Genomic DNA, 42,301 nt, shown 5'->3' on the forward strand with positions numbered 1-42,301 from the left:
CCGGCGGCGCTGGGGCGTCGTCGCGGCCGCCGCCGCGGCGGTCCTGGCGGTCGCCGTGCCGACGACCGTCGCCGTGCGGGCCACGCAGGAGCAGGCGCGCCTGCAGGAGCAGGCGGACGTCGTCGCGCAGATGCTCACCGACCCCACCGCGACCATCCTCCGCGGCGACGTCGCGGGCGGCGGCGAGGCGTCCGTGCTCGTCGCGGGCGACGACTACCTGTTCCGCGCGACCGGCCTCCCGGACGCCGGCGACGACCAGGACTACCAGCTGTGGGTCGTGGGCGACGACGGCGGGGTGACGTCCGCGGGCCTGCTCGAGGACCGCGACGGCACGGTCGAGCAGCTCGTGCAGGACGCCCCGGGCGTGGGGCTGGCCGTCTCGGTCGAGCCCGAGGGCGGGTCCGAGCAGCCGACGACGGACCCGATCGTCGTCCTGGCGTCGTAGCGCGGGGCGGACGAGCGGCGGCGGCCGCTCATACCAGCACTGACCGAACGCGGCAACATCTGGCATGATCCGGACATGACTGTCAGGACGGCTGCGGAGCTCGCCGCCGTCGACGACCCGGCGTGGCCCACGCTGTCCCGGATGCTCGGACGCGCGGGCGTCGAGGTCGTGCCCCCGCCCGCGTGGGCGCTGGACGTGCTCTACCGCCTCCAGGTGACCGCTCGCTCGACCTTGGGAGCGCTTGCACTGCACACGGGCGGCGTCGTCGTCGACGGCGGCTGGCTGCGCCTGCTCGGCGGCGGCGGCGCAGGCCTCCCGGACCTCGCGAGCGTCAACGGCCTCGGTGACCCGAGCGCGGCGAGCGTCGCGCCGCCGGTCCTCGTCGTCGGCTACGACGTGCTCGGCGGGACGTTCGCCGTCAACGGCGGCGGGCTCCCCGGGCCGCTCGGCGACGTCCACTGGTTCGCGCCCGACGCGCTGGACTGGGTGGACCTCGGCTTCGGCCAGGCGGCGTTCCTCGAGTGGGCGGTGAGCGGGGGGACCGCCGCGCTCTACGAGCGCCTGCGCTGGCCCGGCTGGTACGACGAGGCGGGCCGCCTCCGGCTCGACGAAGGGCTCAGCGTGTACCCGCCGCTGTGGTCCGAGGAGGGGCGGGACGTGGCCCGCGCCTCGCGGACCGTCGTCCCCCTCGCCGAGCTCGTGGACTGGCACTACGAGATGGCCGCGCGGATGGCCCCGGTCGACGACGTCTGAGCGTCCTGTATACAAGTGCGCACCCGCGTGCCACGATGAGCGGGTGACGTCGACACCGCCGCCGGCCCTCGCCGTCGGGCAGCAGGCACTCGCCGCGCTCGCGCCGCGCCAGTCCGGTGCGCGCGCGGTCTACGGCGTCCTGCGCGGGCGGATCATCGACGGCTCCCTCGCACCGGGGGAGCGGCTCACCGAACCCGTGCTCGCCGAGCGGCTCGGCGTGTCCCGGACGCCCGTGCGCGAGCGCTGCGGCTGCTCGAGGCGGAGGCGCTCGTCGTCGAGCTGCCCACCGGAGGCGTGCGCGTCGCGCCGCTCGACGTCGCGGACGCGCGCCGCGTCTACGAGGTGCGCGCGCGGCTCGAGGGCCTCCTCGCCCGCGACGCGTGCGAGCGCGCCCGCCCGGCCGACGTGCGACGTCTCGCCGGCCTCGTGTCCCTCATGGACGCCGTCCGCGACCACGAGGACGAGGTGCTGCGCGTCGGCGCCCAGTTCCACGGCGAGATCGAGGCGCTCGCGGACAACCGGTGGTGCTCGGCGCTCCTGCGCCAGATCCGCGGCCACGTCGACCGCTACCGCGCGCTCGCCGCGGGCCGGCGCGCGGGCACGACCGACCACGTGGACGAGCACCGCGCCGTCGCCGACGCGATCGCGTCCGGTGACCCCGTGGCCGCCGAGGCCGCGATGACCGCCCACCTCGACCGCAGCGCCGCGCTCGCCGAGCAGGCGCTGCGCGAGGCCGACCGCCCCTGAGGCCGTGACGACGAAAGAGGCTCCCGTGCCCCAGACCCACCACCTGCGCGTCCACCCGAGCGCGGACCGGCTCGCCCGGACGGACCAGCTCGCCTGGAAGCTCGCCGAGCTCGCGACGGACCCCGTCGAGGTCACGCCCGAGGTCGCCGACATGGTCGTCAACCGCGTCATCGACAACGCCGCCGTCGCCGCGGCGAGCCTCGTGCGCGGCCCCGCCGTCGCGGCGCGCGGCCAGGCGCTCGCCCACCCGTACGCCCCCGGCGCGGCGGTGCTCGGCTGCGGTCTGACGACGCGGACCAGCCCCGAGTGGGCGGCATGGGCGAACGGCGTCGCGGTGCGCGAGCTCGACTTCCACGACACGTTCCTCGCGGCCGAGTACTCGCACCCCGGTGACAACATCCCGCCGGTCCTCGCCGTCGCGCAGCACGCCGGTGCGACGGGATCACAGGTCGTGCGCGGCATCGTCACCGGCTACGAGGTGCAGGTCGACCTCGTGCGCGCGATCAGCCTGCACCGGCACAAGATCGACCACGTCGCCCACCTCGGGCCCTCCGCCGCCGCGGGCATCGGCACGCTCCTCGGCCTCGACACGGAGACCGTCTTCCAGGCGATCGGGCAGGCGCTGCACACGACCACGGCGACGCGGCAGTCGCGCAAGGGGCAGATCTCGACCTGGAAGGCGCACGCGCCCGCGTTCGCGGGCAAGGTCGCGGTCGAGGCGTCGACCGCGCGATGCGTGGGCAGACGTCGCCCGAGCCGATCTACGAGGGGGAGGACGGCGTCGTCGCATGGCTGCTCGACGGGCCGGACGCGGCGTACGACGTCGTGCTGCCGGCACCGGGGGAGCCGCGCACCGCGATCCTCGACACGTACACCAAGGAGCACTCCGCGGAGTACCAGTCGCAGGCGCTCATCGACCTCGCGCGGGCGCTGCACGACGAGCACCCGTGGCTGGCGGACCCCGCCAACGTCACGAGCGTCGTCATCCGCACGAGCCACCACACCCACCACGTCATCGGCTCGGGCGCGAACGACCCGCAGAAGTACGACCCGACGCCTCGCGCGAGACGCTCGACCACTCAATCCCGTACATCTTCGCGGTCGCGCTCCAGGACGGCGGGTGGCACCACGTGGAGTCCTACGCGCCCGAGCGGGCCGCGCGCCCCGACACCGTCGAGCTGTGGCAGCGCATCACCACGGCCGAGGACCCGGAGTGGACGCGCCGGTACCACGCGACCGACCCGGCCGAGAAGGCGTTCGGCGGACGCGTCGAGATCGAGCTCGCCGACGGCGGCCGGATCGTCCGCGAGATCGCCGTCGCCGACGCGCACCCGCTCGGTGCCCGGCCGTTCGGGCGCGCGCAGTACGTCCGCAAGTTCCGCACCCTCGCCGAGGGCGTGCTCGAGGACGCGGAGATCGAGCGGTTCCTCGACCTGGCCGAGCGTCTGCCGACGCTCACCGCCGCCGAGGTGCGCGACCTCACCGTGGTCGCGCGACCCGGGCTGCTGGACTCCGTGCCGACGCGACGGGGCTCTTCGAGCTGGGGCGCGAGGCGCCGGCGGACGTCGAGGGCGAGGGGTTCACGATGCACGAGGTGCCCGAGGGGGAGGAGCGCTGATGCTGTACAGCCAGGTCACGGCGTCGGACAAGCGGCGGACGTTCCGCGCGGCGCTCGACGCGGCCGCGACCACGGGGGACCCGCTGCGGCTGCCCGGGGCCTTCAACCCGCTGTCCGCACGGCTGATCGAGGACAAGGGCTTCGAGGGCGTGTACGTCTCCGGGGCCGTGCTGTCCGCGGACCTCGGCCTGCCGGACATCGGGCTGACGACGCTCACCGAGGTCGCGGGGCGCGCGCAGCCGATCGCCCGCGTCACCGACCTGCCGGCGCTCGTCGACGCGGACACCGGGTTCGGCGAGCCGATGAACGTCGCGCGGACCGTCCAGGCGCTCGAGGACGCGGGCGTCGCGGGGTGCCACGTCGAGGACCAGGTCAACCCCAAGCGCTGCGGCCACCTCGACGGCAAGGAGGTCGTCGGGCTGGAGGAGGCCGCGAAGCGCGTGCGCGCGGCCGCCGACGCGCGGCGCGACCCCGGGTTCCTCGTCATGGCGCGCACCGACGTGCGCGGCACCGTGCCCGGCCCGGAGGGGCTGCGCCTCGCGGTCGAGCGGGCGAAGGCCCTCGTCGACGCGGGCGCGACGCGATCTTCCCCGAGGCCATGGCGGACCTCGCCGAGTTCGAGGCCGTCGCGTCGGCCGTGGACGTGCCCGTGCTCGCCAACATGACGGAGTTCGGCAAGTCCGAGCTCTTCACGCGGCGCCAGCTCGGCGACGCCGGCGTGCGGCTGGTCATCTACCCCGTCACGCTGCTGCGGGTCGCGATGGGTGCCGCCGAGCGCGCTCTCGACGAGATCGCCGAGACCGGTACCCAGGCGGGTCAGGTCGCGGGCATGCAGACGCGCGCGCGCCTGTACGAGCTGCTCGACTACGCGGCCTACAACGCGTTCGACGAGGGGATCTTCACGTACCGCCCGTGACCGCACGTGACCGCCCGTGACCGACCACGAAGGAGTGAGCGCATGAGCAACCCGTCCACCGACGCCCCGGAGATCCACCGGGGCCTCGCGGGCGTCGTCGTCGACGTCACCGCGATCTCGAAGGTCGACCCCGACTCGAACTCGTTGCTGTACCGCGGGTACCCCGTCCAGGACCTCGCGGCCCGCCGGTCGTTCGAGGAGGTCGCGCACCTCCTGTGGCGCGGCGAGCTGCCGACGCCCGAGCAGCTCGCCGAGCAGACCGCCGTCGAGCGTGCCCACCGGGCGCTGCCCGGGAACGTCGCGAATGCCGTCCGGAGCTCCCGACGACGTGCCACCCATGGACGTGTGCCGCACGGCCGTCTCGCAGCTCGGCGCGCACGACCCCGACGCCGGGGACTCGTCGCCCGAGCCGAGCAGGCCAAGGCGCTGCGGCTGTGGGCGGCGCTGCCGCCGTCGTCGCGCTCGACCAGCGCAGGCGGCGGGGCGAGCAGGCCGTCGAGCCGCGCGACGACCTCTCGTACGCCGAGAACTTCCTGTGGATGACGTTCGGAGCGGTGCCCGACGAGGCCGTCGTCCGCGCGTTCGAGGTGTCGATGGTCCTGTACGCGGAGCACTCGTTCAACGCCTCGACGTTCACCGCGCGCGTCATCACCTCGACGCTCTCGGACCTGCACTCCGCGGTGACCGGCGCCGTCGGCGCGCTCAAGGGGCCGCTGCACGGCGGGGCGAACGAGGCCGTCATGGCGACGTTCGCCGAGATCGGCACCGCCGACCGCGCCGCGGCGTGGCTCGACGACGCGCTCGCGCGCAAGCGCAAGATCATGGGCTTCGGCCACCGCGTCTACAAGCACGGCGACTCCCGCGTGCCGACGATGCGCGCGACGCTCGACGACCTCGTCGCGCACCACGACCGGTCCGACCTCCTCGAGCTGTACACCGCGCTCGAGGCCGCCATGGCCGAGCGCAAGGGCATCCTGCCGAACCTCGACTACCCGGCGGGACCGGCGTACCACCTCATGGGGTTCGACACCCCGATGTTCACGCCGCTCTTCGTCGCCTCCCGCGTGGTCGGCTGGACCGCGCACGTCATGGAGCAGCGCGCCGCCAACGCGCTCATCCGCCCGCTGAGCGAGTACGCCGGGCCCGAGCGGCGCGAGGTGCTCTGACGCCGCTCAGCCGACGAAGCCCTCCAGCTCGGCCCGCGCGACGGGGCCGTCACGGTGGATCAGCGCCTTCACGTCCTCCATGCGGTCCCACACGTTCACGGCCATCCCGGCCTCGACGCGCCCGCCCCGCACCCAGAACGCGACCAGCGCGCGGTCGCCGACCGACCCGCTCACGACGACCTCGTCGTACGCGTCGGGTCCGGCGACGAAGCCCAGGTACTCCATGCCGAGGTCGTACTGGTCCGAGAAGAAGTACGGCAGCTCGGGGTAGGGGTCGGTCGCGCCGAGCATGGAGCGTGCGGCGTGCGGGCCCTGGCTCAGCGCGGTCGCCCAGTGCTCCACCCGGATCGCCCGTCCGTACCGGGGGTACGGCACGCTCGCGACGTCGCCCGCGACGAAGACGTCGGGGTCGGTGGTCTGGAGAGTGGCCGAGGCGACGACGCCGCCCGTCGCGGAGTCGAGCGCCAGCCCGGCCGACTGGGCGAGGGCGAGGTCCGGGACGGCGCCGACGGCGACGAGCACGAGGTCCGCCTCGACGTGCGTCCCGTCGGCGAGCGCGACGCCGGTGGCCCGTCCCTCGCCCGTGATCGCGACGGCCTGCGCGCGCCGGTGCAGGTGTACGTCGTGCTCGGCGTGGAGCTGGCCGAAGAGCTCTCCCATCTCGGGTCCGAGGACGCGCTCGAGCGGGTGGGCGCCCTGCCCGACGACGCTCACCCGGAGCCCGGCCGAGCGTGCGGCCGCCGCGACCTCGAGGCCGATCCAGCCGTCGCCGACGATCGCGAGGCGACCGTCCGCCTGTGCGAGGTCCGCGAACGACGCGGCGAGCCGGTCGCTGTCGTCGAGCGTGCGCAGGGACACGACCCCCTCCTGCTCCGCGCCCGGGACGGGGAGGTGACGGGGCCGCGACCCCGTGGCGAGGAGCAGCTTCTCGTACGGCAGCCCGTGCCCGTCGTCGAGCGTGACCGTGTGCGCCGCGGCGTCGAGCGCGGTCGCCGTCGTGCCCGTGCGGAGATCGACGTCGTGGTCCGCGTACCACGCCTGGTCCAGCGGGAGCACGGCGTCGCGACCCGCCTCGCCACGCAGGTAGTCCTTGGACAGCGGCGGTCGCTCGTACGGCTGGTGCGGCTCGCGCGTGACGACGGTCAGCGCCCCGTCGTACCCCTCCTCGCGCAGCGTCTCGGCCGCCTTCGCCGCGGCCAGTCCTCCTCCGACGACGACGACCCGACCGATCTCCACGACGACCTCCGCTGTCTGCGTACGGGACCGCGGCCAGTGTCCCGCGCTCGCGCCGCCCGGGCGCGCGCTGGGTGAAGTTCGTCGCTCGGGGCCCGTCAGGATGGGGAGTAACGGGGCCATTCGGGCGCGCGCGGCAGACCTGGACGGGTGTCCAAGATGTGAGCGCTCACCCGAATGTGCAGCATGCGGGCATGTCTTGGGTGGCGGTCGGCTGGGCGATGATCGTCCTCGGGTGCGGGACGACGGTCGTCTTCGCCCGGCGCGCGCGGGTGCGCACGTCGGGCGGCGCGGACGGCTTGGCCGTGGGGTGCGGGGCGAGCCTCGCGCTCTGGGGCGTGATCGTGGTGGTCGTCGCGACGGTGCTCCAGCCGCAGTGACGGCACGTCGGCCTTCCTCCCGCGCAGGGGGATGGGAGGAGGGCCGGCGTCACGCCCGCAGCGCGCGGCCCAGGCGCGAGACGGACGAGCGCAGCTCGTCGAGCACCCGCTCGTGGACGGCGTCGTCGCGACCGTAGGGGTCCTCGACGTCGCGCGCGCGGACCGTGCCGAGCACCGCGCGCACCCGTCCGGCGGACGCGACCAGGGAGCGCAGCCGCGCCTCGTCGTCGGTCCCGTGCCGGAGCGCCGGGTCGGCGTGCTCCGCGAGCTGCACGAGCTCCGTGAGGAGAAACGTGCGGCGCAGCGCGCCGGGAGCCCGGTCGAGGACGTCGGCGCGCTGGGCCGACGTCATCGTCACCACGAGGTCGGCCGCCTCCACCAGGCCGGGCGTGAGCGCTCGCGCCGTGAAGGCCGAGTGGTCGAGGCCGAGCCCGTCGAGCCGCCGGGCCACGGGCTCGGCGACCGGGGACCCCACGACGGCGTGCGTCCCGGCGCTCGTGACCTCGACCGAGCCGTCGAGCTCGTCCGCGAGCAGGAGCTGTGCGGCGGGGGAGCGGCAGATGTTCCCGGTGCACACGGCGAGCAGGTGGAGCACGGCGTCCTTCCGTGACGGGTCGTCGGGCGGACCGCCCGGGGCGTGGTTACCGTAGCGCGAGCGCCGCCGCCCTGCCGGGCGGCGGTGACGGGGGGCGAGTCGCGGGGGGCGGCATGGTGCACGACGGATGGGGAGCGCGCTGGGCGGGGGCGACCCCCGCGGCCACGACCGAGGAGCCTCCGGCGCCGCCGGGGCGGGCGCCCGGCGCCGTCGCCCACCGGCGCCGCGTCCGACGACGCGTGCTCGTCGCCGTGCTGGCACTCACCGTGCTGGTCGCCGCCTGGTGCGCCTGGCTGGCCGCTGACGTCCTGCGGGCGCGGTCGTCGCTCGAGCGGGCGGCGGCGGAGCTGCCCGCGCTGCAGCGGACGGTGACCTCGGGCGGTGACGCCGCCGCCGGGACACGGCAGGTCCAGGAGGCGGCGCGCACCGCCGCGGACGCGACGTCCGGACCGCACTGGCGGCTCGCCCGGCTCCTCCCGGTCGTCGGGGACGACGCCCGGGCCCTCGGCGACGTCGCCGCCGCCGTGGACGGCCTCGCGTCGCAGGCGCTCCCGCGCCTCGCGCGCGCCGCCGAGGTCGCGGCGCCGGCGCAGCTCGTCCCGCGCGACGGTGCGGTCGACCTCGGCCCGCTCGAGGACGCCCGCGCGGACGTGCTGGCGGCGGACGCCTCCGTCGCCGCCGCGGCGGCGACCGTCTCCGGCATCGACACGCAGACGCTCGTCACGCCCCTCGGGCAGGCCGTCGAGGAGCTGGAGGCCCACCTGGCCGAGATCCGGTCGCAGACCGCCACGGCCGCGCGGGCGGTCGACCTGGTGCCCTCGATGCTGGGCGCCGACGGCCCGCGCGACCACCTCGTCCTCGTGCAGAACAACGCCGAGCCGCGGGCGGCCGGCGGCATCGCCGGGTCCGTGCTCCACGTCCGGGCGCGGGACGGCCGCCTCGAGCTCGTCGAGGTCCGTCCCGGCAACGAGCTCGACGGACCGACGAGCGCGGTCGAGCTCTCGCGCGCGGAGGAGGCGCTCTTCGGGGACGACCTCGGCCGGTACATGCTCAACGTGACCTCCACCCCGGACTTCCCCCGCACGGCCGCCGTCGCCCGGCAGATCTGGGCCGACCGCACCGGTGTGCAGGTCGACGGCGTCCTCGCCGTCGACCCGGTGGCGCTCCAGGGCGTGCTCGCGGCGACCGGTCCCGTGGCGTTCACCGACCCTGCCGGCACCGAGGTCCGGCTCACGGGCGACGACGCCGCGGCCTTCCTCCTCAACGGCGTGTACCGCCGCTACGAGGACCCGGCGACCCAGGCGTCGTGCTCGCCGCGGCGGCGCACGCGGTGCTGGGTGCGTTGACGTCCTCGGGCGGCGCGGACCCGGCGCGCGTCGTCGGGGCGCTCGCGGACGCCTCGCGCGAAGGGCGTCTGCTCGTGTGGTCCGCCCACGGCGACGAGCAGGACCGTCTCGCCGGGACGGTGCTCTCCGGGGAGCTGGACGGGGTGCTGCCCGCGGGCGCGGGGGGTGCGACGTCGCCCGTGCTCGGCGTCTACCTCAACGCGTCGTCGGCGTCGAAGACGGGCTACTACCTGAGCACGAGCGTCCGGGTCGAGGACGTGACCTGCCGGCCCGACGGCTCCCAGCGCTTCACGGCGTCCGTGACGCTGACCTCGACACTGACCCCGGAGGAGGCCGCCGCGCTGCCGGCCTACGTGACCGGCGCCCGCGACGGTGACGGCACGATCCGGACCAACCTGCTCGTCTACGCGCCCCGCGACGGCGGGATCCTCGGCACGCCGGGAGCCGACGGCGGGCCGGGCCTGTTCTCCCAGGTGCACGACGGCCTCGTCGTCGGGGCGCGCACCGTCGCGCTGGCCCCGGGGGAGACCGCGACATACCGCTACGACGTGCTCACGGGCAAGAACCAGCGGGGAATCGTTTCGGTGAGGAAAACTCCTGGCGTCCCCGGCTCCTCCGACGCGCTCCCGGCTGTCGGCTGTGCCGGCCCCGTGCTCTTCTAGTCGTGCACGGCGGGCGCACCGCGGTCCACCCGGCCTCGAGGGTCGCGGACCGGAGGTGCCCGCTCCGTTCACCAAGGCAGGGGGCCTTCGACATGAACGTTCGACGCGCAACGACCATGCTCCTCCTCGGCGCCGCGCTGGTGGCCACGCCGGCCGCGGCAGCGTCCGCCTACGAGGCGGACGAGTACGAGGTCGGCATCTCGACCACCACCCCGGCTCCGGGCGAGTCCTTCACCGTCACGGTCGGCGGGCCGGCGGAGAACCCGACGATCACGCTGACCGTCACGTCGCCCGACGTGCCCGACGGCGCCATCGCGATCGCCGGGACCAAGGCGCTCACGAAGGGCACGACGGACGGGTTCGCCTCGTTCACGGTGACGCTCTCCGAGCCGTCGAGCTACGCGATCCAGGCGACCGACGCCGACGGGACCGTGCTCTCGTCGCAGCAGGTCGTCGTCCCGAGCGACGCCGCGGGCACGGACGGTGCCGCGGGCACGGACGACGACGGTGACGGCGACGCGGCGGGCGCGAGCGGCGCGTCGGGCTCCTCGAGCGGCCCCGGCCTCGCCGAGACGGGTGCGGACGAGGTGCTCCTCGTGGCGGGCGCCGGGCTCCTCGTCGCGGGTGGCGTGACGGCCCTGGCCGTCAGCCGCCGGCGACGCACCGCGAGCAGCGGCGCCTGACGACGGCGGCGCCCGCGGGCGCCGCCGTCCGAGCACCTCGCGGGCCGGCTCCCGGCCCGCACGGCCGCGGGGACGGACGTACGCGTCCCCGCCGGCACTCCTCACGGCACGCGCGGACGGGCCGGGACCGCGCGTCGGCGCGCACCCGGCCACGGTCCGCCGTGCCGTCGCACTCAGACGTCGCGGGGGGCACCATGACGTTGGAACGAGAGCAGGACCTCCGACCGGTCGGTCCCGACCGGTCGGCTCCGCCGGACGGCGCGCGGCCGGTCGCGCCGCCGTTCGACACCGGACAGCTCGTGCGCATCGCGCTCGGCGCCTACCGGCGGCCGGGCTGGAAGACCCGGCTGACCCGCAGGGTCGCGCTGGTCGACACGGTCGCGGTCTCGGCCGCCGTCGCCGCCGCCTACCTCGTGCGGTTCGACGGCTTCGACGGGACCGCGCTCGACGTCCAGTACCTCGCGATCTCCGTCGGCCTGCTCGTCGCGTGGTCGCTCGCGCTGCGCATGGCGTTCTCGCGCGAGAGCCGCGTCCTCGGCACGGGCGCGCCGGAGTACGCGCGGGTGGTCAACGCGACGCTCGCGGTCTTCGGGGCGGTCGCCGTGGTGGCGTACCTCCTGCGGTACGACCTGGCACGCGGCTACGTCGCGATCGCGCTGCCCGTCGGGGTCGTGCTCCTGCTGCTCGGCCGCTACGCCGTCAAGCGACGGCTCGCCGGCCTGCGGGCGCGCGGCCGCTGCCGCTCGCGGACCATCGTGGTCGGCGGACGGGACGGGGCCGCCCACCTGGTCGGCGAGCTGCGCAAGGACCCGCGCACGGGGTACGAGGTCGTCGGGACCTGCGTCCCGGGGGGTCCGGTGGAGCCGCACGAGCGGGTGGCAGGCGTGCCGGTCGTCGGCGACGTCACCGACGGCGCACGGCTCGTCGGGCCGTTGCGGGTCGACACGGTCATGGTGACCGGGTCCGACCTCGTCACGCCGCGCACGGTGAAGCGGCTCGCCTGGGACCTCGAGCCCTGGGGTGCGGACCTGGTCCTCGCCCCGGCGCTCACCGACGTCGCCGGGCCGCGGATCCGGACACGGCCGGTGGCCGGCCTCCCGCTGCTGCACGTCGAGGCGCCGGGGTACTCCGGGCCGCAGCACGTCCTCAAGCGGGCCTTCGACGTCGTCGGCGCGGCGGTGCTGGTCCTGCTGTTCTCCGTGCCGCTGGTGGTCACGGCGGTCGCGGTCAAGGTGTCGAGCCGAGGGCCGGTCTTCTTCCGGCAGGAGCGCGTGGGGCTGCAGGGGGAGCCCTTCACGGTGCTCAAGTTCCGGTCGATGACCGCCGACGCGGAGGCACGGCTCGAGGACGTCCTCGGCGTCGGGAACGTCGGCGTGTTCTACAAGCCGCGCCACGACCCGCGGGTGACGCCCGTCGGGCGGTTCATCCGGCGGTGCTCGATCGACGAGCTGCCGCAGCTGTTCAACGTTCTCGGCGGGTCGATGAGCCTCGTCGGTCCGCGACCGCAGGTCCCGCTCGAGGTCGACCAGTACGACGACGAGATCGGGCGCCGGCTCCTGGTCCGCCCCGGCCTGACGGGGCTGTGGCAGGTCTCGGGACGCAACAACCTCACGCTCGAGGAGAGCGTGCGCCTCGACCTGTACTACGTCGAGAACTGGACGATGGCGGGGGACCTGCTGATCCTGCTGCGGACGCTGCGAGCGGTGGTGGGGCGTGACGGCGCCTACTGAGCGGGTGTCCCGGCCCCTCATCGGCATCGCCACGTACCGCCGGCCCGAGCTGCTCGCCGCGCTCCTGCGGTCGCTCGGGCGCTCGGTGGGCACGGCCCGTCCCCGGATCGTCGTCGTCGACAACGACCCGGCCGGCTCGGCCGCCGGCGTCGCGCCGGCGGCCGGGTACCCGCACGAGTACCACCACGAGCCCGCACCGGGCATCGCGGCGGCGCGCAACCGGGTCCTGTCGTTGCTGCACGACGACGAGGACGCGGTGATCTTCGTCGACGACGACGAGGTGGTCGACCCGGGCTGGTACACGGCGCTGGTCGACGCCTCGCGCGGCGCCGACGTCGTGTCCGGGCCCGTCGTCGCCCGGTACGGGCCCGGCCTGCCGCGGTGGGTCGTGCGCGGACGCTTCTTCGACCGGGACCGTCAGGCGTCGGGGACGCCGACGCGGCACCCGGCGACGAACAACGTCCTCGTGCGGGTCGCTGCGCTGCGTCGACTGCGCGGCGAGTGGTTCCGGGAGGACTTCTCGAGCACCGGCGGGAGCGACACGGAGCTGTTCGACCGGCTGCGTCGCGACGGCGCACGGCTGGTGTGGTGCGACGACGCCGTCGTCCGCGAGGACGTCCCGGCGTCGCGGGCCACCGCGCGCTGGCTGTGGCGCCGCAACGTGCGCCTGGGCAACGTCACGTCCCGGGTGCGGCTCGCCGGCACCCCGCGACCGCTCCGGGTGCTCCTCGGTGCGGGACGCATGGGGGCGGGGACCGTGCTCAGCGCCCTCGACCTCGTGCGCCGGGGACACCTCACGCGCGTCCGCGCGACGCACGTGCCGAAGGGCTGGGGCATGGTGCAGGCCGCGCTCGGCGTCCACGTCGAGGAGTACCGCCGCTGATGCTCGACGTCCTCCTGCTGCTCGCCGCGCTCGTCGCGCCGGTCGTCGTGCTGACCTACCGGCACGCGCCGGTGCTCGTCCTCGCGGTCACGCTCGTGACGCTCGCGCTGCCGCTCGTCGTCCTGGACCTGGACCCGGCGGCGAACGAGGTCGTGCACCCGGGCATGGCGACGTGGGCGCCCCGGCTCCTCCTGCCCGCCCTCGTCCTGCTCCTCGCGCTGCTGCCCTTCGCCGCCTGGCCGCGCTACGAGGACCGGCACCCGTTCGTGGCGCTCCTCGCGGTCCCGGTGCTCGTCCTCGCGGTCACCACGGTCTGGTCGGGCACGACCACCCAGTGGGCCGGTGTCGTGCACCTGTCCACCGGCGCCCTCGCGTGGGTCGTCGGCGCCCGGCTCGCGCCGTCGCTCGGCAGGAGCGACCGCCACGACGCCGTCGTCGTCGGCACGGTGCTCGCGGTGCTCGGCGCGCAGCTCGTGCTCTGCCTCCTCCAGGTGACGGGGATCGCGTTCGCCGTCGAGGCGTCGGACCAGGGGCTGAGCAGGCGCGCGGCACGTTCGGGCACCCGGGCGACCTGGGCAAGGTCGCCGTCGCCCTCATGGCGCTCGTGCTGCCGTGGACGGTCTCGGAGGTCGCGCGCCTGCGCTGGGCCGCCACGGCCACGATCATCACCGGGTTCCTCGCCGTGGGCACCACGCTCTCCCGCGGGAACATCCTCGCGTGCGGCGTCCTCGTCGTCGTGTGGGCGTTCGCGATCTCCCGCCGGCGGTTCAGCGGCCGGGCGTTCGGGATCGTGCTGCTCGCCGGGGCGGCGAGCGTCCCGTTCCTCGGCACGCTCCTGGTCCGGTTCCGGCTCGACCCGGACGGCGGCTCGCGGCCCGAGCTCATGCGGGCGGCGGTCGAGCAGCTGCAGCGCTCGCCGTGGTGGGGCACGGGCCCCAACTCGTACGTCGAGGTCGTCGGCCGCTTCGACACCGCCACCGCCTACGGGCTGCCTGTGCACAACGCCGCGCTCCTGCTGCTCTGCGAGCTGGGCGTGGTCCTGACCCTCCCGCTCGCGGCCTTCCTCGTCGTCGCGGCCGGGCGCACGCTCGCCGCCCGGCGCTCGTCGGACCGGTTCGCCTCCGCCTCCGCGGCGGCGCTGCTCGCGTGCGCCTCGCGGGTCTGGTCGTCGTCGGGACCGGGTGGGGCATGCTCAAGGGGGCCGTGCTCCTGACGTGGGTCCTCGTGCCGTCGTTGCTGTACCACCGCTTCGGGCGTCTCGCGCCGCAGGACGCGCGCCCGGGCGACGGCCTCGGCCGCGCCGCGGTGCCCGCGGCCGAGCCGACGCCCGGAGCGCCCGACGCCCGTGCCGGACGTGGGCTCGTCGTGACGGGACGGCGACCGTGACCGCGCGCGCCGGCGCCCCGCTGGTGTCCGTCGTCGTCCCCACGGTGCTGCGCTCGCGCCTGCAGCGGGCCGTCGCGCACGCGCGGTCGCAGGAGGTCGCCGGTCGCGTCGAGGTCGTCGTGGTCGTCGACACCGTCCCCGACGAGGCGGCCCGCCGCCTGCTCGACGAGATCGCCGACACCGTGGTGCTCACCCGGGGGCGGCAGGGCGCCGGCGTGGCGCGCAACCTCGGCGTGCGTGCCGCCACCGCCCCGTTCGTCGCGTTCCTGGACGACGACGACGAGTGTACCCGGGTCATCTCGCCGCCGCCCTGGCCATGCTCGACGACCCCGCCGACCCGGCGGACGTCGTCGGCGCGCGGGTCACGCAGCGGACCCCGGACGGGGCGACGTCGGAGCCGGTGCCGCGCCGGCTGCTGGCGCCCGGCCAGGACGTGCTCGACTTCCTCTTCCGCCGGCGCAGGCCCGACATCGCGCGCCCGTCGATCTACACCTCGACGCTGGTGGCGCGCCGCGCGACGGCGCTGGCGACACCGTGGCGCGAGGGCCTGCCGCGGCACCAGGACTGGGAGTGGCTGCGCGCGCTCCAGGCGCGGGCGCCGCGGTGCGCCAGTCGCCGCACCTGGGGGCACGCATCCACATGGGGTCGGCCGGGTCGATCTCGGCGACCAGCGACTGGGAGGCGTCGCTCGACTGGGGCCGCACGTGGCGGCCGACGGCGTCCCGCTCCGTCTACGTCGACTTCGTCGCCGGGCAGCCCCTGCGCTACGCCACGCAGGCCGGTCGCTGCGCGGCACGGTCGCGTGCGTGCGCGAGATCGCCGCGGCGCGCGCCCTGCCCTCGTGGGGACCTCTCGCGCTCGGGCTCGGCGGGGTCCTGCCGCGCGGCGCCGCGCTGCGCGTGCTCGCGCGCCTGCGGCGTGCACGCCGTCGACCACGGGTGCTGCTGTCCGCCGGGCGCCTGGACCGTCCGGCAACCCGTACGTCGAGCTCCTGGCCGGCGCGCTGCGGGAGCAGGTCGACGTCGAGTACTTCGGCTGGCGGCGCGCGCTCACCTCGAGGTACGACGTCCTGCACGTGCACTGGCCCGACCACCTGACGCGCGGTGCCGGACGGGCCCGCACGCTCGCCAAGCAGCTCCTGTTCGCGCTCCTGCTGATCCGGCTCGCGGCCGGCCGCGTCACCGTCGTGCGCACCGTCCACAACCGCACCCCCCACGAGGCGGGCTCGCCCGCCGAGCGTGCCCTGCACCGGCGGCTCGAGGCGACGACGCGCGCCTGGATCCACCTCGTGCCGCCCGAGGACGGCCCGCCCGACCCGGGCGTCGCCGTCGTCCCGCACGGCCACTACCGGTCGGTCTACCCTCCGGTGCGCCCGCTGGAGACGGCGACCGGCACCGTCCTGTACTTCGGGTACGTGCGCCCGTACAAGGGCGTCGCGCGCCTGTGCGAGCAGTTCCGGGTGCTGCGGCGCGACGACCTGCGCCTGCGGGTCGTCGGGCGTCCGATCGACGCGCGGACGGCCGCGGACGTCACCGCGGCGAGCGACGGCGACCCGCGGATCGACCTCGTGCTCCGCGGCGTGCCACCGCAGGACCTGGCGGCCGAGATCGAGCCTCGACCCTGGTGGTGCTCCCGTTCGAGGAGCTGTACAACTCCGGGTCCGTCCTGCTCGCGCTCTCGCTGAACCGCCCCGTCCTCGTCCCGGCGAGCCCGTCGAGCGTGCGGCTGCGGGACGAGGTCGGCGCGCACTGGGTCCGCACGTACGCGGGTCCGCTCACCGCCGCGGCCCTCGAGGAGGCGTACGAGGCCGTCGCGCGGCGTGCCGAGACCGAGGGCTTCGGCGCCGCGCAGCTCCACGGGCGGGAGTGGCCCGAGATCGCCCGGGCCCACGTCGAGGTGTTCCGCGGCGCCGCCCGCGGCCCGCACGACGGCGCAGGACGGGGGCGGCGATGACGGCCACGACGCTCCCGGACCGCGCGCACCGCGCCGCGCACGGTGCGCGCGTCGTCGTGGTCGGCCAGGCGGTGCGCTTCGTGCTGCAGCTCGCGGGCCTCGCCGCGCTCGCCCGGCTCCTCACGCCGGCCGACTTCGGCCTCGTCGCGATGGTGACCGCCGTCGTCGGCGTCGCGGAGGTCCTGCGCGACTTCGGCCTGTCCTCGGCCGCCGTCCAGGCGCGCCGCCTGAGCGAGCAGCAGCAGAGCAACCTCTTCTGGCTCAACGGGGCGATCGGTGTCGCGCTCGCCGGCGGGCTGGTGCTCGTCGGCCCGCTCGTCGAGCGGTTCTACGGCACACCGGGGGTCGCGACCGTCGTCGCGCTGCTCGCGCCGGCCGTGCTGCTGAGCGCGCTGTCGACGCAGTTCCGGGCCCGCCTCAACCGCGAGATGCGCTTCACCGCGCTCGCGGTGAGCGACGTCGTCGCGCAGGCCGCCGCACTCGTCGTGGCCGTGTCGATCGCCCTCGCACGCGGCGACTTCGTGGCCCTCGTCGGACAGCAGCTGACCCTCGCGCTCGTCGCGCTGTGCTCGCTCGCGCTGTGGACGCGCTGGCTCCCCGGGCGTCCCCGCCGCGGCGCCGGCATGGCGCACCTCCTGCGCTTCGGGGGGAACGTCGCCGCCACGCAGCTCCTGGGGTACCTGAGCCGCAACGTCGACACGCTGGTCGTGGGGCGCGTGCTCGGGGACGTCGCCGTCGGTGTCTACAGCCGCGCGTTCCAGCTGCTCATGCTGCCGCTCAGCCAGATCAACGCGCCGGCGACGACCGTGGCCCTGCCCGTGCTCTCGCGCAGCCAGGACGACCCCGCCGACTTCCGCCGCCTCGTCGTGCGGAGCCAGGGGATCCTGCTCACCGTCGTGCTCGGCGCCGTCTCGCTCCTGTTCACCGCGGCCCCGCTCGTCGTCGAGGTGTTCCTCGGCCCGCAGTGGGAGGACGCCGTCCCGATCCTGCGCCTGCTCTGCGTCGCGGCGCGTTCCAGGCCGCCGGGTACGTCTCCTACTGGTGCTTCGTGGGCCTCGGCCTCACGGGGTCGCACCTGCGCTTCACGCTCGTGAGCCGGCCGCTCGTCATCGGGGCCGTCGTGCTCGGGGGAACGGGCGGCGTGCTGGGCGTCGCGGGCGCGTACGGCGCGGGCGTGCTGCTCGTGTGGCTCGGAGGCCTGTGGTGGCTGCGCGACGTCGAGGCGGTGCCCACGCGACGCCTGCTGGGCGACGGGCTGCTGCTCGCCGGCGTGCTCGGCGCGGGCGCCGGCGTCGGGACGCTGGTCGCGTCCTGGTCGGAGTCGACCGGGCTCGTCACCGCGACGGCGCTCGGCGTCCTGGCGCAGCTCGCGGCCCTCGCTCTCGCGTACGCGGCGGTCCCGCCGTTCCGGGACCGCCTGCGCAGCACCGCCCAGTTCGCGCGGCTCGCCGTCAGCCGCGGAGCCCGTCCCGGTCCGGCGTCGTGAGGAGCGCAGATGGTTGAGATCGTCCACTGGAACCCGGTGCGCCGGCAGGTGCCCGGCTGGCGCGGGCTCCTGACGCCGCGCCGACCTGTGAACAACTTCGGCGACCTGCTGGGGCCCGTGATCGTGCGCGAGCTCGTCGCGCGGGCCGGCGGCGACCCCGCCGCGGGAGCGACGCGCGGCTGGTCACCGTGGGGTCGGTGCTCGCCATGGCCCGCGCGGGGGACGTGGTGTGGGGCTCCGGGGTCAACGGGAAGCTCGTCGACCGCGAGCACGCGCTCTCCGACGTCGACGTCCGCGCCGTCCGGGGCCCCCGCACGCGCGACTTCGCGCGACGGCGCGGCGCCGAGGTCCCCGAGGTCTACGGCGACCCCGGGCTGCTCGTGGGGCACCTGTGGACCCGCTCGGCGCTCGCGGGCGACCGGCCGCGCACCGACCACCTCGTCGTGCCGAACCTCCACGACCTCGCCGCGGCCGACCGTGCGCACCCGACGCTGTCGCCCCGGTCGCCGCTCGACGTGTGTCTCGGGACCATCGCGGCGAGCGGGTTCGTCGTCGCCTCGTCGTTGCACGGCGTCGTCGTGGCCGACGCGCTGGGGGTGCCGGCGCGGTTCGTGCGCTCGGCCGTGGAGCCCGAGCTCAAGTACCGCGACTACCTCGAGGGCACCGGGCGCGCCGACGTCGAGATCGCGGAGACGGTCGAGGACGCGCTGCGGCTCGGCCCGCACCCGCCGCCCGCGTGGGATCCCGGGCCGCTCCTGCGCGCGTTCCCGGCGGAGCTGTGGGGGCTGCGGACGGTCGTCGAGGCGGCGCGACCGGTGTCGGGCGGACCGCTGGCGCACGGGCCGACGACGGGCGGGAACGCCGCGGAGAGGCGAGCATGGTCGGGGCAGCGCACCGGAGAGGGGCCCGGTGCGGGACAGGGGGCAGGTCTTCATGGACTTTCGTGACTACGTGACGTTGCTGCGCAAGCGCTGGCTCTCCGTCGCGGTGCTGACGGCGCTCGGCGTGCTCGGCGGGGTGGTCGCCTCGCTCGCCACGACACCGACGTACGAGGCGCGCTCGCAGGTCTTCGTCTCGGTGCAGGGCAGCAGCGACAGCGCGAGCGACCTGCTCCAGGGGTCGAGCTTCACGGTGCGGCAGGTGAAGTCGTACACCGAGCTCGCCACGAGCCCGCGCGTGCTGGACCCGGTCGTCGAGGAGCTCGGCCTCACCGACGACGCCGCGTCGCTCGCCGAGCGGGTGCGGGCGGAGTCCCCGATGGACACCGTGCTCATCAACGTGATCGCCACGGACGAGTCGGCCCGGCTCGCGGCGTCGACGGCGGACGCGGTCGCGAGCTCGCTCGCGGACGTCGTCGGCGAGCTGGAGACGCCGGCAGCCGGCGGCGACTCGCCGGTGCAGATCAGCACGGTGCGGTCCGCGACCGTGCCGACCGAGCCGTCGTCGCCGGACCTGCGGCTCAACCTCGCGCTCGGTCTCGTGGTGGGGCTCGCGCTCGGGATCGGGCTCGCCGTCGTGCGGGAGCTGCTCGACACGCGGGTGCGGTCGGCCCCGGACGTCGAGGCGGTCACCGACGCACCCGTGCTCGGCGCGATCGGCTACGAGGCCGACGCGCCCGAGCACCCGCTCATCGTGCAGGAGTCGCCGCAGGCGCTGCGCGCCGAGGCGTTCCGGCGCCTGCGGACCAACCTGCAGTTCCTCGACCTCGGCGACGGGGCGCGGACGGTCGTCATGACGTCCGCCCTGCCAGGCGAGGGCAAGACGACGACGAGCATCAACCTCGCCATCACGCTCGCCGACGCCGGGCAGCGGGTGCTGCTCGTGGACGCCGACCTGCGCCGGCCCGCCGTCGCGCGGTACATGGGCATCGAGGGGTCCGTCGGCCTCACCACCGTCCTCATCGGGAAGGTCGGGCTGCGCGACGCCGTGCAGCCGTGGGGGAGCAGCATGCTCGACGTCCTCGCCGCGGGCCAGATCCCGCCCAACCCGAGCGAGCTGCTCGGGTCGGAGACGATGACGGCGCTCGTCGGACGGCTCGGCGAGGAGTACGACGTCGTGGTCGTCGACTCGCCGCCGCTGCTGCCCGTGACCGACGCCGCCATCCTCGCCCGCCGGGCCGGGGGCGCGATCCTCGTCAGCGGGGTGGGGACGATCCACCGCCAGCACGTCGCGGGCGCCGTCGCCGCGCTCGGGACCGTGGGCGCGCGCCTGCTCGGCGTGGTCCTCAACCGCGTCCCGCTCAAGGGGCCCGGCGCGAGCGCGTACGGCTACTCCTACTACGAGTACGCGAGCGAGCCGGCGCCGACGGGCCGACGGCGCGCGCGGCCGGCGCACGGGAGCCGTCGCCGGCCGGGCCCGGGACGCCGTGGGCGGTCCGGTGCCGCGGCGTCCCTCCCCGAGCAGCCGCTCCCGGCGCGCGGGCAGGCGGGCAGCCGACGCGCGCCGGAGCTCGTGCCGGAACGCGTGCCGGTGGGGACGGGCCCCGGCGGGACGGCGTCGTTCGACGAGGTCGTCGCGCCGCGGGAGGGGCGCTGACGCCGGCCGGCGGGCGGCCACCCGGCCGCCCCGAGAGGGTTCCGAGCAGTGCGGTGAGGTCACGGCAGGGGGAGACGGATGAAGATCTCGGTCATCGGGTGCGGGTACCTGGGGGCGGTCCACGCCGCGTGCATGGCGACGCTCGGGCACGACGTGGTGGGGGTCGACGTGGACGCGGGCAAGGTGGCCGCGCTGGCTGCGGGCCGGGCGCCCTTCTACGAGCCCGGGCTGTCGGAGCTGCTCGCCGGTGCGGTCGCCGACGGCCGTCTCGAGTTCACGACCGACGCCGCGCGCTCCGCGGGCGCCGACGTCCACTTCGTGTGCGTCGGCACACCGCAGCGGGCGGACTCCTACGCGGCCGACCTGAGCTACGTCGACGCCGCGTTCCGCGCGCTGCTGCCGTCGGTCAGGTCGGGGGACGTGGTCGTCGGCAAGTCGACCGTGCCCGTGGGGACCGCCGGCCGGCTCGCGAACGAGCTCGCCGAGCGGGAGCCGGGCGCGTGCTCGTGTGGAACCCCGAGTTCCTGCGGGAAGGGTTCGCCGTCGAGGACACGCTGCACCCGGACCGGCTCGTGTACGGCGTGCCGGAGGGCGAGGCGGGGCGGCGTGCCGTCGACGTCCTCGACGCCGTGTACGCCGCCCCGCTCGGCGAGGGCACGCCCCGGATCGTCACGGACCTCCCGACGGCGGAGCTCGTCAAGGTCGCGGCCAACTCGTTCCTCGCGACCAAGATCTCGTTCATCAACGCGATGGCCGAGCTGTGCGAGGTCGCCGGCGGGGACGTCACCCGCCTCGCGGACGCCATCGGCGTGGACTGCCGCATCGGCCGCCGGTTCCTCAACGCCGGTCTCGGCTTCGGGGGAGGGTGCCTCCCCAAGGACATCCGGGCGTTCATGGCGCGCGCGGAGGAGCTCCACGCCGACCCGGCGGTGAGCTTCCTGCGCGAGGTCGACTCGATCAACATGCGGCGGCGCGAGCGCATGGTGGACCTCACGGTGGGCGTGCTCGACGGTCGTCCGCTCGCCGGGGCGCGGATCGCGGTGCTCGGCGCGGCCTTCAAGCCCGACAGCGACGACGTCCGCGACTCGCCCGCGCTGGACGTCGCGGAGCGGCTGCACCAGCGCAGCGCCCGCGTCGTCGTCACCGATCCGCAGGCCGTGCCGAACGCGCGGCGCAAGGCACCGCAGCTCCGGTACGCGGAGACGGTCGAGGAGGCCGTCGACGGTGTCGACGCCGTGCTCGTGCTCACCGAGTGGAGCGAGTACCGCACGCTCGACCCCGGGAAGCTCACCGGGCTCGTGGCGTCCCCCCGCGTCGTCGACGGGCGCAACGCGCTCGACGCGCAGGCGTGGCGCGAGGCGGGCTGGACGTACCGGGCGCTGGGCAGGCCGTGACCGGGCGCCGCGGCGCGACCGTGCTCGCCGTGCTCGCCGTGCTCGCCGTGCTGCTGCTGGTGGGCGGCTGCGCGTCCGGCCCGGGCGCGCCGGCGGGGGCGACCACCGCCGAGCCCGGGACCGGCGCGTCCCGCACCGGCACGGTGCCGTCCGACCCCGGCGAGTACGCCGCCGAGGTCCGCGACGCGACGAACGCGCTGCGTGCCGACCACGCGATCCCCCCGCTCGCGGACGACGCGTGCGCCGCGTCCGCGGCACGGACCCGCGCCCGCGCCCTGGTGGGTGCGGACGAGCTCGCGCACGCCGCGCTCGACGCGGTGATCGCGACGTGCGCTCCGCCCGAGGGCTCCGCGGCCGAGAACCTCAGCCGGGCCGCAGCGCCGCCGGCCGACGTGGTCGACGCCTGGTCACGGTCCCCGGGGCACCGCGCGAACCTGCTCGACCCCGCGCTCACGGGGCTCGGCGTCGGGTGCGTGGCCGACGAGACCGCGCCCGAGCCGCAGATGCTCTGCTCCCAGGTGTTCCTCGGATGACGGGCGTGCGCGCAGGGCACGGCCTGGTGCGTGGCCCGGACGACGCACCTCGCCTCGGCCGAAGGAGGCACCGATGACGCACGTCCTGATCTCGGTCGCGCGGACCGTCCAGACGCTGGAGATCGTCGCCGCGGCGGGCGCCATCCGGCTGTCCGAGCTGTCGACGGCGCTCGGCACGAGCAGACCTGGGGCGTTCCGCATCGCGCAGAGCCTCGTCGCCCTGCACTGGCTCTCCCAGGGGTCGGACCGTCGGTACCGCATCGGACCCGGCGTGCGGGCGCTCGGGCCCGAGCGCCGGGCGCCGACGCCGCCGTCCCCGTAGGGGCGTCCGGGCCGCGCCGGGGCTGACCACCCGGACCACCCCACGAAGCAGAACGGCCGGACCTACGATCTCGTAGGTCCGGCGTCCTCGATGTCCTGAGACATCACACGGTCGGGGTGACAGGATTTGAACCTGCGACCTCTTCGTCCCGAACGAAGCGCGCTACCAAGCTGCGCCACACCCCGGTTGCCCACCACGCACGTCGGACGCTGTCACCAGCACCCGCCGGACAGGCCGAGAGCCTGTGTCCCGCGCAGGAAGCCTCGCCAGAATAGCCGACGAATGCCCGTACGACGAAACCGGTCCGTCGTGACGCGCCCGGCGCCCGGGATCAGCGCGACGTGAGCGTGAGCAGCGTGGCCTCCGGCCGGCACGCGAAGCGGAACGGAGCGTACGGCGAGGTGCCCGCCCCGGCCGAGACGTGCAGCCAGCTCGACGCCTCGCCGCCCTCCTCGTCGGGCCGGCGACCCGGCCAGCCGTGCAGCCCCTTGGCCCGGCCACGGTCCAGGTCGCAGTTCGTCACGAGCGCCCCGAAGCCGGGGACGCACAGCTGGCCGCCGTGCGTGTGTCCCGCGATGATCACGTCCGACCCGTCCGCGTGCATGGTGTCGAGCACCCGACGGTAGGGGGCGTGCGTGACGCCCACCCGGAGGGTCGCGCCGGAGGGTGTCGCACCGGAGGCGGACGGCGTCGGCGCGGGGAAGACGTCACGGTCCAGGTGCGGGTCGTCGACGCCCACGAGGTCGAGCCGCACGTCGCGACGTCGAGCGTGTCCCGGCGGTTCGTGAGGTCGCGCCAGCCCGCCGCGCGCAGCGCCGCGGCGAGCTCCGCCGCCGGCAGCTCCCGCGGTGCGGTGGGGGCCGCGACGCGCGCGTCGGGCAGGAGGTAGCGGGCCGGGTTCTTCGGCACGGGCGCGTAGTAGTCGTTGGAGCCCATGACGAACACGCCCGGCGTCGCCAGCAGCGGCTCGAGGGCGCCCAGCAGAGGGGCGAGCGCGTCCGCGTGCGCGAGGTTGTCGCCGGTGTCGACGACCAGGTCGGGCTCGAGCTCGGCGAGCGAACGCACCCAGGCGATCTTGCGGCGCTGCGACGGGACGAGGTGCAGGTCGGAGACGTGCAGGACCCGCACGTCCCGCGCACCGGCGCGAGCACCGGGAGGGTCACGAAGCGTGTCGTGAAGAGCTTGGTCTCGACGTGGGCGTACGCGAGCGCGCCGGCACCGAGGGCCGCGAGGGCCCCGAGGCGCCGCACGCCGCGTCCGGGCGCGCTCAGCCGTCCGCCCCGGCCGGGGGCGCCGCGGGCTGCTCCGGGGGAGCGGGCTGCTCGGCCGCGGGCGGGGGCTCGTCGCCGCCGCCGTTCTCGCCGCCGTCGTCGCCCCGGTCACGCGTCGAGGGCGGGGGGGCGGGCGCGTTGACCCTGCCCCAGTCGGGCTCGGGGAACCCGACGACCGGCTTGCCGGCCAGCGCCTGGTCCATGTACGCCTTCCACGTCGGGGCGGCGAGCGTCGAGCCGAACCACCAGCGCTCGTACTGGCCGTTGATCACCATGTCGCGCATCTCGACGTCGTTCTCCGCGTTCCCGATCCACACCGCGGTGGCGACCTGCGGGGTGTAGCCGAGGAACCACGTGTGCCGGTTGAGCTGCGACGTGCCGGTCTTGCCGGCGCTCACCCGGCCCTCGAGCTGGGCGCCACGGCCGGAGCCCTGCGTCATGACGTTCTGCAGCGCGTACGTCACGGTGTTGGCGACCGCCGGGTCGAGCGCGTTCGGGTCGCAGCGCGTGGGCGGGACGGCGATCTCCTCGCCGTCCGTGCCGACGACGCGCGTGATCGCGACCGGCTCGCAGTACGTGCCGCCGCTCGCGAACGTCGCGTACGCGGCGGCCATCTGCAGCGGCGAGGAGTTCTGCGTGCCGAGGACCATCGACGGCATCATCCGCACACCGTTCTCCTTCTCCGCGGAGATCGACGGGCGGTAGCCGACCGACTCGGCGGTCGCCTTGATGTCGCACAGCCGCAGCTGGCTCTCCATGTCCGCGTACGCGGTGTTGATCGAGTTGTACGTCGCCTGCAGCACCGTGATCCGGCCCTTGTTGTCGATGCCGTCCGAGTTGCCCGGACGCCACGCGTCCCGCTCGTTCGGGGCGTGGACGCCGCAGAAGTCGAAGTCGGAGTTGTACCAGCCGCGGCTGTTCGCGTTGACGCGCTCGTACAGCGAGCGGCCGCTCTTCAGCCACTCCGCGAGGACGAACGGCTTCCACGACGAGCCGGGGGAGAAGCCGTTCGACGAGCCGTGGTCCTGGTCGACGCTGTAGTTGACCGCCGTGGTGCCCGGCGCGCGGTCCTGCGACGCGTCGAACGGCCGGTTCTGCGCCATCGCGAGGATCTTGCCCGTGCCCGGCTCGACGGACACGATCGCGTCCTCGAGACCGCTCGGGTCGTTCGGCGGGACCGCGGCCTGCGCCTGCTGCACGGCCGCGGCCTGCATGGCTGGGTCGAGCGTCGTGAAGATGTCGAGGCCGCCGCGGTACAGCAGCGTCGTGCGGTCGTCCTCGGTCTCCCCGAACGCCGGGTCCGAGACGAGCACCTTGGTCACGTAGTCGCAGAAGAACGCGGCGCCGCCGGCGGCCTGGCAGCCGACCTCGACCGGCTTGACGTTGAGGGTGTCGGCGATCGGCGTCGCCCGCCCGGTGTCGTACTCCTCCTTGGTGATGTACCCCTGCGCGTACATCGTGTTGAGCACGATGTTCCGGCGCTTCTGCGACTCCTCGGGGTTGCGCGTCGGGTCGTACTTCGACGGCGCCTTCGTGATCCCGGCGATGGTCGCGGCCTCGACGGCGTTGAGGTCCGTCGCGCTCTTGCTGAAGTAGTGCTGCGCGGCCGTCTCGACCCCGTACAGCGACGAGGCGCCGAACTGCGCGATGTTGAGGTAGCCCTGGAGGATCTCCTCCTTGCTCATGCGCTTCTCGATCGAGATCGCGAGCTTGGCCTCGCGCGCCTTGCGGGCGAGCGTGTCCTCCCGCGCCTCCCAGATCGCCATCGCGTCGTCCTCGCGCACGGCCTTCTCGATGAGCACGTTCTTCACGTACTGCTGCGTGAGGGTCGAGGCGCCCTGGGTCGGACGGTCGAGCGCGTTGTTGACGGCGGCGCGCGGGATGCCCTCGATGTCGACCCCGCCGTGCTCCCAGAACCGCCGGTCCTCGATCGCCACGACCGCGTTCTGCATGTACGGCGACACCTGGTCGAGGGGCACGACGATGCGGTTCTCCGTGTAGAACGTCGCGAGGAGCGTCGTGCCGTCGTTGGCGTAGACGCGCGACTGCTCCGCGAGCGGCCCGGGCTCGAGGTCCGCCGGCAGCTCGTCGAAGACCTCGATCGCGGTGTCCGTCGCGGTGTTCGCGCCGGCCGCGAGGGGTACGAGCAGCCCGGCGGACAGCACGCCGCCGACGCCCGCCACCAGGACGAACGCCAGGAGGAGGGCGACGAGCTGGTACGCGTTGATCTGCCGGCCGCGCGGACGCACAGGGGAAGCCATGGGGCAACCCTACGGGAGGGGTCTCGGCACGTCCCCGGCGGGCGGGCCCCGCGCGGTGTGCGGGTTGTGTGAGCATCCCGCGGACCGCGCCGGCCACGCGGCGGGGACGGCCGCCGCGCGCCGGGCCCGTCGGGCTACGCTCGGCCCATGGCAACCACCTGGGAGTACGCGACCATCCCGCTCATCATCCACAACACCAAGGCGGTCCTCGACCAGTGGGGCGCCGACGGCTGGGAGCTCGTCCAGGTCGTCACCGGCCCCGACGGCAACGGTCTCGTGGCCTACCTCAAGCGCCCGACCGGGGAGAAGTAGTGGCGGGCGCCGCCCCCGGCGCCGTCTCGGCGCGCCTCGCCGAGCTCGGCATCACGCTGCCCGACGTCGCGGCCCCCGTCGCCGCCTACGTCCCCGCCGTGCGCACCGGCCGGTACGTCCACACCTCCGGCCAGCTGCCGTTCGTCGACGGCGCGCTCCCCGCGACGGGGAAGGTCGGCGACGGGGAGGGCCTCGTCCCGCCCGACGACGCGGCGCACCTCGCCCGCGTCTGCGCGCTCAACGCGCTCGCGGCCGTCCAGCACGTCGTGGGCGACCTCGACCAGGTCGCGCGCGTCGTCAAGGTCGTCGGCTTCGTCGCGAGCGACCCGTCGTTCACGGGGCAGCCGCGTGTGGTCGACGGCGCGAGCACCGTCCTCGCCGAGATCTTCGGCGACGCCGGCGTCCACGCCCGCAGCGCGGTCGGCGTCGCGGTCCTCCCGCTCGACTCCCCGGTCGAGGTCGAGCTGGTCGTCGAGCTGGCGGAGTAGCGCCCGCGGGGCACCCGTCCACGCCCGGCCCCACCGCGACGGGCCGGGCCGGGCGAGCCGCGGCTCAGCGCGCGCGGCGTTCCAGGCGGTCCAGGTCGAGGAGGACGACCGCGCGGCCCTCGCGGCGGACCCAGCCGCGCGTCGCGAAGTCCGCCAGCGCCTTGTTGACGGTCTCGCGCGACGCGCCGACGAGCTGCGCGAGCTCCTCCTGCGTCAGGTCGTGCGCGACCCGGACGCCCTCGTCCGTCTCCTCGCCGAAGCGGGTGGACAGGTCGAGGAGCGCCTTGGCGACGCGGCCGGGGACGTCGGAGAAGACGAGGTCGGCGAGGGTCTCGTTCGTGCGGCGCAGGCGGCGGGCGAGCGCGCCGAGGAGGTGCTTGGCGACGCCCGGGTGCTTCTCGATCCACTCGACGAGCTGGTCGTGGCCGAGCTCGTAGATGACGGAGTCGGCGACGGAGCTGGCGGTCGCGGTGCGGGGGCCCGGGTCGAAGAGGGAGAGCTCGCCGAACATCTCGCCGGGGCCGAGGATCGACAGGAGGTTCTCCCGGCCGTCGTTGGAGCGTCGGCCCAGCTTGATCTTGCCGCTCGCGATCACGTACAGACGGTCGCCCGGCTCTCCCTCGCGGAACAGCACGTCCCCTCGGGTGAGCTCGATCTGCTGCATCGACTCGAAGAGGGTGCGCGTCTCGTCCGCGTCCATCGTCGCGAACAGAGGGGCGGAGAGCACAACGTCGTCGTCCACGCGGGGGTGTCCTTCGTCTCGACCTCGACAACTGCCACGGACCAGTCTGCCCTACGGCTGCAACTCGGGGTGTCGGGGGGACGGGCTAGCGTGGCCGTGTGAACGCCGCCGAGCCGTCCTCCGCGAAGCCGACCCGAACGTCGTCGGCGGGCCCCCGCGTCGAGTCGCGGCTGGCGCTCGTGCGCCGCGCGCGGCGCATCGACCGCGAGCTCGCGGTGACCCACCCGGACGCGCACTGCGAGCTGGACTTCACGACGCCGCTCGAGCTGCTGATCGCCACGGTCCTGTCCGCGCAGACGACGGACAAGCGGGTCAACCTCACCACCCCGGTGCTCTTCGCGCGCTACCCGGACGCCGCGGCGTACGCGGGCGCGGACCGGGCCGAGCTCGAGGAGCTGCTGCGCCCGACGGGGTTCTTCCGGGCGAAGGCGCAGTCGGTCATCGGGATCGGGCAGGCGCTCGTCGAGCGGTTCGACGGCGAGGTCCCGGGCCGTCTGGAGGACCTGGTGACGCTCCCGGGGGTGGGGCGCAAGACGGCGAACGTGGTGCTCGGCAACGCGTTCGGCGTCCCCGGCCTCACGGTGGACACCCACTTCGGCCGTCTGGTGCGCCGGCTCGGGTGGACCGACGAGGAGGACCCGGTCAAGGTCGAGCAGGTCGTCGGGGACCTCATCCCGAGGTCGGAGTGGACGATGCTCTCCCACCGGCTGATCTTCCACGGGCGGCGCGTGTGCTTCGCGCGTCGGCCCGCGTGCGGCGCGTGCAGCGTCGCCCGCTGGTGCCCGTCCGCCGGGATCGGGGAGACGGACCCGGTGAAGGCCGCGTCGATGGTGAAGACGGGCTGAGGCGCTCAGCCTCGCGGGACGCGCGCGAGCCAGTCGAGCAGGAGGTCCGTGACGTCGCCGGGCGCCTCCTCGGGGAGGAAGTGGCCGGCGTCGGGCAGGACCTCGAACCGGAAGTCGCGCGCGAGGGCCGCCCCGTCGGCGTCGGCGAGGTCGCGCCGCAGCAGGCCGTCCCGCCCCCCGTGCACCTGCAGGGCCGGCACGGTGATCGGCCGGCGCAGGGCGTTGAGGAAGCGGCGCCCGTCGGGCCGGGGGGTCGAGCGCACGGCCCAGCGCAGGGACTCCATCGCGGTGTGGGCGGCGAACGGGATGCGCATGACGGTCCGGTACGTCGCGACGACGTCGTCGTCGAACGCGCGCGCCGACCCGTCCGCGAGCACCCGGTCCACGAGGTCGCCCGAGACGAGCGCGCGCTCGGGGAGCGTCGGGACCTGGAAGAAGGCGAGGTGCCGGCGCGCGGCGGGCGTCAGGAGCCGGCGGGCCGAGGCGTGCATGCGGGCCGGGTGCGGCGCGGCCAGCGCGGCCACGCCCGCGGTCACCGCGGGCTGCAGGGCGGCCATCGCCCAGGCGAGGGTGCCCCCGGTGCCGTGCCCGACGACGACGGCGCGCCCCGCCCCGAGGGAGCGGACGACCCCGGCGACGTCGCGGGTCCGGGTCGGGGCGTCGTAGCCGATCGGCGGCTTGTCGGACGCGCCGACGCCCCGCACGTCCATGGCCGCGACCCGGTAGCCCGCGGCGGCGAGCGGCTCGATCTGGTGGCGCCAGGCCCACCAGAACTGCGGGAAGGAGTGCAGCAGCACGACGAGCGGCGGCCCGGGGTCGCGGACGCCGCGGTCCGACGGGCCGGCGACCGCGACGTGGAACCGGGCACCGTTCGCGGGGACGAGCTCGTGCTGCCAGGGCCCGTCGGGCAGGGCCGAGGTGAAGTCGGAGAGGTCGGACGTCACCGGGCCGAGCCGATCGGCGCGTCCGCGGGGCCGTCGCCCGTGGGGCCCGCACGGCCGGGCGCGCGCCCGCTGGGTCCCGCGCCGTGTCGTCGTCGCGCGGGGCGTCGGGGTCGGGGGCCTGGCGGCGGTCCTTGGGCGGGTCGAACCGGTAGCCGACGTTGCGCACGGTGCCGATGAGCTGCTCGTGCTCGGGCCCGAGCTTCGCCCGCAGGCGCCGCACGTGCACGTCGACGGTGCGGGTGCCGCCGTAGTAGTCGTAGCCCCACACCTCCTGCAGGAGCTGGGCGCGGGTGAAGACGCGCCCCGGGTGCTGCACCAGGTACTTGAGGAGCTCGAACTCCTTGTACGTCAGGTCGATGGGCCGCCCGCGGAGCCGAGCCGTGTACCCGCTCGCGTCGATGGCCAGCTCGCCCGCGGAGATCTCCTGCGGCCCGTCGTCCGCCGGCCCCTTCGCGGACCGCTCGACGACGAGCCGCAGCCGGGCCTCGACCTCGGCCGGCGTCGCGCTCTCGAGCAGCAGGTCGTCCGCGCCCCACTCGGCCGTCACCACGGTGAGGCCGCCCTCGGTGAGCACGAGCACGAGCGGGACGGCCAGCCCGGTCGCGTGCAGCAGCCGGCACGTGGTGCGCGCGGCGACGAGGTCGCGCCGCGCGTCGAGCAGGACCACGTCGGAGTCGGGGGCGTCGACGAGCGCCGACGGCTCCATCGGCAGCACCCGGATGCGGTGGGACAGCAGGCCCAGGGCAGGCAGGACCTCGACGGAACCTCCCGTGGCGGGGGTGAGGATCAGCAGGTCGGCCATGCCGGGCACCTCCTTCCGCGGTCGCGGGCACGCGCGGTGCCGGCGTCTCGTCGCTCTCTGACGTCCGACGTCCACCGGCCGGCTGGGACGTCCCGTCCGGCGGCGGCGCATCGTCGGTCCGTGGGGGGTCACCGTATCGCGCGGCAGCGGCGCTGGCCGCGACGTCTCACGCCCGTGCGCCGCCTCGTCTGCGACACTCTGAGGCGTGCTGCGTGACTCGACGACCCGCCCGACCCCCCGAGCGGGGTGCTGACCGCTCGTGGACCTCTCGACCCGCGCCGTCGTCACGGCGTGCCTCGCCGCGGCCATGGCCGTCGCCGCGTTCTTCGGCCCGCTGCCCCTCACCCTCGCCGCGGGCGCGCTGGCCCTGGCGGTGGCGGTCGGCTGGCCGCGGCTGCTCGACATCCCCGTGCACGGCGGCACGCGGATCGTCATCGCGATCGCGGGCGTCGGTGCCGTCGCGGCGACCGCGGTGACGCAGGGCGAGCCCGCGCTGCGTCACCTGCCCGTCGTGCTGGCGCTGTCGATCGTCCTCGCGTTCGTCGCCGAGCTCCTGCGCCGCGACGGCGCCCGCGCCTGACCGAGTCGCTCCTCGGCACGGTGAGCGGGATCGTCGTCGCGACGTCGTGCGCGGGGTGGATCGCGACCGGCCGCACCGACGCGGGAGCGTCCCTGGTCGTCACGTGCGCGGTCGCGCTCGCGGTCGCGTCCGCGGTGTCGGCCCTCCCGCTGGGCGGCTGGCTCGACGCGGGCCTCACGCTCGCGCTCGCCGTGGCCGCCGGCGGGGCCGTCGGGTACGTCATGCCGGACCTCGACCTGCTGAGCGGCGTGTGGTCGGGGGTGGTCGCGGGGCTGCTCGTCGCGGCGCTGCACGCCCTCTTCGACCGGCTGCCCGAGCTGCGCGGGCGGCTCGGTGCTTTCTCGGCGACGGCGCTGCCCGTGGCCGTCGGCGGCACGCTGATCTTCGTCGTGGGGCGCGTGATCGTCGGCTGACGGTCTCAGTACACGAGGGCCTGCGCGCCGTCGCGCAGCGCCTCCTCGACGAAGACGGCCGCGCCCGCGACCCGCACGCCGGGGAGCACGTCGTCGCCCGTGATGCCGCGGCGCGCCGCGCACTGGGTGCACACGGTGAGCGTGCCGGCCGCGAGGACGGCCTCCAGCAGGTCGGGCAGGGGGGCCGCGTGCTCGAGCACGAGCTCCGCGGCGCGACCGGGCACGGCGAACCACGCGGCCTCGCCGGTGAGCCAGACGCTGACCTCGACGCCCGCCGCGACGGCCGCGGCGGCGACGGTGAAGGCCTGGTTGGCCGCCTCCGGCCGGTCGAGACCGGACGTGGCCTTGACGACGAGTGACCGGGCGGGGCGGGTCGCGGGTTCGCTCACGGGCCGAGCGTAGCGCCGGGCGTGGGCGCGCCCGAGGGTCCGGGTCCGCCGGTAGGATCGGGCGCATGAGCACGCACACCCTCGAGCTGATCTTCCTCGGCCTCCTGCTCGCGGCGACCGTCACGATCACGTGGTTCGCCGGCTACGTCGTCTACAAGCTCTACAAGGGCCAGCGCTGACCCCCTGACGTCCCGCCGACGACCCCGTGCGGGGACGCCGGGCGCGCGGCACCCGTGCCTCCCCGCCCGCGTCGCTCCGTCCGTGCGTCGTCCGCCGAACGCCCGAAGCCCGCACCGACCCGTCGCCCGGAGGTGGCCGTCCATGCCGTTCGAGTTCCCGGAGGGCTCGCGCCCGAGGTGTACCCCCTCGCCTGGCTCGTGGGCCGCTGGCGCGGGGGAGGGCGTGATCACGTACCCGGGCATCGACGAGACGGCGTTCGTCCAGGACGTCGAGTTCGACCACGACCGGGCGGGCCCCGTACCTGCGCTACGCGTCGACGTGCGGGTGCTGGAGCCTCAGGTCCCGGCCACCGTTCCCGACGAGGCCAGTGGCCGGAGCGCGACCCGGACGTCCTGGACGCCGCCGCGCAGGACGCGACGGTGTGGTCGACGGAGACCGGTTACTGGCGTGTGTCGACCGACCGCCCCGAGGGCCTGGACGACGACCGCCACCCGCTCGAGGTGCTGCTCGCGGACCCCGCCGGTCGCGTCTCGGTCTACCTGGGCGCGGTGGGCAACGGCCGCGTCGACCTCGCGAGCGACCTCATCGCCCGCACCGGGACCGCGGCCGAGATCTCCGCGTCGAAGCGGCTGTTCGGCCTCGTCGAGGGACAGCTCCTGTGGGTGTGGGAATTGGCGGCCTTCGGCGAGCCGTTGCAGTCGTACGCGTCCGCCAAGCTCAGCCGCCGCCCGGCGGCCTGACCGGCGCCGCGCCGGTGCGGTCCCGCACCGGGCACCGACGAAGGAGGACTCCGTGACGACCACCGGCCGGACCAGCCCGCTCCTCGCCCGCCCCGGCGCCGTCGAGGCGTCGGGACCCGACGCCGGCGTCGCCTGGCACTACGGCGACCCTGTCGGCGAGCAGCGTGCGCTCCAGGCGGGCGGCGCCGTCGTCGACCAGTCCCACCTCGCGTGGTCCGCGTCAGCGGCCCGGACCGCCTGAGCTGGCTGCACTCCATCACGTCGCAGGACCTCACGGGCCTGCCCCCGCGCACGTCGACCGAGCTCCTCGTCCTGTCGCCGCACGGCCATGTCGAGCACGCCGCCGCCGTCGTCGACGACGGCGAGGCGACGTGGCTCGTCACCGAGGGCTCGCACGCCGCCGACCTCGCCGCCTGGCTCGACCGCATGCGCTTCACGCTGCGCGTCGAGGTCGCGGACGTCGGCGACGAGTACGCGGCGCTCGGCGAGGCCGTGGACGCCGAGGGCGAGGAGGGGGAGCCCGTGACGTGGCGCGACCCGTGGCCGCGCGTCGCCGCGGGTGGCACCCGGTACGGCCCGCCCGAGGAGGAGCACCCCGGGCGCGAGCGGGCGTGGCGCCTCGTGCTCGTGCCGCGTGCCGAGCTCGCCGACGCCGTCGCGGCGCGCGAGGCGGCGGGCTGGCGGCTCGTCGGCACCTGGGCCACCGAGGCCCTGCGCGTCGAGGCGTGGCGGCCGCGGCTCGCCACCGAGGTGGACCACCGGTCGATCCCGCACGAGACCGACTGGCTGCGCACCGCCGTGCACCTGCACAAGGGGTGCTACCGGGGCCAGGAGACGATCGCGCGCGTGCACAACCTGGGCCGCCCGCCCCGCCGTCTGGTCATGCTGCATCTCGACGGGTCCGGGCACCTGCTGCCCGTCGCGGGCGCCGAGGTGACGCTCGACGGGCGCCCGGTCGGCGCGGTGACCTCGGTCGGACGCCACCACGAGCTCGGGCCGGTCGCGCTCGCGGTGGTGAAGCGCAGCGTCCCGCCGGACGCGGTCCTCCTCGTCGACTGCGAGGGCGGCGCCGTCACGGCCGGGCAGGAGACGGTCGTCCCCGGCGAGGGCGTCTCCGCGGACCGCCCCGCCGCGCGCGGGCCTGTCGCCCGGGGGCTGACGCCGCGGGGCGAGGGCGCGCCGACGAGCATGCTGTGACCGCGGGCCGCGGGCGGGCCGACGAGTCGAGCGGCGCGGGCGCCGTCGACCTCGCCCGCACCGCGTGGCGCCGCCTGCTGCTCCGCGCACGGGTGCGCCAGGGCTTCTCGCGGGTACGGGTCGCGTTCTGGCCGATCCTCCAGGCCGCCGCGGCCGCCGGCGTCGCGTTCGGCATCGCGCGGTACGGGCTCGGGCACACCGCCCCGTTCTTCGCACCGGTCTCGGCGTGGATCTGCCTCGGGTTCAGCCAGGACCGCCAGCTGCGCCGGGTCCTCGAGCTCGCCGTCGGCGTGGCGGTCGGGGTCGGCCTGGGCGACGTCGTCGTCCACGTCATCGGCTCGGGCTGGTGGCAGGTGGCCGTGGTCCTCGCCGTGTCCGCCCTCGCGGCGCGGTTCATCGACCGCGGCGCCATGCTCACCACGCAGGCGGGGGTGCAGGCGATCGTCATCGTCGGGCTCCCGGCGGCGCAGGCCGGCGGGCCTCTCGGCCGGTGGACGGACGCGCTCGTCGGCGGGGCGGTCGCGCTCGCGGTCGCCGCGCTGACCCCCGGGGACCCCCGACGCCGACCGCGGCACCTCGGCGCGGAGGCGACGACGGAGCTCGCGCAGGTGCTCGACGCGCTCGCGCGCGGGTTGCGTGCCCGCGACCGGGCCGACCTGAAGGCGGCGCTCGTCACGGGCCGTGCCTCGGAGGGGGCGCTCGACGAGTGGCGGGCCGCGGCGTCGTCGGCGCGCGAGCTCGCCCGGGTCACGGCCGCCGGGCGACGGCACCGGGAGGAGCTCAGCGACCTCGAGCGGCAGGCCGTCCTCGTCGACCGCGCGATGCGCAGCGTGCGCGTCCTCGCCCGTCGCGCGCTGCCCGTCGCGGCCACCTCGCACGAGCACGACCTGGCGTCCGTCGCCGACCTCGTGGCGGGCCTGGCCGCGGGCACGCGCGCGCTGGCGGAGGCCGTCGGGGCCGGGCGCGACCCGGCGGCGGCGCGCGAGGTGCTCCTCGAGGCGGCGCGCTGCGCGGACCCGCACGCGGTCGGGGCGGGGGACTGGCAGGTGCAGTCGCTCGTCGTGCTGGTCCGGTCGCCGCTCGTCGACGTGCTCGAGGCGGCGGGCACGACTCCCGTCGAGGCGCGCGCCGCGCTGCCCGAGCTCTGAGCCGGCCCGCCGTCCGGGCGGTCGCACCCGCGAGGGATCGGGGACTTCCCCCTGCCCCTCGCGGCTCCCGCCCGGTACGGTGCGCACATGGAGGTCCCCGTCAGCGCGCTGCGCGCCGAGCTCAGGTCGTGGATCGAGCGGGCCAGGGCCGGTGAGGAGGTCGTCGTCACCGAACGCGGCGTGCCCGTGGCCCGGCTCTCCGGCATCGCGACGGCCGACCTCGTGACCGAGCTGACGCGCGACGGGCTGCTCACCCCGCCCACGAGCGAGCGCCCGCAGCACGCCGGCGCCGCCCCGCGCGACGAGGAGGTGGAGCGGGCGACCACGGGCCAGCCCGTCCCGGCGGCGCGCTCGACCCGTTCCGGCGTCGCCGCGCTCGTGCGGCGCATCCGTCGCTGAGGGGGTCGCGTGGCCCTCGTCTACTTCGACGCCAGCGCACTGGTGAAGCTCTGCGTGCCCGAGGCCGGGACGCTGCTCGCGAGCCGGCTGTGGAACCGGGCCGACGTCGTCGCGACGAGCCGCCTGTCCGACACGGAGCTGCGCGCGGCGCTGGCGGCAGGTCTGCGCGCCGGGGTCCTCGACGCCGCCGAGCACGCGGAGGCGATCGCTGCGTGGGAGTCGCTGTGGCCCGCGCTCCACGTGGTCGAGGTGACGAGCCGCGTGGCGGCGCAGGCGTCCGTCCTCCTCGACGGCACCGGACCCGGCGGGACGACCGGGGCGCACGGGCCGACCGCGGCGCTGCGCAGCAACGACGCGGTGCACGTGGCGAGCGCGCTCGCCGTCGCGCACGACGACACGCTCGTCGCGGCGTGGGACCCCGTCGTGGCCGCCGGTGCCCGCGGGCAGGGTCTGCGCGTCGTCCCGTGACCGCGCGGCACCGGCCGGGCGCGGGCGGGACTGGTGCGGGAGCGGGCCGGCAGACCGTAGGCTCGTCGCGTGTACGGAATCGTCGGGTCCCTCCAGTGGATCATCTACCTGCTGCTCACCCTCGTGGTGTTCGGCGTCCAGCTGTTCGCCTGGTCGACGCGGCGCGGCGCCCCGCGAGCGCGTTCACCGCGGAGGGCAAGCTCTCGAAGCGATCTGGCTCGCGATCCTCGGTGCGGCGGCGGTCCTCGGGTTCCTGTCGCTGCCGCTCGGCGGCCCGAGCCTCGGCTTCCTCGGGCTGATCGCCGTCGTGGCGGCGATCGTCTACCTCGTCGACGTGCGACCGCGCCTGCAGCCGTACGGCAACGGTCGGCGCGGCGGCGGCACGGGCAGCGGTCGGCCGGGCGGCTGGTGAGCGCCCGGCACCCGGCCGGTCCGGCGTCGTCGTCGCCGGCCGCGCCGTGGGCGCCCGTCGCGCGAGGAGCGGTTCCGCTCGCCGAGGTGGTGCGTGGCGACCTCGTCGAGTCCGTGCACCTCGGCCACCTGGTGCTGCAACGCGGATCGGCCGCCGGCGCGGGCGCCGACCTGGTGCTCGGTGACGGCGACGCGGTGATCTGGCCGCGGTCGAGCGTCAAGCCGTTCCAGGCCGTCGCGATGCTGCGACACGGCCTGAGCCTGTCGCCGCGCCTGCTCGCGCTCGCGGCGGCGAGCCACAACGGGGAGCCGGAGCACGTCGCCGGCGTCCGCGAGATCCTCGCGGGCGCGGGGCTGGACGTCTCCGCGCTGCGGAACACGCCCGACATGCCCCTGCACCCGCCGGCGGCGGTCGCGTGGCAGGCGGAGCACGGCGGTCCGTCGCCGCTCGCGCAGAACTGCTCCGGCAAGCACGCGGCCATGCTCGCCACCTGCGTCGCCGCGGGCTGGGACACCCGCACGTACCTCGACGTCGACCACCCGCTGCAGGTCGCGGTCCGCGCCACCGTCGCCGAGCTGACCGGGGTGCCGGTCGAGCACGTCACGGTGGACGGGTGCGGCGCCCCGCTGTTCTCCACGACCGTGCGGGGCCTCGCGCGCGGTCTCGGGCGCCTCGCCGCGGCCCCGGTCCGTGCGCCGGGGTCGCCCGAGGCGGCCGTGGCCAGGGCGATGTCCGGGTTCCCGGACATGGTCGGGGGCACGGGACGGGACGCGACGCGCGCGATGCGTGCCGTGCCCGGTCTCGTCGCGAAGGACGGCGCCGACGGCGTGTACGTGGCCGGGCTGCCCGACGGCCGCGCGCTGGCCTTCAAGGTGCTCGACGGCGCGTCCCGGCCCCGGCCGGCCGTGCTCGCCGCCGCGCTGCGCCGGCTCGGCGCGGGCGACGTCCCGGGCGCGGACGGGGCAGCGCTCGACGCGCTCGGCGACGTCGCCGTGCTCGGCGCGGGGGTGCCGGTCGGCGTGGTCCGCCCGGTCGGCACGACCCCCGCGCCCGTGCCCGAGGGGGCACCGGCGTGAGGGCCGTCGTCCAGCGCGTCGCGCGCGCGAGCGTGACCGTGGTCGACGAGGGCGGCGCAGAGGTCGTGGGATCGGTGGACCGGCCCGGGCTGCTGGCCCTCGTCGGGGTCACGCACGACGACGGCCCGGCGCAGGTCGAGACGATCGCGCGCAAGATCGCCGAGCTGCGGATCCTCCCGGGCGAGCGCTCGGTCCTCGACGACGGGGCGCCCGTGCTCGTGGTCAGCCAGTTCACGCTCTACGCGGACACGCGCAAGGGGCGGCGCCCCTCCTGGAACGGCGCGGCTCCCGGGCACGTCGCCGAGCCGCTCGTCGACGCGGTCGTCGAGAACCTGCGCGCCCGCGGCGTCGAGGTGGCGACCGGCAGGTTCGGCGCGCACATGCAGGTCGAGCTCGTCAACGACGGTCCCGTCACGCTCCTGCTCGAGCCTGACGGCGTCCGCCCGCGTCCGGCGACACGCCGGGCCAGGCCGTCGCGCGCGGCGACGTGCGTCCCTAGGGTCGACGGCATGACCGACCTCACCCTCGAGGAGATGCTCGCCGCGGAGCACGCCGGCTGGACGGCGCTGTGCGCGTCGCGCGGCGGCGAGCACTACGGCGCGCTCATGACCCCGGACGCGCTCATGGTCGTGGCCGGCGGGATGGTCCTGGACCGGGCGACGATCGCGTCGACGCTCGACGACGCGCCCCCGTGGGACACGTACGAGATCAGCGAGGCGCGCGTCGTCCGGCTCGGCGACGACTGCGCCGCGCTCGTCTACCGGGCGTCGTCGGTGCGGGGCGACGACCCGCCGTTCGCGGCGCTCATGACGAGCGTGTACCGGCGCGAGCGCGGCGAGCTGCGCCTCGCGCTGTACCAGCAGACGCCCACCGGCTGACGGCGGGCGTCTGCCGGTCGAGGCGACCCGCCTCAGCCGCGGCGTGCCCTCCGGGTGAGCAGCACGACGGCGGCCCCGACGGCGGCGAGACCCGCGGCGATCGCCGCGTAGAGGCCCACCGTCGCGCCCGTCGAGGCGAGGCTCTCGTCACCGGCGGCGGCGGGCTGCTCGTCCGAGACCTGGCTCACGGGCGGTGCGGGCTCGTCCTCGCCCGGAGGGTTGGTGGCGCACTCGGGCGACGACGCCGGGTAGTCCACCGTGACCATCGCCTCGGGGTTGACCTCGAACAGCACGTCGACCGACGGGCGCACCCAGTCGTACTCGTCGCCCTCGACCCACTCGCCGTCCTCGAACCGCCAGCCCGGCCAGTCCTCGCCACGGCCGTCCGGCCCGACGACGGCGCCCGGCCACATCACGCGACCCGACAGCGGCAGGTCGGTCTGCACGACGTCGTCCCCGTCGGGGTTGAGCCAGGTGATGGTCAGAGGGCCGGCCTCGGCGCCGGTGAGCTCGACGGCGTACTCCAGGTACGGCACGTCGCCGTCGCAGACGGGGTTGCGGACGGAGACGTCCATCGTGGGCTCGGGGACGTACGAGCCGTCCCCGGTCGTCGCGGACGCCGCGGGCGCGGTCAGCAGGGCGGCGGTCCCGACGGCGGCGGTGGCGGCGAACGCCCGCGCGGTGGTGCGGCGGGTCCTCGGGGTGCTCATGGCTCGTCTCGTCTCGGTGGTGACGGGTGCGGGTGCGAGAGGAAGACCGTGGAGGAACGTCCTCTCGGGAACCGGCCGTCGCTGCAGGCCGGAAGGCCCACAGTAGTGATCCCGACATTCGAGTTGGACGCTCGTCCGGGTGAAAAGGAATGGTCGTGCCCGATCGTTACCGATCTGTGACGACAGTTCACCCGGTGGTCAGCCGCACGTCGCCACGTCGACCGTCCTCAGGCCTGGTGCGCGGGCGGTGGGCGTGCTCCAGACGTCCAGCCGGCCCGGGGGCGCGCCGCCCCCGGAGCCGTCCGTCCCACCGTCGGCCGGAGTACCGCCGGGCGGCGCTCCGGCGTCGACGGCCGCGAACGTGAGGGTGGCCCCCTGACCGGGCGCGAGGTCCACCGCGACGGACAGGGCCGCACGGCCCGCGACCGTCGCGGGCTGCCCGCTCACCGGCGCGTCGTCGAGCCGCGCGTCCGTCACGCGGCCGCCCCGCGGCGGGTACAGGGCGACGAACGTGCGGGTCACCCCCGGCTCCACGCCCGCGACACCGCCGCCGGTCACGTACCAGGGCAGGCTCGTCGCGGCGTCGGCCGGCGCCGTGGACGCGAGCGTGACCGCGAAGGTGTCGACGCGGCCGTCGGCGGTGCAGGTGCTGGAGGCGAGCTCGACCGCCGAGTCCAGGAACCAGCCCATCTTCCCGCCGGTGCCGTCGTTGAGGAAGACGCCGACCGTGCCCGCGGCCCGCTCCGCGGTGTCGAGGTCGCCCGCCACGACCGTGCCGGCGAGGCGCTCCTGCTCGTCCGCGCGCGCGGACCACAGCAGCAGCCGGTGCTCGGCCGCCGCGCGGTCCAGCGCGTCCGTCGCGGTGCCGGGGTCCGCGCCGCCCGCGAGGACCGTCCCCAGCACCGTCGCGGCCACCGACGCGAAGAACGCGTCCGTCTCCTCGCCCGCCTCGAGCTGCGCGTAGGCGTCGGCGAGGAGCACCTGCACGACGTTCCCCGCGTCCACCGTCCGCCCGCCGACGTCGAGCGGCCCGGTGGCCTCGAGCAGGTAGGAGAGCGCCACGGGGTCGGTCGCGACGACGCCGTCGACGGCCTGCCCCTGCGCCTGCTCCCACATCGCCGCGGCGAGCGAGGCGGTGGTGGGGAAGTCCGGCGTCAGCGTCGTGTCCTGCACGAAGCGTCCGAGGCGGTCGGAGTACAGCTGCTCGGCGCCGGGGTCGAGCGGCAGCACGGGGGCGTCGAAGGGCGGGACGTCCGCCGTCGCGGCCTGGCGCTCGAGCGTCACCCGTCCGCCGTCGACCGTCACGACGGCGAGCGCGCCGGGGATGCCACCGGTCGCGCGCAGCTCCGCGTTGTTCAGGGCGAGCACGAGGTAGCGCCGGGGGCCGTCGGCGCCCAGCATCGCGGGCCCGAGCGCGGTCACGCGCTCGGCGGTGCGCACGAGAGGACGCAGCTCGTCGGTCGCCGCGGTGAGCCGGTCGTACGGCTCGGCGATCTCGGCGTGCAGCGCACCGCGGTCCACGGCCGCGTGCCGTGCGTCGATCGCGTCGAACGCGTCCGCCGCGCGCGCGGTGAGCGGGACCGCCTGCTCGAGCGGCGCGAGGTCGACGGCGCCCGCGGTCATGGCGACGGCGTCGCCGTCGACGACCGCGAGCACCTGGGCGAGGGACGGCAGCACCGTCGCGGCGAGGTCGTCGACGGTCGCGGCCGACGCGGAGAACGCGCGCACGTCCTGGCCGACGAGCGGCAGGTGCGCGGCGAGCGACCACAGCAGGCCGTCGGTGCTCGCGCGCGCCGTCGCGGTGAGCGGCTGTACCCGCGCCAGCGTCGCGTCCGCCGCCTCGAGGTCGCCCGCGCGCAGCGCCTCCTCGGCGGCCGGCACCTCGTCCATCGCCCGTGCCAGGGCGTCGCGGGCGGTGAGCGCGTCGCGGACGAGCAGCCCGGCGGCGACGAGCGCGAGCACGACGAGGACGAGCAGGCCCCAGCCCACCCATCGTGCGCGGCGGCGCCGCGGTGCGCGCGCGTGCCGCTCCGTGCGCGGGACGTCGTGCTGCGTCGCGTCCATGCGGCTCAGCGTAGGGGCCCCGGGCTGGCAGGATCGGGGCCGGACCGGGTGATCCTGGCGCCGCTCGCGTCGGGTGCCGGGAGAAGTCGTGCAGGTCGTGCAAGGACGGGGCGTCCTGCGACACAGTGCGGGTGACGACACCCTCCCGCCGACGGGGCGCGACGAGGACGACGCCGAGGAGCCGCCGTGACGACCGACGAGACGCCCGACCCGCCCGCGGGCGCCCCCGTCCGCGACGACGTCTGGTTCGCCGCGCTGTTCGACGCGCACGCCGCGGCGCTGCACCGCTACTTTCGGCGCCGCCTGCCGAGCGGCCGGGGCGCCGTCGGGCCCGACGCGGAGGACCTCGCCGCGGACGTGCTGGCCACCGCGTGGCGCCGCCGCGACGACGTGCCCGACGGCGCGGAGCTGCCCTGGCTGTACCGCACGGCGGGGTTCGTCCTCGCCAACCACGGTCGCAAGGCGCGGGCCGTGCCGGTCGCGGCCGTCCCCGACGAGGCGGACGACGCCGCCGACGTCGAGCACGCCGTGGTGCAGGACGACGAGGTGCGGCGCGCGCTCGCGACGTTGTCCGCGCGCGACCGCCGCATCCTGCTCCTGCACGCCTGGGAGGGGCTGGGCGGCGAGGAGCTGGCGGTCGTGCTCGGCGTCTCGCGCGGCGGCGCGGACGCCGCGCTGTCCCGCGCGCGGCGCGGCTGCGCGCGGCGTGGTCGGACGGCGCCGAGAGCCCCGCCGGTGCTGCCGGCCCCGCCGCGGGCGCGTCCGCGAGGGCACCGCGGCACCCGGGCCGGCACGCGGGCCGGCCCAGGGGCCGGCCGCCGCGCAAGACGCCGGCGCCTGACGACACATCCTCGGCAGGGGCGGCGCGACGCGCCGGACCCCGTCCCGCAGCACCTGGAGGTCGCCATGACCACGCACACCCCCGACGAGCGCCCCGACGAGCGCCGGCACGAACGGTCCGGCGAGCCGGAGCTCGACCGGCTGCGCGCCGCGGACCCGGCACGCGACGCCGCGCCCGACGTCGACGCGCTCCGCGCGGCCGTCCGCGACCGCGTGCCCGAGGCGTTCGGCGCAGCGGGCTCCTCCGCGGTCCCCCCGGTGCCCCCGGTGCCGGACGAGCTCGCCGTGCGCCGGAACCGGCGGCGCCGGGCGCGCTGCAGGTCGCCGCGGCGGTCGCCGGCGCTGGTCGTGGGTGCGGGGGGCTACGGCGATCGGC

Annotated in this window: 42 protein-coding genes, 1 tRNA gene and 11 pseudogenes; 42 read left to right on the forward strand and 12 right to left on the reverse strand. The window is 76.0% G+C overall.

The features are described 5' to 3' along the window. From BJF88_RS10035 to BJF88_RS10070, 8 genes and pseudogenes are all read left to right on the forward strand, one after another. On the forward strand, positions 1 to 445 hold a 445-nt coding region (locus BJF88_RS10035), incomplete at its 5' end, for an anti-sigma factor (RefSeq protein WP_139316004.1). A 75-nt stretch (positions 446 to 520) separates the two neighbouring features. After that, positions 521 to 1,198 carry a DUF2625 family protein gene (locus BJF88_RS10040; protein WP_075828688.1) on the forward strand — a complete coding sequence of 226 codons (678 nt, stop codon included), beginning with the start codon at positions 521 to 523 and terminating at the stop codon, positions 1,196 to 1,198. 43 nt (positions 1,199 to 1,241) lie between these two features. Beyond that, positions 1,242 to 1,427: pseudogene (locus tag BJF88_RS18355) on the forward strand (GntR family transcriptional regulator); the annotation flags it as partial. A gap of 65 nt (positions 1,428 to 1,492) precedes the next feature. Then, positions 1,493 to 1,945, forward strand: coding sequence for a GntR family transcriptional regulator (locus BJF88_RS10050; protein WP_075828689.1), 453 nt, complete (start codon positions 1,493 to 1,495; stop codon positions 1,943 to 1,945). A gap of 25 nt (positions 1,946 to 1,970) precedes the next feature. Beyond that, positions 1,971 to 3,477: pseudogene (locus tag BJF88_RS10055) on the forward strand (MmgE/PrpD family protein); the annotation flags it as partial. Positions 3,478 to 3,562: 85 nt separating this feature from the next. Further along, positions 3,563 to 4,479 (forward strand): annotated as a pseudogene (gene prpB, locus BJF88_RS10060) (methylisocitrate lyase). A gap of 42 nt (positions 4,480 to 4,521) precedes the next feature. Further along, a pseudogene (locus tag BJF88_RS23510) lies at positions 4,522 to 4,731 on the forward strand (citrate/2-methylcitrate synthase); the annotation flags it as partial. After that, a complete protein-coding gene (locus tag BJF88_RS10070) occupies positions 4,695 to 5,645 on the forward strand; it encodes a citrate/2-methylcitrate synthase (RefSeq protein WP_075828691.1) in 951 nt (316 codons plus the stop codon). The pseudogene BJF88_RS23510 and the gene BJF88_RS10070, both read left to right, overlap by 37 nt. Before the next feature lie 6 nt (positions 5,646 to 5,651). Here BJF88_RS10070 and BJF88_RS10075 read toward each other — a convergent pair whose 3' ends face one another. Next, positions 5,652 to 6,881, reverse strand: coding sequence for an NAD(P)/FAD-dependent oxidoreductase (locus tag BJF88_RS10075; protein ID WP_255371933.1), 1,230 nt, complete (start codon positions 6,879 to 6,881; stop codon positions 5,652 to 5,654). Between the two features lie 191 nt (positions 6,882 to 7,072). On the opposite strand from BJF88_RS10075, the gene BJF88_RS19035 reads away from it, so the two are divergent. Continuing rightward, on the forward strand, positions 7,073 to 7,258 hold the full coding sequence (locus tag BJF88_RS19035) for a hypothetical protein (RefSeq protein WP_139316005.1): 186 nt from the start codon (positions 7,073 to 7,075) through the stop codon (positions 7,256 to 7,258). A 49-nt stretch (positions 7,259 to 7,307) separates the two neighbouring features. On the opposite strand, the gene BJF88_RS10080 is transcribed toward BJF88_RS19035, so the two are convergent. Beyond that, positions 7,308 to 7,853 carry a hypothetical protein gene (locus tag BJF88_RS10080; RefSeq protein WP_075828692.1) on the reverse strand — a complete coding sequence of 182 codons (546 nt, stop codon included), beginning with the start codon at positions 7,851 to 7,853 and terminating at the stop codon, positions 7,308 to 7,310. 251 nt (positions 7,854 to 8,104) lie between these two features. On the opposite strand from BJF88_RS10080, the gene BJF88_RS10085 reads away from it, so the two are divergent. The 5 genes from BJF88_RS10085 (at position 8,105) to BJF88_RS10105 (ending at position 13,157) form a co-directional block, all read left to right on the forward strand. Then, positions 8,105 to 9,199, forward strand: a complete 1,095-nt coding sequence (locus BJF88_RS10085; RefSeq protein ID WP_139316006.1) for a DUF4012 domain-containing protein — start codon at positions 8,105 to 8,107, stop codon at positions 9,197 to 9,199. After that, positions 9,160 to 9,861 (forward strand): hypothetical protein, encoded by a 702-nt coding sequence (locus BJF88_RS10090; protein WP_075828694.1) that lies wholly within the window; start codon positions 9,160 to 9,162, stop codon positions 9,859 to 9,861. Before BJF88_RS10085 ends, BJF88_RS10090 begins: the two co-directional genes overlap by 40 nt. Before the next feature lie 116 nt (positions 9,862 to 9,977). Next, the gene (locus BJF88_RS10095) at positions 9,978 to 10,544 is read left to right on the forward strand and encodes a hypothetical protein (protein ID WP_083649033.1); all 567 of its coding nucleotides are present in this window, start codon (positions 9,978 to 9,980) and stop codon (positions 10,542 to 10,544) included. A gap of 194 nt (positions 10,545 to 10,738) precedes the next feature. After that, positions 10,739 to 12,274 carry a sugar transferase gene (locus BJF88_RS10100; RefSeq protein ID WP_083649034.1) on the forward strand — a complete coding sequence of 512 codons (1,536 nt, stop codon included), beginning with the start codon at positions 10,739 to 10,741 and terminating at the stop codon, positions 12,272 to 12,274. Next, positions 12,258 to 13,157 (forward strand): glycosyltransferase family 2 protein, encoded by a 900-nt coding sequence (locus tag BJF88_RS10105; RefSeq protein WP_075828696.1) that lies wholly within the window; start codon positions 12,258 to 12,260, stop codon positions 13,155 to 13,157. The genes BJF88_RS10100 and BJF88_RS10105 overlap by 17 nt, the downstream gene beginning before the upstream one ends. Positions 13,158 to 13,401: 244 nt before the next feature. Here BJF88_RS10105 and BJF88_RS10110 read toward each other — a convergent pair whose 3' ends face one another. After that, a complete protein-coding gene (locus tag BJF88_RS10110; protein WP_075828697.1) occupies positions 13,402 to 13,719 on the reverse strand; it encodes a hypothetical protein in 318 nt (105 codons plus the stop codon). A gap of 33 nt (positions 13,720 to 13,752) precedes the next feature. On the opposite strand from BJF88_RS10110, the gene BJF88_RS10115 reads away from it, so the two are divergent. The 13 genes and pseudogenes from BJF88_RS10115 (at position 13,753) to BJF88_RS10170 (ending at position 22,766) form a co-directional block, all read left to right on the forward strand. After that, the gene (locus tag BJF88_RS10115; protein WP_075828698.1) at positions 13,753 to 14,370 is read left to right on the forward strand and encodes an O-antigen ligase; all 618 of its coding nucleotides are present in this window, start codon (positions 13,753 to 13,755) and stop codon (positions 14,368 to 14,370) included. Further along, positions 14,346 to 14,543 (forward strand): hypothetical protein, encoded by a 198-nt coding sequence (locus tag BJF88_RS19585; protein ID WP_075828699.1) that lies wholly within the window; start codon positions 14,346 to 14,348, stop codon positions 14,541 to 14,543. The genes BJF88_RS10115 and BJF88_RS19585 overlap by 25 nt, the downstream gene beginning before the upstream one ends. 23 nt (positions 14,544 to 14,566) lie before the next feature. Further along, positions 14,567 to 14,821, forward strand: a pseudogene (locus BJF88_RS23515) (glycosyltransferase); the annotation flags it as partial. Positions 14,822 to 15,349: 528 nt separating this feature from the next. Next, entirely contained in the window at positions 15,350 to 15,640 is a 291-nt protein-coding gene (locus BJF88_RS21965; RefSeq protein WP_255371934.1) for a hypothetical protein, read from the forward strand. Beyond that, positions 15,619 to 16,227, forward strand: a complete 609-nt coding sequence (locus tag BJF88_RS10130; protein ID WP_075828701.1) for a hypothetical protein — start codon at positions 15,619 to 15,621, stop codon at positions 16,225 to 16,227. The genes BJF88_RS21965 and BJF88_RS10130 overlap by 22 nt, the downstream gene beginning before the upstream one ends. Continuing rightward, on the forward strand, positions 16,167 to 16,496 hold the full coding sequence (locus BJF88_RS10135; RefSeq protein ID WP_075828702.1) for a hypothetical protein: 330 nt from the start codon (positions 16,167 to 16,169) through the stop codon (positions 16,494 to 16,496). The genes BJF88_RS10130 and BJF88_RS10135 overlap by 61 nt, the downstream gene beginning before the upstream one ends. Then, positions 16,493 to 17,590, forward strand: coding sequence for a lipopolysaccharide biosynthesis protein (locus BJF88_RS10140; protein ID WP_075828703.1), 1,098 nt, complete (start codon positions 16,493 to 16,495; stop codon positions 17,588 to 17,590). Before BJF88_RS10135 ends, BJF88_RS10140 begins: the two co-directional genes overlap by 4 nt. Next, positions 17,545 to 17,982, forward strand: a complete 438-nt coding sequence (locus tag BJF88_RS10145) for a hypothetical protein (protein ID WP_075828704.1) — start codon at positions 17,545 to 17,547, stop codon at positions 17,980 to 17,982. Before BJF88_RS10140 ends, BJF88_RS10145 begins: the two co-directional genes overlap by 46 nt. A gap of 206 nt (positions 17,983 to 18,188) precedes the next feature. Continuing rightward, positions 18,189 to 18,929, forward strand: coding sequence for a polysaccharide pyruvyl transferase family protein (locus BJF88_RS10150; RefSeq protein WP_255371938.1), 741 nt, complete (start codon positions 18,189 to 18,191; stop codon positions 18,927 to 18,929). Then, positions 18,892 to 20,517 carry a polysaccharide biosynthesis tyrosine autokinase gene (locus BJF88_RS10155; RefSeq protein WP_255371935.1) on the forward strand — a complete coding sequence of 542 codons (1,626 nt, stop codon included), beginning with the start codon at positions 18,892 to 18,894 and terminating at the stop codon, positions 20,515 to 20,517. Before BJF88_RS10150 ends, BJF88_RS10155 begins: the two co-directional genes overlap by 38 nt. A 78-nt stretch (positions 20,518 to 20,595) precedes the next feature. Next, positions 20,596 to 21,911 (forward strand): annotated as a pseudogene (locus BJF88_RS10160) (UDP-glucose/GDP-mannose dehydrogenase family protein). After that, the gene (locus tag BJF88_RS10165; protein ID WP_158068917.1) at positions 21,908 to 22,444 is read left to right on the forward strand and encodes a CAP domain-containing protein; all 537 of its coding nucleotides are present in this window, start codon (positions 21,908 to 21,910) and stop codon (positions 22,442 to 22,444) included. Before BJF88_RS10160 ends, BJF88_RS10165 begins: the two are co-directional and overlap by 4 nt. Positions 22,445 to 22,517: 73 nt before the next feature. After that, a complete protein-coding gene (locus tag BJF88_RS10170; protein ID WP_075828708.1) occupies positions 22,518 to 22,766 on the forward strand; it encodes a helix-turn-helix domain-containing protein in 249 nt (82 codons plus the stop codon). Positions 22,767 to 22,877: 111 nt separating this feature from the next. Here the strand turns inward: BJF88_RS10170 and BJF88_RS10175 are convergent. The 3 genes and pseudogenes from BJF88_RS10175 to BJF88_RS10185 form a co-directional block, all read right to left on the reverse strand. Next, positions 22,878 to 22,951: transfer RNA gene (locus tag BJF88_RS10175), tRNA-Pro, on the reverse strand. Positions 22,952 to 23,097: 146 nt separating this feature from the next. Beyond that, positions 23,098 to 24,037, reverse strand: a pseudogene (locus BJF88_RS10180) (metallophosphoesterase). Beyond that, on the reverse strand, positions 24,034 to 26,298 hold the full coding sequence (locus tag BJF88_RS10185) for a transglycosylase domain-containing protein (protein ID WP_139316008.1): 2,265 nt from the start codon (positions 26,296 to 26,298) through the stop codon (positions 24,034 to 24,036). The pseudogene BJF88_RS10180 and the gene BJF88_RS10185 overlap by 4 nt, the downstream one beginning before the upstream one ends. Positions 26,299 to 26,445: 147 nt before the next feature. Here BJF88_RS10185 and BJF88_RS19040 point away from each other — a divergent pair, with 147 nt between their 5' ends. Further along, entirely contained in the window at positions 26,446 to 26,610 is a 165-nt protein-coding gene (locus BJF88_RS19040) for a DUF4177 domain-containing protein (protein ID WP_115943240.1), read from the forward strand. Beyond that, entirely contained in the window at positions 26,610 to 27,098 is a 489-nt protein-coding gene (locus tag BJF88_RS10190) for a RidA family protein (RefSeq protein ID WP_075828710.1), read from the forward strand. The genes BJF88_RS19040 and BJF88_RS10190 overlap by 1 nt, the downstream gene beginning before the upstream one ends. Before the next feature lie 64 nt (positions 27,099 to 27,162). Here the strand turns inward: BJF88_RS10190 and BJF88_RS10195 are convergent, their stop codons facing one another. Continuing rightward, a complete protein-coding gene (locus BJF88_RS10195; RefSeq protein WP_075828711.1) occupies positions 27,163 to 27,840 on the reverse strand; it encodes a Crp/Fnr family transcriptional regulator in 678 nt (225 codons plus the stop codon). A 170-nt stretch (positions 27,841 to 28,010) separates the two neighbouring features. Here BJF88_RS10195 and nth point away from each other — a divergent pair, with 170 nt between their 5' ends. Continuing rightward, positions 28,011 to 28,685, forward strand: a complete 675-nt coding sequence (gene nth / locus BJF88_RS10200; RefSeq protein WP_255371939.1) for an endonuclease III — start codon at positions 28,011 to 28,013, stop codon at positions 28,683 to 28,685. 5 nt (positions 28,686 to 28,690) lie between these two features. Here the strand turns inward: nth and BJF88_RS10205 are convergent, their stop codons facing one another. Both BJF88_RS10205 and BJF88_RS10210 read right to left on the reverse strand, forming a co-directional pair. Beyond that, positions 28,691 to 29,629, reverse strand: coding sequence for an alpha/beta fold hydrolase (locus BJF88_RS10205; protein WP_075828713.1), 939 nt, complete (start codon positions 29,627 to 29,629; stop codon positions 28,691 to 28,693). A 100-nt stretch (positions 29,630 to 29,729) separates the two neighbouring features. After that, positions 29,730 to 30,431: pseudogene (locus BJF88_RS10210) on the reverse strand (winged helix-turn-helix domain-containing protein); the annotation flags it as partial. Positions 30,432 to 30,690: 259 nt separating this feature from the next. On the opposite strand from BJF88_RS10210, the gene BJF88_RS21970 reads away from it, so the two are divergent. Together BJF88_RS21970 and BJF88_RS21975 are read left to right on the forward strand one after the other, a co-directional pair. Further along, positions 30,691 to 31,011 (forward strand): hypothetical protein, encoded by a 321-nt coding sequence (locus BJF88_RS21970; protein WP_255371936.1) that lies wholly within the window; start codon positions 30,691 to 30,693, stop codon positions 31,009 to 31,011. 20 nt (positions 31,012 to 31,031) lie between these two features. Then, positions 31,032 to 31,424 carry a hypothetical protein gene (locus BJF88_RS21975; RefSeq protein WP_255371937.1) on the forward strand — a complete coding sequence of 131 codons (393 nt, stop codon included), beginning with the start codon at positions 31,032 to 31,034 and terminating at the stop codon, positions 31,422 to 31,424. Between the two features lie 5 nt (positions 31,425 to 31,429). Here BJF88_RS21975 and BJF88_RS10220 read toward each other — a convergent pair whose 3' ends face one another. Next, positions 31,430 to 31,813 carry a DsrE family protein gene (locus BJF88_RS10220; protein ID WP_075828714.1) on the reverse strand — a complete coding sequence of 128 codons (384 nt, stop codon included), beginning with the start codon at positions 31,811 to 31,813 and terminating at the stop codon, positions 31,430 to 31,432. A gap of 629 nt (positions 31,814 to 32,442) precedes the next feature. Between BJF88_RS10220 and BJF88_RS23520 the strand changes: the two genes are divergently transcribed. From BJF88_RS23520 to BJF88_RS20455, 9 genes and pseudogenes are all read left to right on the forward strand, one after another. After that, on the forward strand, positions 32,443 to 32,733 hold the full coding sequence (locus BJF88_RS23520) for an FABP family protein (protein WP_369824563.1): 291 nt from the start codon (positions 32,443 to 32,445) through the stop codon (positions 32,731 to 32,733). A gap of 52 nt (positions 32,734 to 32,785) precedes the next feature. Further along, positions 32,786 to 33,930, forward strand: a pseudogene (locus BJF88_RS10230) (folate-binding protein YgfZ). After that, entirely contained in the window at positions 33,927 to 35,078 is a 1,152-nt protein-coding gene (locus BJF88_RS10235) for an FUSC family protein (protein WP_083649037.1), read from the forward strand. Before BJF88_RS10230 ends, BJF88_RS10235 begins: the two are co-directional and overlap by 4 nt. 87 nt (positions 35,079 to 35,165) lie before the next feature. Beyond that, entirely contained in the window at positions 35,166 to 35,477 is a 312-nt protein-coding gene (locus BJF88_RS10240; protein ID WP_075828716.1) for a type II toxin-antitoxin system Phd/YefM family antitoxin, read from the forward strand. A 9-nt stretch (positions 35,478 to 35,486) separates the two neighbouring features. After that, a complete protein-coding gene (locus BJF88_RS10245; protein WP_075828717.1) occupies positions 35,487 to 35,945 on the forward strand; it encodes a type II toxin-antitoxin system VapC family toxin in 459 nt (152 codons plus the stop codon). Next, positions 35,911 to 36,252, forward strand: a pseudogene (locus BJF88_RS10250) (hypothetical protein); the annotation flags it as partial. The gene BJF88_RS10245 and the pseudogene BJF88_RS10250, both read left to right, overlap by 35 nt. Before the next feature lie 191 nt (positions 36,253 to 36,443). Continuing rightward, positions 36,444 to 37,433, forward strand: coding sequence for an asparaginase (locus tag BJF88_RS10255; RefSeq protein ID WP_075828724.1), 990 nt, complete (start codon positions 36,444 to 36,446; stop codon positions 37,431 to 37,433). Continuing rightward, positions 37,430 to 37,861: pseudogene (dtd, locus tag BJF88_RS20450) on the forward strand (D-aminoacyl-tRNA deacylase); the annotation flags it as partial. The gene BJF88_RS10255 and the pseudogene dtd, both read left to right, overlap by 4 nt. Positions 37,862 to 37,966: 105 nt before the next feature. Beyond that, positions 37,967 to 38,311, forward strand: a complete 345-nt coding sequence (locus BJF88_RS20455) for a nuclear transport factor 2 family protein (protein WP_255371941.1) — start codon at positions 37,967 to 37,969, stop codon at positions 38,309 to 38,311. A gap of 32 nt (positions 38,312 to 38,343) precedes the next feature. On the opposite strand, the gene BJF88_RS10270 is transcribed toward BJF88_RS20455, so the two are convergent. Both BJF88_RS10270 and BJF88_RS10275 read right to left on the reverse strand, forming a co-directional pair. Continuing rightward, a complete protein-coding gene (locus BJF88_RS10270) occupies positions 38,344 to 39,021 on the reverse strand; it encodes a hypothetical protein (RefSeq protein WP_075828718.1) in 678 nt (225 codons plus the stop codon). Between the two features lie 198 nt (positions 39,022 to 39,219). Then, entirely contained in the window at positions 39,220 to 41,085 is a 1,866-nt protein-coding gene (locus tag BJF88_RS10275) for a DUF4012 domain-containing protein (RefSeq protein ID WP_075828719.1), read from the reverse strand. Between the two features lie 186 nt (positions 41,086 to 41,271). On the opposite strand from BJF88_RS10275, the gene BJF88_RS23525 reads away from it, so the two are divergent. Next, positions 41,272 to 42,301 (forward strand): RNA polymerase sigma factor (locus BJF88_RS23525; RefSeq protein WP_075828720.1); only part of this gene is annotated, 1,030 nt, incomplete at its 3' end.

It is taken from the genome of Cellulosimicrobium sp. CUA-896, from assembly GCF_001942335.1.
Taxonomy (GTDB): domain Bacteria; phylum Actinomycetota; class Actinomycetes; order Actinomycetales; family Cellulomonadaceae; genus Cellulosimicrobium.

What these genes read in the sequence shown, in the direction of transcription:
- BJF88_RS10040 (WP_075828688.1), top strand. Translation starts at nt 521, where the DNA reads ATGACTGTCAGGACGGCTGCGGAGCTCGCCGCCGTCGACGACCCGGCG.
- BJF88_RS19035 (WP_139316005.1), top strand. Translation starts at nt 7,073, where the DNA reads ATGTCTTGGGTGGCGGTCGGCTGGGCGATGATCGTCCTCGGGTGCGGG.
- BJF88_RS10095 (WP_083649033.1), top strand. Translation starts at nt 9,978, where the DNA reads ATGCTCCTCCTCGGCGCCGCGCTGGTGGCCACGCCGGCCGCGGCAGCG.
- BJF88_RS10100 (WP_083649034.1), top strand. Translation starts at nt 10,739, where the DNA reads ATGACGTTGGAACGAGAGCAGGACCTCCGACCGGTCGGTCCCGACCGG.
- BJF88_RS10115 (WP_075828698.1), top strand. Translation starts at nt 13,753, where the DNA reads ATGGCGCTCGTGCTGCCGTGGACGGTCTCGGAGGTCGCGCGCCTGCGC.
- BJF88_RS19585 (WP_075828699.1), top strand. Translation starts at nt 14,346, where the DNA reads ATGCTCAAGGGGGCCGTGCTCCTGACGTGGGTCCTCGTGCCGTCGTTG.
- BJF88_RS10140 (WP_075828703.1), top strand. Translation starts at nt 16,493, where the DNA reads ATGACGGCCACGACGCTCCCGGACCGCGCGCACCGCGCCGCGCACGGT.
- BJF88_RS10150 (WP_255371938.1), top strand. Translation starts at nt 18,189, where the DNA reads ATGGCCCGCGCGGGGGACGTGGTGTGGGGCTCCGGGGTCAACGGGAAG.
- BJF88_RS10170 (WP_075828708.1), top strand. Translation starts at nt 22,518, where the DNA reads ATGACGCACGTCCTGATCTCGGTCGCGCGGACCGTCCAGACGCTGGAG.
- BJF88_RS10185 (WP_139316008.1), bottom strand. Translation starts at nt 26,298, where the DNA reads ATGGCTTCCCCTGTGCGTCCGCGCGGCCGGCAGATCAACGCGTACCAG.
- BJF88_RS19040 (WP_115943240.1), top strand. Translation starts at nt 26,446, where the DNA reads ATGGCAACCACCTGGGAGTACGCGACCATCCCGCTCATCATCCACAAC.
- BJF88_RS10240 (WP_075828716.1), top strand. Translation starts at nt 35,166, where the DNA reads ATGGAGGTCCCCGTCAGCGCGCTGCGCGCCGAGCTCAGGTCGTGGATC.
- BJF88_RS20455 (WP_255371941.1), top strand. Translation starts at nt 37,967, where the DNA reads ATGCTCGCCGCGGAGCACGCCGGCTGGACGGCGCTGTGCGCGTCGCGC.
- BJF88_RS10270 (WP_075828718.1), bottom strand. Translation starts at nt 39,021, where the DNA reads ATGAGCACCCCGAGGACCCGCCGCACCACCGCGCGGGCGTTCGCCGCC.
- BJF88_RS10275 (WP_075828719.1), bottom strand. Translation starts at nt 41,085, where the DNA reads ATGGACGCGACGCAGCACGACGTCCCGCGCACGGAGCGGCACGCGCGC.